This is a genomic window from Pseudomonas sp. P97.38, from assembly GCF_001269745.1.
Classification (GTDB): domain Bacteria; phylum Pseudomonadota; class Gammaproteobacteria; order Pseudomonadales; family Pseudomonadaceae; genus Aquipseudomonas; species Aquipseudomonas chlororaphis_E.
In genome coordinates, this window is record NZ_LHVJ01000008.1 from 56,693 (window position 1) to 107,848 (window position 51,156).

General features: G+C 62.1%; 46 protein-coding genes (1 of these 46 running past the window's edge). 20 read left to right on the top strand and 26 right to left on the bottom strand.

Annotated features, from left to right (window positions below; translation table 11 throughout):
• On the top strand, positions 1-1,454 hold the 3' portion of the coding sequence (locus tag AD664_RS01690; protein ID WP_053143999.1) for a nitrogen regulation protein NR(II). 136 nt of this gene lie to the left of the window's left edge; the window shows 1,454 of its 1,590 coding nt (coding positions 137-1,590); the start codon falls outside the window, past its left edge; the stop codon is at positions 1,452-1,454.
• Entirely contained in the window at positions 1,451-2,797 is a 1,347-nt protein-coding gene (locus tag AD664_RS01695; RefSeq protein WP_053144001.1) for a sigma-54 dependent transcriptional regulator, read from the top strand. Before AD664_RS01690 ends, AD664_RS01695 begins: the two co-directional genes overlap by 4 nt.
• Before the next feature lie 622 nt (positions 2,798-3,419).
• Here the strand turns inward: AD664_RS01695 and thiO are convergent.
• From thiO to AD664_RS01730, 7 genes are read right to left on the bottom strand one after another with little or no spacing between them, the layout of a single operon-like run.
• Positions 3,420-4,520 (bottom strand): glycine oxidase ThiO, encoded by a 1,101-nt coding sequence (gene thiO, locus AD664_RS01700; protein ID WP_053144003.1) that lies wholly within the window; start codon positions 4,518-4,520, stop codon positions 3,420-3,422.
• Positions 4,521-4,577: 57 nt separating this feature from the next.
• The gene (locus AD664_RS01705) at positions 4,578-4,982 is read right to left on the bottom strand and encodes a type IV pilin protein (RefSeq protein WP_053144005.1); all 405 of its coding nucleotides are present in this window, start codon (positions 4,980-4,982) and stop codon (positions 4,578-4,580) included.
• Positions 4,983-4,993: 11 nt separating this feature from the next.
• A complete protein-coding gene (locus tag AD664_RS01710; protein WP_053144008.1) occupies positions 4,994-8,107 on the bottom strand; it encodes a pilus assembly protein in 3,114 nt (1,037 codons plus the stop codon).
• Entirely contained in the window at positions 8,094-8,573 is a 480-nt protein-coding gene (locus AD664_RS01715; protein ID WP_047736284.1) for a PilX N-terminal domain-containing pilus assembly protein, read from the bottom strand. The genes AD664_RS01710 and AD664_RS01715 overlap by 14 nt, the downstream gene beginning before the upstream one ends.
• An 11-nt stretch (positions 8,574-8,584) precedes the next feature.
• Positions 8,585-9,310: a PilW family protein gene (locus AD664_RS01720; protein ID WP_047736285.1), complete on the bottom strand. Its 726-nt coding sequence runs from the start codon at positions 9,308-9,310 to the stop codon at positions 8,585-8,587.
• On the bottom strand, positions 9,307-9,771 hold the full coding sequence (gene pilV / locus AD664_RS01725) for a type IV pilus modification protein PilV (RefSeq protein WP_047736286.1): 465 nt from the start codon (positions 9,769-9,771) through the stop codon (positions 9,307-9,309). Before pilV ends, AD664_RS01720 begins: the two co-directional genes overlap by 4 nt.
• Entirely contained in the window at positions 9,768-10,241 is a 474-nt protein-coding gene (locus AD664_RS01730) for a GspH/FimT family pseudopilin (RefSeq protein WP_047736287.1), read from the bottom strand. Before AD664_RS01730 ends, pilV begins: the two co-directional genes overlap by 4 nt.
• Positions 10,242-10,399: 158 nt before the next feature.
• Here AD664_RS01730 and AD664_RS01735 point away from each other — a divergent pair, with 158 nt between their 5' ends.
• Positions 10,400-10,915, top strand: a complete 516-nt coding sequence (locus AD664_RS01735) for a GspH/FimT family pseudopilin (protein ID WP_053144010.1) — start codon at positions 10,400-10,402, stop codon at positions 10,913-10,915.
• Here the strand turns inward: AD664_RS01735 and ispH are convergent.
• The 6 genes from ispH to murJ form a co-directional block, all read right to left on the bottom strand.
• On the bottom strand, positions 10,892-11,839 hold the full coding sequence (ispH, locus tag AD664_RS01740; RefSeq protein WP_053144012.1) for a 4-hydroxy-3-methylbut-2-enyl diphosphate reductase: 948 nt from the start codon (positions 11,837-11,839) through the stop codon (positions 10,892-10,894). The genes AD664_RS01735 and ispH overlap by 24 nt on opposite strands.
• A gap of 169 nt (positions 11,840-12,008) precedes the next feature.
• Positions 12,009-12,446, bottom strand: coding sequence for an FKBP-type peptidyl-prolyl cis-trans isomerase (fkpB, locus tag AD664_RS01745; protein WP_053144015.1), 438 nt, complete (start codon positions 12,444-12,446; stop codon positions 12,009-12,011).
• Entirely contained in the window at positions 12,439-12,951 is a 513-nt protein-coding gene (gene lspA / locus AD664_RS01750) for a signal peptidase II (RefSeq protein WP_042730788.1), read from the bottom strand. Before lspA ends, fkpB begins: the two co-directional genes overlap by 8 nt.
• Positions 12,944-15,775, bottom strand: coding sequence for an isoleucine--tRNA ligase (gene ileS, locus AD664_RS01755; protein WP_053144017.1), 2,832 nt, complete (start codon positions 15,773-15,775; stop codon positions 12,944-12,946). The genes lspA and ileS overlap by 8 nt, the downstream gene beginning before the upstream one ends.
• A 13-nt stretch (positions 15,776-15,788) precedes the next feature.
• Complete coding sequence (gene ribF / locus AD664_RS01760; RefSeq protein WP_042730790.1) at positions 15,789-16,727, bottom strand: bifunctional riboflavin kinase/FAD synthetase; 939 nt, start codon at positions 16,725-16,727, stop codon at positions 15,789-15,791.
• 129 nt (positions 16,728-16,856) lie between these two features.
• Positions 16,857-18,395 (bottom strand): murein biosynthesis integral membrane protein MurJ, encoded by a 1,539-nt coding sequence (gene murJ / locus AD664_RS01765; RefSeq protein WP_053144019.1) that lies wholly within the window; start codon positions 18,393-18,395, stop codon positions 16,857-16,859.
• Between the two features lie 254 nt (positions 18,396-18,649).
• Between murJ and rpsT the strand changes: the two genes are divergently transcribed.
• Positions 18,650-18,928, top strand: a complete 279-nt coding sequence (gene rpsT, locus AD664_RS01770; RefSeq protein WP_020798646.1) for a 30S ribosomal protein S20 — start codon at positions 18,650-18,652, stop codon at positions 18,926-18,928.
• A 231-nt stretch (positions 18,929-19,159) separates the two neighbouring features.
• Here rpsT and AD664_RS01775 read toward each other — a convergent pair whose 3' ends face one another.
• The 5 genes from AD664_RS01775 to rplU all read right to left on the bottom strand — a co-directional run bounded on the left by AD664_RS01775 (position 19,160) and on the right by rplU (position 23,003).
• Positions 19,160-19,624, bottom strand: coding sequence for a CreA family protein (locus tag AD664_RS01775; protein WP_053144021.1), 465 nt, complete (start codon positions 19,622-19,624; stop codon positions 19,160-19,162).
• A 9-nt stretch (positions 19,625-19,633) separates the two neighbouring features.
• The gene (gene proB, locus AD664_RS01780) at positions 19,634-20,752 is read right to left on the bottom strand and encodes a glutamate 5-kinase (RefSeq protein ID WP_053144047.1); all 1,119 of its coding nucleotides are present in this window, start codon (positions 20,750-20,752) and stop codon (positions 19,634-19,636) included.
• 229 nt (positions 20,753-20,981) lie between these two features.
• The gene (gene cgtA, locus AD664_RS01785; RefSeq protein ID WP_042730793.1) at positions 20,982-22,205 is read right to left on the bottom strand and encodes an Obg family GTPase CgtA; all 1,224 of its coding nucleotides are present in this window, start codon (positions 22,203-22,205) and stop codon (positions 20,982-20,984) included.
• Between the two features lie 190 nt (positions 22,206-22,395).
• Entirely contained in the window at positions 22,396-22,653 is a 258-nt protein-coding gene (gene rpmA, locus AD664_RS01790) for a 50S ribosomal protein L27 (RefSeq protein WP_003205738.1), read from the bottom strand.
• Positions 22,654-22,688: 35 nt separating this feature from the next.
• Complete coding sequence (gene rplU / locus AD664_RS01795) at positions 22,689-23,003, bottom strand: 50S ribosomal protein L21 (protein ID WP_003176051.1); 315 nt, start codon at positions 23,001-23,003, stop codon at positions 22,689-22,691.
• A 239-nt stretch (positions 23,004-23,242) separates the two neighbouring features.
• Here rplU and AD664_RS01800 point away from each other — a divergent pair, with 239 nt between their 5' ends.
• The 3 genes from AD664_RS01800 (at position 23,243) to AD664_RS01810 (ending at position 25,230) form a co-directional block, all read left to right on the top strand.
• Positions 23,243-24,211, top strand: a complete 969-nt coding sequence (locus AD664_RS01800; protein ID WP_053144023.1) for a polyprenyl synthetase family protein — start codon at positions 23,243-23,245, stop codon at positions 24,209-24,211.
• A 215-nt stretch (positions 24,212-24,426) separates the two neighbouring features.
• On the top strand, positions 24,427-24,768 hold the full coding sequence (locus AD664_RS01805; RefSeq protein ID WP_042731941.1) for a zinc ribbon domain-containing protein YjdM: 342 nt from the start codon (positions 24,427-24,429) through the stop codon (positions 24,766-24,768).
• A gap of 204 nt (positions 24,769-24,972) precedes the next feature.
• Positions 24,973-25,230 (top strand): hypothetical protein, encoded by a 258-nt coding sequence (locus tag AD664_RS01810; protein ID WP_053144024.1) that lies wholly within the window; start codon positions 24,973-24,975, stop codon positions 25,228-25,230.
• A 134-nt stretch (positions 25,231-25,364) separates the two neighbouring features.
• On the opposite strand, the gene AD664_RS01815 is transcribed toward AD664_RS01810, so the two are convergent.
• From AD664_RS01815 to AD664_RS01830, 4 genes are all read right to left on the bottom strand, one after another.
• Positions 25,365-25,982, bottom strand: a complete 618-nt coding sequence (locus AD664_RS01815; RefSeq protein ID WP_042731943.1) for an FKBP-type peptidyl-prolyl cis-trans isomerase — start codon at positions 25,980-25,982, stop codon at positions 25,365-25,367.
• Between the two features lie 203 nt (positions 25,983-26,185).
• Positions 26,186-26,674, bottom strand: a complete 489-nt coding sequence (locus AD664_RS01820; protein WP_042731944.1) for a TIGR00645 family protein — start codon at positions 26,672-26,674, stop codon at positions 26,186-26,188.
• A gap of 118 nt (positions 26,675-26,792) precedes the next feature.
• A complete protein-coding gene (locus AD664_RS01825) occupies positions 26,793-27,134 on the bottom strand; it encodes a hypothetical protein (protein ID WP_053144026.1) in 342 nt (113 codons plus the stop codon).
• 313 nt (positions 27,135-27,447) lie between these two features.
• Positions 27,448-29,886, bottom strand: coding sequence for a Lon protease family protein (locus AD664_RS01830; protein WP_042731946.1), 2,439 nt, complete (start codon positions 29,884-29,886; stop codon positions 27,448-27,450).
• A 287-nt stretch (positions 29,887-30,173) separates the two neighbouring features.
• Here AD664_RS01830 and AD664_RS01835 point away from each other — a divergent pair, with 287 nt between their 5' ends.
• From AD664_RS01835 to lanM, 7 genes are all read left to right on the top strand, one after another.
• The gene (locus AD664_RS01835) at positions 30,174-30,662 is read left to right on the top strand and encodes a DUF3015 domain-containing protein (RefSeq protein WP_053144028.1); all 489 of its coding nucleotides are present in this window, start codon (positions 30,174-30,176) and stop codon (positions 30,660-30,662) included.
• 88 nt (positions 30,663-30,750) lie between these two features.
• The gene (locus tag AD664_RS01840; RefSeq protein ID WP_053144030.1) at positions 30,751-32,604 is read left to right on the top strand and encodes a DUF4105 domain-containing protein; all 1,854 of its coding nucleotides are present in this window, start codon (positions 30,751-30,753) and stop codon (positions 32,602-32,604) included.
• A 139-nt stretch (positions 32,605-32,743) separates the two neighbouring features.
• A complete protein-coding gene (locus AD664_RS01845; protein WP_042732730.1) occupies positions 32,744-33,100 on the top strand; it encodes a hypothetical protein in 357 nt (118 codons plus the stop codon).
• Between the two features lie 70 nt (positions 33,101-33,170).
• Positions 33,171-33,662 (top strand): GreA/GreB family elongation factor, encoded by a 492-nt coding sequence (locus AD664_RS01850; RefSeq protein WP_053144032.1) that lies wholly within the window; start codon positions 33,171-33,173, stop codon positions 33,660-33,662.
• 181 nt (positions 33,663-33,843) lie between these two features.
• Entirely contained in the window at positions 33,844-33,987 is a 144-nt protein-coding gene (locus AD664_RS27605; RefSeq protein WP_172679684.1) for a hypothetical protein, read from the top strand.
• A gap of 159 nt (positions 33,988-34,146) precedes the next feature.
• Entirely contained in the window at positions 34,147-34,305 is a 159-nt protein-coding gene (locus tag AD664_RS27610) for a hypothetical protein (RefSeq protein WP_172679685.1), read from the top strand.
• Between the two features lie 198 nt (positions 34,306-34,503).
• The gene (gene lanM / locus AD664_RS01855) at positions 34,504-37,455 is read left to right on the top strand and encodes a type 2 lanthipeptide synthetase LanM (protein ID WP_256206983.1); all 2,952 of its coding nucleotides are present in this window, start codon (positions 34,504-34,506) and stop codon (positions 37,453-37,455) included.
• 69 nt (positions 37,456-37,524) lie between these two features.
• On the opposite strand, the gene ettA is transcribed toward lanM, so the two are convergent.
• The gene (ettA, locus tag AD664_RS01860) at positions 37,525-39,189 is read right to left on the bottom strand and encodes an energy-dependent translational throttle protein EttA (protein ID WP_042730725.1); all 1,665 of its coding nucleotides are present in this window, start codon (positions 39,187-39,189) and stop codon (positions 37,525-37,527) included.
• A 271-nt stretch (positions 39,190-39,460) separates the two neighbouring features.
• Here ettA and AD664_RS01865 point away from each other — a divergent pair, with 271 nt between their 5' ends.
• From AD664_RS01865 to AD664_RS01890, 6 genes are all read left to right on the top strand, one after another.
• Positions 39,461-43,309 (top strand): EAL domain-containing protein, encoded by a 3,849-nt coding sequence (locus AD664_RS01865; protein WP_053144036.1) that lies wholly within the window; start codon positions 39,461-39,463, stop codon positions 43,307-43,309.
• Positions 43,310-43,489: 180 nt separating this feature from the next.
• Positions 43,490-44,743 carry a serine hydroxymethyltransferase gene (gene glyA, locus AD664_RS01870; protein WP_042730727.1) on the top strand — a complete coding sequence of 418 codons (1,254 nt, stop codon included), beginning with the start codon at positions 43,490-43,492 and terminating at the stop codon, positions 44,741-44,743.
• Positions 44,744-44,958: 215 nt separating this feature from the next.
• Complete coding sequence (locus AD664_RS01875) at positions 44,959-45,483, top strand: hypothetical protein (RefSeq protein ID WP_053144038.1); 525 nt, start codon at positions 44,959-44,961, stop codon at positions 45,481-45,483.
• Between the two features lie 345 nt (positions 45,484-45,828).
• The gene (locus AD664_RS01880) at positions 45,829-47,142 is read left to right on the top strand and encodes a C4-dicarboxylate transporter DctA (RefSeq protein ID WP_042730729.1); all 1,314 of its coding nucleotides are present in this window, start codon (positions 45,829-45,831) and stop codon (positions 47,140-47,142) included.
• A 58-nt stretch (positions 47,143-47,200) separates the two neighbouring features.
• A complete protein-coding gene (locus tag AD664_RS01885) occupies positions 47,201-47,905 on the top strand; it encodes a FadR/GntR family transcriptional regulator (protein ID WP_042730730.1) in 705 nt (234 codons plus the stop codon).
• Positions 47,906-47,927: 22 nt separating this feature from the next.
• Entirely contained in the window at positions 47,928-48,641 is a 714-nt protein-coding gene (locus AD664_RS01890) for a GntR family transcriptional regulator (protein WP_053144040.1), read from the top strand.
• On the opposite strand, the gene yjiA is transcribed toward AD664_RS01890, so the two are convergent.
• The 3 genes from yjiA to AD664_RS01905 form a co-directional block, all read right to left on the bottom strand.
• On the bottom strand, positions 48,633-49,601 hold the full coding sequence (yjiA, locus tag AD664_RS01895; RefSeq protein ID WP_053144042.1) for a GTPase: 969 nt from the start codon (positions 49,599-49,601) through the stop codon (positions 48,633-48,635). The two genes, AD664_RS01890 and yjiA, sit on opposite strands and share 9 nt — an antisense overlap.
• A 274-nt stretch (positions 49,602-49,875) precedes the next feature.
• Positions 49,876-50,073 (bottom strand): YbdD/YjiX family protein, encoded by a 198-nt coding sequence (locus AD664_RS01900; RefSeq protein WP_042730733.1) that lies wholly within the window; start codon positions 50,071-50,073, stop codon positions 49,876-49,878.
• 16 nt (positions 50,074-50,089) lie between these two features.
• A partial coding sequence (locus tag AD664_RS01905) for a carbon starvation CstA family protein (RefSeq protein ID WP_305728881.1) occupies positions 50,090-51,156 on the bottom strand: 1,067 nt, incomplete at its 5' end.

Sequence of the window (51,156 nt, forward strand, 5' to 3'; positions counted from 1 at the left end):
CCGCCAACGACGACTTGCTGCGCAGCGGCAGCTGGTTGTACCTGGTCTTGAACATCCTGCTGGTGGTGTTCCTGGAAAACACCCGCCGCCCGGCCCGCCTGTTCGGCCTGGCCCTGGCCGACGTGCTGTTGCTCTCCTGGCTGTTTTTCGTCGCCGGGGGCGCCCCCAGCGCCATCGGTAACCTGCTCATCGTCTCCGTGGCCATCGGCAACACGCTGTTGCGAGGCCGTATCGGCCTGTTGATCGCCGCCGTCGCCACCCTCGGCATCGTCGGCTCGTGCTTCTTCCTCGGGCTGAGCGACGCAAGCCGGCCCAGCAACTATCTGCAGGCCGGCACCCTGGGCGCGCTGTGCTTTGCCGCCGCACTATTGGTCCAAGGCCTGACCCGACGCCTGGAAGCCAGCGAAACCCTGGCCGAGCAACGGGCCAGTGAAGTGGTCGGCCTGGAGGCGCTCAACGCCCTGATCCTGCAACGCATGCGCACCGGCATCCTGGTGCTCGACCGCCAACGCCGGGTGCAACTGGCCAACGAAAGCGCGCTGAACCTGCTGGGCATGCACGACCTGGTCGGCCAGCCGATCGACGACTGCTCCAACGCCCTGGTCGAACGCCTGCAACGCTGGCTGAACAACCCCAGCCTGCGGCCACAGAGCCTGACCGTCCCTGGCACCGGCCTGACGCTGCAGCCGAGCTTCATCGCCCTGGGGCATCATGAACAGCATCAGATCCTGGTGTTTCTCGAAGACCTGGCCCAGGTGTCCCAACAGGCCCAGCAACTCAAACTCGCCTCCCTCGGGCGCCTCACCGCCGGCATCGCCCATGAAATCCGCAACCCCTTGGGCGCGATCAGCCATGCCGCGCAATTGCTGCGCGAGTCCGAGGAACTGAACAGCGCCGATCGGCGTCTGACGCAGATTATTCAAGACCACTCGCAACGAATGAACCGCGTCATCGAAAACGTCCTGCAGCTGTCACGCCGCCAGCAACCCACGCCCCAACGCCTCGACCTGCGGACCTGGCTCCAGCAATTCGTCCAGCAAGCCCACGAAAGCGCGACCGAGCATCAGCATTTGCACCTGAGCATCGATCCAGGCGACTACATTACGCTCATGGACCCCGACCAGTTGACCCAGGTGCTCGACAACCTGCTGCGCAACGCCTGGCGCCACAGCGCGATGATCAACGAGCAGGCCGAAGCCTGGTTGAAGCTGTCCGTCGACCCCCATAGCCAGTTATCCACGCTGGACATCATCGACAACGGGCCCGGCGTGACGCCTGACCAGCAGGCGCATCTGTTCGAACCCTTTTTCACCACCAGCAGCCAGGGCACCGGCCTTGGCCTCTATCTGTCCCGTGAGCTGTGCGAAAGCAACCAGGCCCGCCTAGACTTCAAACCACGCCAAGGCGGCGGTTGCTTTCGCATCACCTTTGCTCACGGACGGAAACAGATTTGAATACACGCTCACGGCAACGAATCCTGATCGTCGACGACGAGCCGGACATCCGCGAACTCCTGGACATCACCCTGGGCCGGATGAAACTCGACACCCGCAGCGCCAAGAACCTTGCCGAGGCCCAAGCCCTGTTGGCGGACGAGGCCTTCGACCTGTGCCTGACCGACATGCGCCTGCCCGATGGCACCGGCCTGGAACTGGTGCAACACATCCAGCAACGCTACATCCAGCTGCCCGTGGCGATGATCACCGCCTACGGCAGCCTGGAAACCGCCATCGACGCTCTCAAGGCCGGGGCCTTCGACTTCCTGACCAAGCCGGTCGACCTGACCCGGCTGCGTGAACTGGTCGCCAGCGCCCTGCGCCTGCCACCGGTTGCCGCCCCCGGCACAACCATCGAGCGCTGCCTGCTGGGCGAATCACCGCCCATGCGCAATGTGCGCAAACAGATCGAAAAACTCGCCCGCAGCCAGGCGCCGGTGTACATCAGCGGCGAGTCGGGCTGTGGCAAGGAGTTGGTGGCCCGGCTGATCCACGAGCAAGGTCCCCGTTCCAATCTCGGTTTTGTGCCGGTCAACTGTGGGGCAATTCCCACGGAGCTGATGGAAAGCGAGTTTTTCGGCCACCGCAAAGGCAGTTTCAGCGGCGCCATCGAAGACAAGCCCGGGCTGTTCCAGGCCGCCCATGGCGGCACGCTGTTCCTCGACGAGGTGGCCGACCTGCCCCTGGCCATGCAAGTCAAACTGCTGCGGGCCATCCAGGAAAAAGCCGTGCGCGCCGTCGGCGGCCAGCAGGAAGAAGTGGTAGACGTACGCATCCTCTGCGCCACCCACAAGGACCTGGACGCCGAAGTCGCCGCCGGGCGCTTTCGCCAGGACCTGTACTACCGGCTGAACGTCATCGAACTGCGCGTCCCGCCCCTGCGCGAACGCCGCGAAGACATCGAGCCGCTGGCCAACCACGTGCTCCAACGCCTGGCGGCCAACACCGTCAGCCCCGCCGTAACACTCCACCCCCAGGCCCTGGAGGCCCTTCGCAACTATCGTTTCCCAGGAAACGTGCGGGAACTGGAGAACATGCTCGAACGGGCCTACACCCTTTGCGAACACCAGCAGATCGAAGCCGACGACCTGCGCCTGGCCGACAGCAATAACGCTACCGACGCCACCAGCGCCGACCTGGTACAGGTCGACAACCTGGAAGACTACCTGGAAGACGTCGAACGCAAACTCATCCTCCAGGCCCTGGAAGAAACCCGCTGGAACCGCACGGCGGCGGCCCAGCGGTTAAAACTGTCGTTTCGTTCGATGCGGTATCGGTTGAAGAAGCTGGGGTTGGATTGAGGGAAGCCGCCTCCAATGGCTGGGCTCTCCCCGCTGGGCTGCGTAGCAGCCCCAAGACAGTCAATACAAATCTACCTGATAAACGCCGCGACGCGATTGGAGGTGGCAGCTGTACGCGGGTTCGCGCACCGAGACCTTGGTACCCGGCATACCCGAAGGTATCCCACGCACAGCCAGCCATGACAGTGAATAAATATTGGATGTGCCGACGCCTTCGCGAGCAAGCCCGCTCCCACAGGGAGACCGAGGCCAGCCGCAAGAACAGGCCGGCTGTAAGGCCGCCTCACTTTTGCTTTTGCTTTTGATCTTCGGGCCCCGTTAACCACGACGGCCGAACGCAGGCATTGCGTAGTGGGCACCCCGGCATGGATGCCGGGGTAGCCGCGCTGGGCCATGGATGGCCCTTCGCGGTGGGCCCACGGAGCAATGCCGGAGTGAGGGTATGCCGAGCCCAAGCGAGGCACCGAGTGGTGGGGCCAAGCCTTTTTTGCTTACTTTTTTTGGCGTCTGAAAAAAAGTAAGCCGCCGTCAGGGCGGAACCCTAAGCCGCCGTTACCGCAGCAACGGATATGTGCTCGACCCAAGACCGCCATCGCGAGCAGTCTCGCTCCCACAATTAACCCTACATCCGCTCCGCCGGCGCGTACGGCGCAGGGTCAATCACCGGCTCGCGCCCTAGCATCACATCCGCAAACAACCGGCACGACGCCGGCGCCAATACCAACCCATTGCGATAATGCCCACAGTTCAACCACAACCCCGCAAACCCAGGCACTTCACCGATATAGGGAATTCCCTCCGGCGACGCCGGTCGCAACCCTGCCCAATGTCCGACCACCTCGGCATCGGCCAGCGCCGGAATCAGCTGCTGCGCCGAAGCCTTCAGGCTCTCCAGCGCCACATCGGTCGGGGTCTTGTCGAAGCCTTCGCGCTCCAGTGTGCTGCCCACCAGGATGTGCCCGTCGCGACGGGGTATCGCGTAACGGCCCTTGGCCAGGACCATGCTCGACAGGAAATCCGCAGCGCACTTGTACAGGATCATCTGGCCCTTGACCGGCTCGACTGGCAACTTCAGCCCCAGCGTGCCGAGCAACTCGCCACTCCAGGCACCCGCGGCCAGCACCACCTGGTCACCATGGATCGGCCCCGCGGAACTGTTCACCCCCACGACACGCTCACCCTCGCGAATGAAGCCGCTGACTTCGCAATGCTCATGCAGCGTGACACCGGGCATCGCCAACAAGGCGGCCTTGAGGGACTTCACCAACCGGGGATTGCGCACGTTGGCGACGTCGGCCATGTAGATCGCCCGGGAAAACCCTGCGCCCAGCACCGGCACCGCATCCCGCACGGCGCCGATATCCACCGCCCGCAATGGGCGCCCTTCCCGCTCGGCCCAGGCCAGCGCTTCGTCCTGGTCATCCAGGTCCAGCCAATACAAGCCGGTGACATGCACTTGCGGATCGACGCCGGTGGAGGCGAACAGACGCTGCCCCAGTTGTGGATAGAAATCCTGCGACCAATGGGCCAGGGCGGTGACCGCCGGGCTATAGCGCCAGGGGTACAACGGCGAAACGATACCGCCACCGGCCCAGGAGGCTTCCTGGCCGACGCCGCCGCGGTCCAGCAGCACCACGCGCAGCCCTTCGCACGCCAGATTGAACGCCGTCAGCAGGCCGATGACGCCCCCGCCGACAATCACCACTTGCTGTTGCATGGTCATGTTCTGATTCGACTCACAAGACAGAGGGCGCAAGACCGCGCCCGAAACAAGGAAAACCTAACGCCCCCAGCAATCCTTGGTGGTCACCCCGCTGGCGGCGTTGAGCATACTCCGTACGCCCGTGTTGTTGAGGGTGAAATCGCCGCACTTGTCCGTCGCCATGGAGGAGCCGCTTTTGCGCACGGCCGTCAGGGTGAAGCTCTGGTCCGCCAGCGTCCGGTTAATGGTATAGAAATCGTTACCATTGCTGAGGCCAGTCGTCGCATCGCTGTAGGAGTTGTTCTTTGAGTAGTAACGCTCGAGGATCTGTGCCTGCTCCGACAACAACCCGGCGATTTCGGTACGCCGCCCCTTCTTCATGTACTCGGTCAGGCTCGGATAGCCGATGGTGACCACGATACCGATGATCGCGATCACGATCATGATTTCGATCAAGGTGAAACCCCGGTTGGAACTGCGCATGCCCTTGCCTCTCACTGTATTTGCCGCCACATGATGCGACGGCTGCCGCCGACGGTCTTTTCCAGCAGGTTGGTGATACCACCGCTGGAGTCATTCACAACCATGTTGGTGGCCCCGCTGGCGCTGACGACGGCGCTCAAGGTCGGGATGCCACCGGTGAAAACGACGCCGGCGGAAATCGTATCGAGGTTGCTGAGGGCGCCGTCATTGTTGGTATCGAGCACCGCATAGTTGAGCATCTTACCGTTGAACGCACTCAACTCGATCAGTTTGCCGGTCCCGAAGCTCGCGCAGGGGTCGGTGGTGTCCACGGCGGCCGTGGTGAAGACCACGCGCCCGAGCACCAGGTTGGCCGAGTTGATCACCCGCTCCCCGGTCAAGACGTTGTTGTACACCAGGGGCAAGTACCAACCCTTTTTCGAGGGGTAGGCCACATCGTTCTGGCTGGTGGTCACGAACTGCCCCGTACTGCCGGAAAACACCCCGGTGATGGCCTGGGCCTGCAGGTTCGAGACGGTGATCTGCCCCCCTCCGCCGACAGCATCCCAGATCGAGTAGAAGCCCTGTAGATCCTTGTTGAGCTTGTCTGCCGTCTCATTGAACTTGCCGGTGCCGAAGAACACCTGGGTCCCGCCTTGGGGGTTGTCCGCCAGCAACGGCTGCACGGTGATGGGCTGGGTAGCGCCCCCCGGTGCGGTGAACAAGGGTTGGCCGGCAAACGCCAGCCCCCAGGCCGTCGGGGAGGTGGCGCTGAGGTCGAACTTCCACATCCGCCCCTTCAGGTCACCACCGTAGGCAGCCTGCACGACGTTCTGGGAGTTGACCCGAAGCTTGACCGACGACAGGCCGTTGTCGGTCTCGCTGCTGTTGATGACGATCTTCCTGATCAGCGAGCCGTCGCGGATATCCACCACATACAGCGCCGCCACGCCGCTGTTGCTGCCATAACCGTTGGAAATGAACGCGGCCCAGCGCCCGTCCGCCAGGCGCGCCACTTCGGGACGGGCATAGGCGTAGCCCAGGTCATTGAAGACGTTGGCCGTGCTGGCCACGGCCGGCGCACTGATTTCCCACAAGGCCCGATACACATTACCCGCCGCCGCGTCGAACAATTGAACCGCATAGAACGTCCTGCCACCCGCCCCGGTACCGCCCAGGGCCACGGTCTTCCAGGCGGTTCCCGACTGCGTATCGAACACGCCAATCTGCCCGTCCACCAGGAAGTCGTGGCTGACACCGTTGATGTAGTTGGGGTCCGCGATGCCTTGCAACGACGGCAGCACGCTCGACGGCATGTACGCATAGCGCCGCGTGCCGTTGGCACTGTTGATGACGCTGAAGAAACCGTCGTTGGCGTTCACCACCAGGCTGCTGCTCATGTTGGTCGCCTTGGTCGCCAGGTAAGTGCTGTAGCTGGTGTCGTTCAGCAGGTCCGCGGCGGTCTGGTCATTGGGCGAGGCCAGCACCAGTGGCGAGTTGATGATGTCCCCCAGCAACACGCTGCGCACCTTGAGCCCGGTCTTGTTGACGCCCTTGCTCCACTCCACCAGGTCATTGCCGGTGATGCCCGTGGGCAGGTTCTGGTTGAGGCTGGTTTGCTGGGCCGGTGAAAAGTTGGCGTAGGAAAGGGTCACGGGCGCATTGGTCGCGGTGTTCCAGGATTGATAGGTCGGGGCCGTGGCACCGGGCACGATGGCGGTGTCGGTGGTCCACTGCACCGCCGCCGAATCGACCGTGCCCGCCGACGTGAAGCCGAATGCGCGGATGGTGCCGCGCCAATCCTTGGGGTCGTAGGTGGTCTGGTAGAAGCTGGAGGTGCTGGACAACGAGGCGCCGTTGGTGGCGCCACCGCCGCCCGAACCGGCCTTGGAGGTAATGTCGCTCAAGGCCGAGGACAGCGCCGAACTCAGGCCATCGCTGTCGGTCGCCTGGTAGTACTTACCGGCGCCATAGCGGGCGGCATCGGACAGCATCGGGTTGGCCGCGGTGAAACCGACCGTGTAGGTGTTGAGGTATTGCCGGGGGAAGTCGGCGGCATTCCAGCTCTTGCCGGTGGCATCGGTGCCGGTGGAGCGCATGTCGATGTCGAAGGCGAATTTGGCAATGTCATCCAGGTACAGGGTGTCGCCTTCGCCATCACCGTTGGGGTTGTCGCCGTCGTTGGTGCTGATCCCGTCCCAGTTCGGCAGCCGGGGACCACCCGTAGCCGTAGCCTGCGGGTCATTGGTGGGGAACGTCCGGTCATAGGTGGGCAAGCCGTCGGTGATCACCACGCCGAAGTTTTTTTGGCACCGATACTGGATCGGGCTGGTGTAGGTGGTCGGCGTGCTGTTGTGGTAAGGCGCCATGCCCCTGAAATAGCGGGTGATCTCGTAGTAGCTCTCGGCCAACGGCGTATTTGCCACCGCGCCCAGGGCGTTGATGGCGCTGGTCAGCGCGGTGTAGTTGGTATTGGCCTGGGCCTGGGTGACACTGCCGCTGACCGGCGATAGGTCGCTGACCGCCCGGGCGATATAGCCGCCGGGACCGGAGTTGGTGCTGTTGGGCGGGTTGAAGGTGGCCAGACCGATGCGCAGGGCGCGGTTGCTGGCCACCAGGTCGGTGGAGACGTTCCGGGCCACGTTGATGCGGTAGTCATTGGGGATGGTGCCGGTGGTGAAATCACGGTTCGAGCCGTTGGCGAGGGTCAGCAGGTAGGACAGGTATTTGGTGGTGTAGCGGGTATCGCCCCCACCCACCGGGTCCGGCAACCGCAGGCAGACCCGGCTGAGGATGTTGCGGTAGAAACCGACCCAGCCGCTCGAGCAACCACCGCGCAACAAGCTCGACAGTAGGACGTTCCCGTCATCGGGGTCCAGTTGCTGGCCGCCGAAGCAACTGCTGCTCGAGTTGCAGTTGTAGATAAGCGGCCGCGAAACCTCCGGATCGAACCCCGATGCCCAGATGATGCTGTTCATGCTCCCCGAATCGTCGATCAGCAACATCACGTTCGGCGTCACCGCCCCCGCACTCAACAGTGGCGAATCCGACGGCGTGAAAGCGTAGGCCGGGGCCGCCAGGTAAAGGCCGAGCAGCGCGCCCCACAAGGCCTGCCGCCAGCCGCGACGCCCCTCAGTATTTCGCATAGATGCTCTCCACCACGCTGCGCTGGTTGTTCCCCACCACCGCCACCGCCGTGATCCGATACAGCGTCGCCGAAGTATTGCTGGGTACGTTGACCGCCGTGAGCGTGGTGCCGATGTTCTGTACGCCATAGAAGCCTGCGCCGGCGGCGACCCAGGTCACCCCCGAGGTGGAATTGCGCCCGGCGGCCGTCACGGTTGCCGACTCGGCCGGTGGCGCACATTGGGTCGCGGTAGTACACACTGCCAGCGAATAAGTGTCGACCTGCACCGCGCTCTCGCCCATCCGCAGCGCCGCCTCGGCGATCTGGAACGACTGGTTGCGCAGCATGACGCTGCTGGTCATTTTTTCCTGGAGCGTGGCGCTCTGCATGGACGACAGCCCGATCAGGGTCAACAGCAGCAGAAACACCAGGCTGACCAGCAAAGCCATGCCACGTTGTCGATGTTTGATTGGAATCGATTTCATGGGCTTGCCCTTTACAACAGCCGGTTGCGCAAGGCGGCAACCACGTTGAAGGTTTGCTCGCGCACCGCGTTTCGCGGATCGAAAAGCGTCAGGCTCAGGCGCACGCTGCGGATCAGTGCCGGGTCGGCCGGGTTGCTGCTGTAGCTGGACGCCGCGATGTCCGAGGCACTGCCGGCCACGCCGAAGGTCACGCTGAACGTGCGCACGTTATCCACCAGCACCGCCATGGGCGGGTTGGCAGGACCGCCGGCTGTCTGGACGCCCATCAGCAGTTGGTTGTTGCTGTAGCTGTAGATCAATCGCCTGATCGGAAACGCGATTTGCCCGGCCGCAGGCGCCCGCACGCCCGTGTAGGCGGTGGCCGAGGTGCGACAGTCGGAAACCACGGTCCAGGTGGGCGCCCCGCCGCCACTGCCCACGTCCGCCGTCACCAGGGTCAACTTCAGGTTGGCGTTGTCCCAGCGGATCGGCGTGATCTGGCTGGCATTGAAATCCCCGGCGGCGGACGCGTCGGTGATGCTCCCCAGGCAACCGAACATCCCCACCATGCGCAGCTCCTGGACCATTTTGCTCAAGGCGAACCGCGCATCCTCCTGCATCACCGCCGCCGCCCCCTGGCTGACGTAGGTGTTCTTAGCGGCGATGAAGATCTGCACGACCCCCAGCACGACGATCAGGCTGAGCACCAGCGCGATCATCAGCTCGATCAGGCCGAAACCCCGGCTGCGCCCGTTCATGGCGCCGGCGTCGCGATCGGGTCGACGGCGACACGGCTGGTCAGCACGAAGCTGCGCCGCGCGTCGGCCGCGTTGGTGGTGTTGGCGGCCCTCGCATCGTCCCAGGAAATGGTGATGGTGTAGACGCGCTGGTTCAGGGCGACGGTGCCGGTGGCCGTGGCGCCGCCAAAGGCGATGATGTTGGTCTTGAAGTCGTAGAGGTCCTGGTCCCGCGCCACATTGAGGTTTGGCGCGCTGGGCGGCGTGACGGTGTAGTCCGCGCCGGAGTTGGCGCGTATGCGGTCCAGCAGGTCATAGGCGATGAAACTGGCCTGGCTGGTCATGCGCGAGCTGTCGGTGTACTTGAGGGCGTTGAGCTGAATCATCGCGGCGCCCAACAAGCCCACGCCGAGAATCAACACCGCCACCAGCACCTCGATCAGGGTCATGCCCTCCTGTGCGCGTCTACTGCAATCCTTCATCCGCAACTTCCACCCAATACGATTCTTCCGTTGAGGCAAACATTCAGCGTCCTGCTCTGTGTTCCCCGCACATAATTGAAACCCACCGGCGTGGCCGGTGCCGATAATCCGCCCAGGTTGTTGAAATCAATCGCGGTCACGTCTGAGGTTAGCGTCAGAGTCGCGCCACCGCCCATCGCTGGAACAACCCGCAATACATTGGCCGGCGTGCCCGTACTGTCATACACCGTCAGTTCGCCGTTCCAGGCGCTGCCCAGCACCGTGGGGCGAATCCTGATGGTGGTGCCCCGGTCGATGGCCTCCATCCGGGCGAAGTTCAACGCCCGACGCAGGTCGCCGATCTCGGTATCGGCCCGGGTGCCCTGCATTGAACTGGTGAAGGCCGGCACCGCCAGGGTGATGAGGATCAGCATGACGCCAAGGGTTACCAGCACCTCGATCAGCGTGAAACCTTTTGTACGAAGATCCATCGATGCCCTCTGCCGCCGTCGGCTATACCTGCTTCTGTAACGCTAGAACAAACAGCCGCAGCATGCGTAACGCTGATCAACTGTGGCGAGGGGATTCATCCCCTCGACACGACTCACCAGCCTCAGAACCGCTTCGCGCACTCCAGGGAGGAGGCAACATGCACCAACAGGGGTTCAGCCTGATCGAGCTGCTCATGGGACTGGCAATTGCCGCGATTGTTCTGCCGTGGGCCAGTTCCAGCTACAAAGCGCTCATCGAATCCATCGAGCGCGAGGACGCCGCCCGGTTACTGGCCAGTGGCTTGCGCACTGCGCGAAGCGAAGCCATCACGCGCAACCGGACGGTGGCGATCAGAGGGATAGACAATGACTGGAGCAAAGGGTGGCAAATCATTCTGGACGGCGATGACCAGGCGCTGCTGACACAGCGCAGCAACGGGGCTCGCATCATGGGTAACTGGGCGATGAAAGGGTCGGTCAGGTTCGCCTTCCATGGCCAGGCGGTATGGCCCAGCGGCGCCTTTCATTCGGGAACGCTATACGTCTGTGGCAAACACGGCTCGATCAGCCACCATCAAGTGGTGCTCGCGCCTTCTGGACGCGTGAGCCTGCGCAGCGAGGTCGCCGAGCAGGCCGTGTGCGAAAAGCGCTTAAAGCAGCGAGCGGACGCGTAGTTCCTTGGGCATGGAGAACGTGATGTTTTCCTCGCGGCCGGCCAGTTCATCGGCACCCGTGGCGCCCCAGGCCTGCAACTGCTGGATCACCCCACGCACCAGCACCTCGGGGGCCGACGCACCGGCGGTGATGCCGATACGCTCGATACCGTCGAACCAGTTGCGCTGCAGGTCCTCGGCACCGTCGATCAGGTAGGCCGGCGTGGACATGCGCTCGGCCAGCTCGCGCAAGCGGTTGGAGTTGGAGCTGTTCGGACTGCCGACGACCAACACCACGTCGCACTCGTTGGCCAATTGCTTGACCGCGTCCTGGCGATTCTGGGTGGCGTAGCAGATGTCATCCTTGCGCGGCCCGCCGATGGCCGGGAAACGCGAGCGCAGGGCGTCGATCACGCGGCTGGTATCGTCCATGGACAGCGTGGTCTGGGTGACGAAGGCCAGGCTCTCGGGGTTGCGGACCTGCAGGGCAGCCACGTCGTCCTCGTCCTCGACCAGGTAGATCGCGCCGCCATTGCTGGCATCGTACTGACCCATGGTGCCTTCGACTTCCGGGTGGCCCTCGTGGCCGATCAGGATGCATTCGCGACCGTCACGGCTGTAGCGCGCCACTTCGATGTGCACCTTGGTCACCAATGGGCACGTCGCGTCGAACACCTTCAGGCCACGGCCAGCGGCTTCGGTGCGTACAGCCTGGGAAACCCCGTGGGCACTGAAGATCACGATGACGTCGTCCGGCACCTGGTCCAATTCCTCGACGAAGATGGCCCCGCGGCTGCGCAGGTCTTCGACGACGAATTTGTTGTGGACCACTTCGTGGCGCACATAGATCGGCGGCCCGAAGACTTCCAGGGCGCGGTTGACGATTTCGATCGCCCGGTCCACACCGGCGCAGAAGCCACGGGGGTTGGCGAGTTTGATTTGCATGCTGTGCCTCGTGTCTGGCCTGTTGATCGAACGAAGGGCTCGAACACAATGGAAATACCTTGTGGGAGCGGGCTTGCTCGCGAATACGGTCTGTCAGCCAACATCAATGTTGGATGTCAGGTCCTCTTCGCGAGCAAGCCCGCTCCCACACTTGACCGCATTCGGCCAGTTACAGAGCCTTGACCTCAAGAATTTCCACTTCGAAATTCAAGGTCTTGCCCGCCAGGGGATGGTTGAAATCCACGGTCACCTGGGCGTCGTCGAAAGCCTTCACCACGCCCGGCAGTTCGGTGTTGGCCGCGTCATTGAAGATCACCAGCAGCCCCTCGGACAGCTCCATGTCCTGGAACTGGGAGCGTGGCATGGTCTGCACGTTCTGTGGGTTGGGCTGACCAAAGGCGTTTTCCGGGGCAACGACCACGGTGCGCTTGTCACCGGCCTTGAAACCGAATATCGCCGCCTCGAAGCCTGGCAACAGGTTGCCATCACCGACTTTGAACACCGCCGGGGCCTTGTCGAAAGTGCTGTCGACGGTGTCGCCGTTTTCCAGGTGCAGGGCAAAGTGCAGCTTCACTTCGGTGTTTTGAGCGATACGCTGCTCAGTCATGGACGGCTTCTCCGGTTTTCTTGCTCTTGAACATGTCCAGGGCGAGCATGATCGCGCCCACGGTGATGGCGCTGTCGGCAAAGTTGAACGCCGGGAAGTACCAGCGGTTCTGCCAATGCACCAGGATGAAATCGATCACGTGGCCCAGGGCGATGCGGTCATAGAGATTGCCCAGGGCGCCGCCGAGAACCAGTGCCAGCGCCACCGCCAGCCAGGTTTCATCGCGGCCCAGGCGCTTGAGCCAGACCACCAGCACCGCGCTGACCACGATGGCAATCAAAGCGAACAGCCAGCGCTGCCAGCCCGAACTGTCGGCCAGGAAGCTGAACGCCGCCCCCGTGTTGTAGGCCAGCGTCCAGCTGAAGTAGTCGGGAATGACCACGATCTGCTGGTACATGGTCAACGAGCTTTCAAAGTAGAACTTGCTGGCCTGGTCGATGACCAGCACCAGCACGCTCAACCAGAGCCAGCCCAGCCGTCCGAAACGGCCCGCTGCGTTAGGCATAGTGGCGAACCTCACCGGTGCCGCTGATGTTGTCGACACAACGACCGCAGATTTCCGGATGCTCCGGGTTCACGCCGACGTCTTCGCGGCAGTGCCAGCAACGGGCGCACTTGACGAAGCTCGACTTGACCACCTTGAGCTTCAGGCCCGCCACTTCGGTGACCACGGCATCGGCCGGGGCCTGCACTAACGGGGCGACACTGGCGGTGGAGGTGATCAGCACGAAGCGCAGTTCGTTGCCCAGCTTGGCCAGGTCAGCCCCCAGGGACTCCTCGGCATAGAGGGTCACTTCGGCTTGCAGGTTGCCACCGACGGCCTTGGCCGCACGCTGGATTTCCATTTCCTTGTTGACCGCCGCCTTGACCGCCATGACGCGATCCCAATAGGCACGGTCCAGCTCGAAGCCTTGCGGCAGTTCGGTCAGGCCTTCGTACCAGGTGTTGAGCATTACCGATTCGTTACGCTCGCCCGGCAGGTATTGCCACAGCTCGTCGGCGGTAAACGCCAGGATCGGCGCGATCCAGCGCACCAGCGCCTCGCTGATGTGGAACAGCGCGGTCTGGCACGAGCGACGCGCCTTGCTGTTGGCGCCGGTGGTGTACTGGCGGTCCTTGATGATGTCGAGGTAGAAACCGCCCAGCTCCTGCACGCAGAAGTTGTGGATCTTCGAGTAGACGTTCCAGAAGCGGTATTCGCCGTAGTGCTCCTGCAATTCGCGTTGCAGCAGCAGGGTACGGTCCACGGCCCAACGGTCCAGGGCCAGCATGTCTTCGGCCGGCAGCAGGTCGGTGGCCGGGTTGAAGCCGGTCAGGTTCGACAGCAGGAAGCGCGCGGTATTACGGATGCGTCGGTAGGCGTCCGCACTGCGCTGCAGGATCTGGTCGGACACCGCCATCTCGCCGGAATAGTCGGTGGAGGCCACCCACAGGCGCATGATGTCGGCGCCCAGGGTGTCGTTGACCTTCTGCGGCGCGATCACGTTGCCCAGGGACTTGGACATCTTGCGGCCGGCTTCGTCGACGGTGAAACCGTGGGTCAGCAACTCGCGATACGGCGCGTGGTTGTCGATGGCGCAACCGGTCAGCAAGGACGAGTGGAACCAGCCGCGATGCTGGTCCGAGCCTTCCAGGTAGAGGTCGGCACGCGGGCCGCTCTCATGGCCCATCGGGTGCGAACCGCGCAGCACGTGCCAGTGGGTGGTGCCGGAGTCGAACCAGACGTCCAGGGTGTCGCTGATCTTGTCGTACAGCGGCGCTTCGTCGCCCAGCAGCTCGGCGGCGTCCATCTTGAACCAGGCTTCGATGCCTTCGACTTCGACGCGCTTGGCCACCTCTTCCATCAGTTCGACGGTGCGCGGGTGCAGCTCACCGCTTTCCTTGTTCAGGAAGAACGGGATCGGCACGCCCCAGTTGCGCTGGCGGGAGATGCACCAGTCCGGACGGTTGGCGATCATTGAGTGCAGGCGCGCCTGGCCCCAGGCCGGGACGAATTTGGTGTCTTCGATGGCCTTGAGCGAGCGCTGGCGCAGGGTATCGCCACTGGCCGGCTGCTTGTCCATGCCGATGAACCACTGCGCGGTGGCGCGGTAGATCAACGGGGTCTTGTGGCGCCAGCAGTGCATGTAGCTGTGCTCGATGACGGTGGTGTGCAGCAATGCACCGACTTCGGTCAGTTTGTCGACGATGGCCGGGTTGGCTTTCCAGATGAACTGGCCGCCAAAGAACGCCAGCGACGGCGCGTACACGCCATTGCTCTGGACCGGATTGAGGATGTCGTCGTTGACCATGCCGTACTTCTTGCAGGTCACGAAGTCGTCCACGCCATAGGCCGGCGCGGAGTGAACCACACCGGTGCCGGCGCCCAGTTCCACGTAGTCGGCCAGGTATACCGGCGACAGGCGATCATAGAACGGGTGACGGAAGTTGATCAGTTCCAGCGCCGAACCCGGGGCGGTGGCCAGCACCGAGCCTTCGAGGCCGTAGCGGCCCAGGCAGGACTCGACCAGTTCCTCGGCCAGCACCAGCAGCTTGTCGCCGACATCCACCAGGGCGTAGTTGAATTCCGGGTGGACGTTCAGCGCCTGGTTGGCTGGGATGGTCCACGGGGTGGTGGTCCAGATCACGATCGCGGCCGGCTTGGCCAACTGGCCCAGGCCGAACGCGGCGGCCAGCTTGTCTTCATCGGCGATCGGGAACGCCACGTCGATGGTCGACGACTTCTTGTTCTCGTACTCGACTTCCGCCTCGGCCAGGGCCGAACCGCAATCGAAGCACCAGTTCACCGGCTTGAGGCCCTTGAACACGAAGCCGCCCTCGACGATTTTCGCCAGGGCACGGATTTCACCGGCTTCGTTCTTGAAGTCCATGGTCTTGTACGGATTGGCGAAGTCGCCCAGCACGCCGAGGCGGATGAATTCGGACTTCTGCCCTTCGATCTGCTCGGTGGCGTAGGCACGGCACAGCTCGCGGGTCTTGTCGGCGCCCAGGTTCTTGCCGTGGGTCACTTCCACCTTGTGTTCGATCGGCAGGCCGTGGCAGTCCCAGCCCGGAACATACGGTGCGTCAAAACCCGACAGGGTCTTGGAGCGCACGATCATGTCCTTGAGAATCTTGTTCAGCGCGTGACCGATATGGATCGTGCCGTTGGCATAGGGAGGGCCGTCGTGCAGGACGAACTTCGGACGATCCTTGCCAATTTCGCGCAACTTTCCGTACAGGCCAATGCTGTCCCAACGCTGCAGAATCTGTGGTTCGCGCTGAGGCAGGCCGGCCTTCATAGGGAAGGCGGTGTCCGGAAGGTTTAGCGTGGCTTTATAGTCGGTCATTTAAGGCTCTTCATTAGCGATTGGCGCTGGTTGCGACAAGGGCACGGGCGGCGGCGATATCTGCATGGATCGCCGTCTTGAGCGCCTCCAGGGAGGCAAAACGCTGCTCTTCACGCAGCTTCTGGTGGAAAACCACCGTCAAACGCCGGTCATACAGATCGCCGGCAAAATCCAGAACATGTACTTCGAGGTGGGCTTTGCCATCCCCCTGGACCGTGGGCCGTACGCCGATATTGGCGACACCGGGCCAGGCCTTGCCGTCAATCTCGACGCTGACCAGGAACACCCCGGTCAGCGGCACGCGACGGCGCTTGAGTTGCACGTTGGCAGTCGGCGTGCCCAATTGGCGCGCCAGTTTCTGCCCGTGCAGGATCCGCCCGGCAATCCGGTACGGACGGCCGAGCAGGCGCTCGGCCAGTTCGAAGTCGGCAGCGGCCAGGGCATTGCGGACCTGGGTGCTGCTCACGCGCAAGCCGTCCAGTTCGACGGTCTGCGCAGCTTCGACGGTAAAACCATGGACGCTGCCGGACTGTTGCAGGTATTCGAAATCCCCGGAACGGTCGCAGCCGAAGCGGAAATCATCACCCACTTCCAGGTGTTTCACGTCGAGACCGTCCACCAGGATGGTCTCGACGAACTCGGCGGCACTGAGCTTGCTCAGGCGCTGGTTGAAGGCCAGGCACAAGACCCGGTCGACGCCTTCGCTGGCGAGCAGTTGCAACTTGTCCCGCAGCCGGGCTAGACGGGCCGGCGCGGTGTCCGGGGCAAAAAACTCCCGCGGCTGCGGCTCGAAGATGACCACGCAACTGGGCACGCCCAATTCCAGCGCACGCTCACGCAGCCGCGCCAGGATAGCCTGGTGGCCACGGTGGACACCGTCAAAGTTGCCAATAGTGGCGACACAGCCCCGATGCTGGGGGCGCAGGTTGTGGAGGCCTCGAACCAGCTGCATAACGCGCTTCTTGCTCATAAAGTGGCCGATTATAACCACACCCGGCGGCCGACGACAGGCAACACCGTAACCCAAAGTGCTCGAACCGACAAAACCACTGCCCGGTCCGGGTTGATCGAGGCCCCGCCCTCAGCCCAAGGCCTTGCGATTGAAGTCCCGCAGACGGAATCCCATCAGCAGCAACATGCCGAAATACGCCACCACGCCCGCGACAACCAGCACGCCCAGGCGCAGGAAACGTTCGAGCATCTGCCCTTCGCTCCAGGCCGGCATGAAGTGCAGCGCCCCCAACAAGACCGCCGACATCACCGCCACGGCGACCAGCAACTTGAGGCCAAACCGGCCCCAGCCCGGCTGCGGCTGATACATCTTCTGCTTGCGCAGTTGATAAAACAGCAGCCCGGCATTGAGGCAGGCACCGGCACTGATCGCCAGGGCCAGCCCGGCGTGGGCCAGTGGGCCGATGAGCAGGAGGTTGAACAACTGCGTCATCACCAGGGTGAACACGGCGATCTTTACCGGCGTGCGAATGTTCTGCTGGGCATAGAACCCCGGCGCCAGCACCTTGATCACGATGATCCCGAGCAGGCCCACCGAATAGGCGATCAGCGCCCGCTGGGTCATGACGGCGTCGAAGGCATTGAACTGGCCGTACTGGAACAACGAAACCGTCAGCGGCTCGGCGAGGATACCCAGCGCCAGGGCACAAGGCAGCACCAGCACGAAGCACAGCCGCAGGCCCCAATCGAGGATGCGCGAATACTCCTGGCGGTCCTGGTTGGCATAGGTCTTGGCCAGGGTCGGCAGCAGGATGGTGCCCAGGGCCACGCCCAACACACCGGACGGCAGCTCCATCAGACGGTCGGCGTAGTACATCCACGACACGGAACCGGCTACCAGGAACGAGGCGAAAATCGTGTTGATGATCAGGGAAATCTGACTCACCGACACGCCGAGGATTGCCGGCAGCATCTGTTTCATAACCCGCCACACGCCGCTGTCACGCAGGTTCAGCCGGGGCAGCACCAACATGCCGATCTTTTTCAGGTGAGGCAGTTGGTACAGCAACTGCGCCAGGCCGCCCACCAGCACCGCCCAACCGAGGGCCATCACCGGCGGATCGAAGTACGGCGTCAAAAACAGCGCGAACACGATCATGCTGACGTTGAGCAAGGTCGGCACGAAGGCCGGGACGGAAAAACGGTTCCAGGTATTGAGGATCGCGCCGGCCAGGGACGACAGGGAAATCAGCAATATATAAGGAAAGGTCACCCGCAACAGGTCGGAGGTGAGCTGGAATTTTTCCGGGGTGTCGGTAAACCCCGGCGCCGTGGCCCAGATGACCCAGGGGGCGGCGAGCATGCCGGCGGCGGTGACCAGCGCCAGCACCAAGGTCAGCAGGCCAGTGACGTAGGCAATGAATGTGCGGGTCGCTTCGTCGCCTTTCTGACTCTTGTATTCCGCCAGGATCGGCACGAAGGCCTGGGAGAACGCGCCCTCGGCGAAGATCCGCCGCAGCAGGTTGGGCAGCTTGAAGGCGATGAAAAAGGCGTCGGTGGCCATTCCGGCCCCGAAAATGCGCGCGATCAGCGTATCGCGAACAAACCCCAGGACACGGGAAAGCATCGTGATAGAGCTGACGGCAGCCAACGATTTGAGCAGATTCATGAAAAGAGTTTTTGCCTGTCGATAAACAGCAGGCGAACAACGCGCCCACTTGTGCGATACTCCGCGCCGCTAAACAGCACAGCGCCAAAGCCCGCGAGTTTACAGGTCGCACGCCGGAAAGAAATCACCCGGTGCGTAGCACCTGCCATTCAGCGGAACGTGTCACCCGCCCTTGACAAGACCTCAACTCATCGGCATGATTCGCGGCCTATTTTGTTTGCTATTTCCTAAAAAGTCTTTCGAGGAGCTCGACGGTGGCCAACTCACCTTCCGCCAAAAAACGTGCAAAACAGGCTGAGAAGCGTCGCAGCCACAACGCCAGCCTGCGTTCCATGGTCCGTACCTACATCAAGAATGTAGTCAAGGCCATCGACGCAAAAGACGCTGAAAAAGCTCAAGCTGCTTACGTTCTGGCTGTGCCAGTTATCGACCGCATGGCCGATAAAGGCATCATCCACAAGAACAAGGCTGCTCGCCATAAGAGCCGCCTGAATGGCCACGTAAAGGCCCTGAACGTTGCCGCTGCTGCCTAAGCGACGCGCTCATTAAAAAACCGACCTCAGGGTCGGTTTTTTATTGCCTGTGATCTACCCCCTCCTACAAGGCAATACCGCTCACCTAAGGACGTCCGTCCCGTGGCGAGGAAGCTTGGCTCCCGCTGGAGCGCGCAGCGGTCCCAAGCTTTTTGGGGCCGCTATGCAGCCCAGCGGGAGCAAGCTCCCTCGCCACGACAAGCGATAAACCCAGGGGGAGCCATTTGTCGATTATTGCGCGCGAGCCCACGGCAGGATCGGGATCGCCGTCACCGCATTCTGCGGGCTGCCCTCGATCACGCGATCGCTGTAGACCAGATACACCAGCGTGTTGCGCTTCTTGTCGAGGAAACGCACCACCTGCATGGTCTTGAACACCAACGAAGTACGCTCCCTGAACACCTCATCGCCATCCTTGAGCTCGCCCTTGAAGCTGATCGGCCCCACCTGGCGACAAGCAATGGAAGCCTCTGCACGGTCTTCGGCCAGGCCCAGACCACCTTTCACGCCGCCGGTCTTGGCCCGCGACAGGTAGCAGGTCACGCCTTCGACCTTGGGATCGTCGAACGCCTCGACCACGATCCGGTCGTTCGGCCCGACAAACTTGAACACGGTGGACACCTGGCCGATCTCCTCGGCCGAAGCCAACAGCGGCACCGCCAGCAGCAAGCCGATCAATCCTTTTGCCAAACCCATGATTTTTCCTTAGACGAGGATCAGGTTGTCACGGTGAACCAGCTCAGGCTCCGCCATGTACCCCAACAGACCAACGATTGCATCGGACGACTGGCCGATGATTTTCTGTGCTTCCAGCGCACTGTAGTTGGCCAGGCCACGGGCGATCTCGCGACCGTCCGGCGCCACGCACACGACCATTTCGCCACGCCGGAAACTGCCTTGGACCAGCTTCACACCCACTGGCAGCAAGCTTTTGTTGCCCTGGGACAGCGCCGCGACGGCGCCCGCGTCCAGCACCAGGGTGCCACGGGTCTGCAGGTGCCCGGCCAGCCACTGCTTGCGCGCCGCCAGCATGCCGCGCTCAGGGGAAAGCAAGGTGCCGATACGCTCGCCGGCTTTCAGGCGATCCAGCACCCGCTCCAGCCGCCCACCAACGATGATGGTATGAGCCCCCGAACGCGCCGCCAGCCGCGCGGCACGCAGCTTGGTCTGCATGCCACCACGCCCCAGCGCGCCCCCCGCACCACCCGCCACCGCATCCAGCGCCGGATCATCGGCCCGGGCCTCGTAGATCAGCTTGGCATCGGGATTGTTGCGCGGGTCGGCATCGAACATGCCGTCACGGTCGGTGAGGATCACCAGCAGGTCCGCCTCCACCAGGTTCGCCACCAGCGCGGCCAAGGTGTCGTTGTCGCCGAAACGGATCTCGTCGGTGACCACTGTGTCGTTCTCGTTGATCACCGGGATGACCTTCAACTCCACCAGCGCGCGCAAGGTGCTGCGGGCATTGAGGTAGCGCTTGCGGTCCGACAGGTCGTCATGGGTCAGCAGGATCTGCGCCGTGTGGCGACCGTGCTCGGCAAAGCTCGACTCCCAAGCCTGCACCAGGCCCATCTGGCCGATGGCGGCAGCGGCTTGCAATTCGTGCATCGCACTGGGTCGCGACGTCCAGCCCAAACGGCTCATGCCGGCCGCCACGGCACCGGAAGAAACCAACACCAGTTCGACGCCAGCCTCATGCAGGGCCACCATCTGCTCGACCCACACCGCCATGGCCTGGCGATCCAGCCCCTTGCCATCCGCCGTCAGCAGTGCGCTGCCGATCTTCACGACCCAGCGCTGCGCACCCGTCACCTTGCTCCGCATCATCTTCAACCTTTGCCAGCGGACGGCGCGACCCAGCGCCGCCCATGGGATTATTCGTATTTGCGTTTTACAGATACCAAAACGCCGCTCGAATGAGCGGCGCCTAGGAAACCGGCTTGCCGGCGATGATAACACCGCACTGAAACACTTGAACCTGCGGGAGCGAGCAAGTTCGCCCCCACAGGACTCCTGCAGGCCCTGGTTTCAGTTGAGTGATATCAGCACAAGATCAGTCGCGAACGTAGATGATTTCCGGACCGTCTTCGTCATCCACATCTTCCTCATCCCAATCGTCGTCACCGATGTCATGGACCGACTTGACACCACTGCGACGCAGGGCACGCTGGTCATCCAGGGCCTGCAACTGGGCACGAGCTTCGTCTTCGATACGCTGGTCGAGCTCGGCCAGCTCTTCCTTATAGGCTGGGTCGTTGGCCAGGCGATCGGCGCGATCTTCCAGGTAACGCATGATGTCGTGGCACAGGCGCTCGGTGCCTTCTTTGGCAATGGCCGAGATCACGTAGACCGGACCTTCCCACTCCAGGCGCTCGACGATTTCCTTGACCCGCTCTTCATGCTCTTCTTCGAGGATCTGGTCGCACTTGTTCAGCACCAGCCAACGATCACGCTCAGCCAGGGCCGGGCTGAACTTGGTCAGCTCGCTGACAATGACTTCGGCCGCATCGGCGGCACTGGTTTCATCCAGCGGCGCCATGTCCACGAGGTGCAGCAGCAGACGGGTACGAGACAAGTGCTTAAGGAAGCGAATGCCCAGGCCAGCGCCATCGGAAGCCCCTTCGATCAGGCCCGGAATGTCCGCGACCACGAAGCTTTTCCAGCGATCGACACTGACCACGCCCAGGTTCGGCACCAGGGTGGTGAACGGGTAGTCGGCGACTTTCGGCTTGGCTGCCGACACGGAGCGAATGAAGGTACTTTTGCCAGCGTTCGGCAGGCCCAGCAGACCCACATCGGCCAACACCTTCATTTCCAGCTTCAAGTCACGCTGCTCGCCCGGCTTGCCTGGCGTGGTCTGACGCGGCGCACGGTTGGTACTGGATTTGAAACGCGTGTTCCCCAGGCCGTGCCAGCCACCATGAGCCACCAGCAGTCGCTGGCCCGGCTTGGTCAGGTCGCCGATCACTTCCTGGGTCGCGGAGTCGATCACCGTGGTGCCGACCGGCACGCGCAGGATCAGGTCCTCGCCCTTTTTGCCGGTGCAGTCGGTGCTGCCGCCGTTGGAGCCACGCTCGGCATCGAAGTGCCGGGTGTAGCGGTAGTCCACCAGGGTGTTGAGGTTTTCGTCGGCGAGCATGAAGATCGAGCCGCCGTCGCCGCCGTCACCACCGTTCGGGCCGCCGTTTTCAATGAATTTTTCCCGACGGAAACTCATGCAGCCATTGCCGCCGTCGCCGGCCTTTACTCGAATCGATACTTCATCAACAAACTTCATGACACACGCCTCTCGCCATACGGACGAGCCGAAAAAAACAAGACATAAGACTCTTGCAAAAATGCACGCTGCGACCCGATCAAGCGCCCGATTGCGGCGCCGCCAGCCCACACAAACAGCTTTGCAAGAGACTCACCCCACAAACGAAAAAGCCCCGTCGCAAGACAGGGCTTCTCCAGCGGTCTCGCAATTAAGCTGCGATAACGCTTACGTAACGACGACCGAAGGCGCCTTTTACTTCAAACTTGATCACGCCTTCGACTTTAGCGAAGAGGGTGTGATCTTTACCCATGCCCACGCCGTAGCCAGCGTGGAATTGGGTGCCGCGCTGACGCACGATGATGTTGCCTGCTTTGATAGCCTGGCCGCCATACATCTTCACGCCAAGGCGTTTGGCTTCTGAGTCGCGACCGTTACGGGTACTACCACCAGCTTTTTTGTGTGCCATGAGTTCAATTCTCCTAGTGAGGAATTAGGCTGAAATTAAGCCTGAATACCGGTGATTTTGATCTCGGTGTACCACTGGCGGTGGCCCATACGCTTCATGTGGTGCTTACGACGACGGAACTTGATGATGCGGACTTTATCGTGACGACCTTGGGAGATCACTTCAGCCACAACGGTGGCGCCAGCAACAACTGGAGCACCGATATTCACGTCATCGCCATTGGCGACCAACAGAACGCGATCAAAAGTCACGGATTCGCCGGTGGCGATTTCCAGTTTTTCGATCTTCAGGTATTCACCTGGGGCGACCTTGTATTGCTTGCCACCAGTAACGATTACTGCATACGACATGGTATTTCTCCGATAATCCTGCTCACCCAGCGCTTTATAAGAAGAGGTATTGGCTGGCATGGCTGCATGGGCTGGAAGGCCCCGATGCAATTGCGTAAGGCAGGTGCTGCCCAGGAAGTTCAGGGTGCGCGATTGTACGCAAGCTGTTCGAGGCTTGCAAGTAGCCGTCCATCGCGCCTTGACACCCGCGGATGTGGGTCCTAGCATGCCGCGCAACCCTTCTGGAGCACCTGTCGCTGATGCAACCCCAAGCTTTCTACCGCGCGGTGGCGGACGATTTTAGCGCCGTCGACGGCATCATCAAGAAGCAGCTGACTTCCCGAGTGCCTCTGGTATCGAAAATCGGCGATTACATCACTTCAGCCGGTGGCAAGCGCCTGCGTCCTTTATTGGTGCTTTTGTGTGGCAAGGCCCTGGGCCGCGAAGGCGACGATATGCGCCTGCTGGCCGCCACCATCGAATTCCTGCACACCGCCACGCTGCTGCATGACGACGTGGTCGACATGTCCGGCATGCGCCGCGGCCGCTCGACAGCCAACGCCATGTGGGGCAACGCCCCCAGTGTGCTGGTAGGCGACTTCCTGTACTCGCGCTCGTTCGAAATGATGGTCGAACTGGGTTCGATGCCGGTGATGAAGATCCTGTCCCAGGCCACGCGCATCATCGCCGAAGGCGAAGTGCTGCAACTGTCCAAGGTACGCGACGCCAGTACCACGGAAGAAACCTACATGGAGGTCATCCGCGGCAAGACCGCGATGCTCTTCGAGGCCTCGACCCACAGTGCTGCCGCCCTGGCGGGTGCCAGTGCCGAACAGAGCGAAGCGCTGCGTACCTTTGGCGACCACCTGGGCGTGGCTTTCCAGTTGGTGGACGACCTGCTGGACTACAAGGGCGACGCCGAAACCCTGGGCAAGAACGTCGGTGACGATCTCGCCGAGGGCAAGCCGACCCTGCCACTGATCTACACCATGCGCGAAGGCACGCCCGAACAGGCGGCGCTGGTGCGCCAGGCGATCCAGAAAGGCGGAATCGAAGACCTGGAAAGCATTCGCGCCGCAGTCGAAGCCTCCGGCTCGCTGGACTACACCGCGAAACTGGCCCGTGACTACGTCGCCCGCGCGATCAAGTGCCTCGACGCCCTGCCCCCCAGCGAATACCGCGATGCGCTGGTAGAACTGAGCGAATTTGCGGTGGCGCGTACTCACTGATCACATAGATCGCAATGAGTTTTTGTGGCGAGGGAGCTTGCTCCCGCTCGGTCGGTCCGACGCCTCGGGCGCAGCGACCGCAAGCGCCATATGGGGCTGCTCCGCAGCCCAGCGGGAGCAAGCTCCCTCGCCACAAAAAACCTCACATCGCCCTTCCAGCCGCAAAACCCTATACAATGTGCGCCCTTTTGTTCTCCTGATACCAAGGAACCCTAGTGAGCACGTTGCCTCCCTGCCCGAAATGCAATTCCGAATACACCTACGAAGACGGCACCCAACTGGTCTGCCCGGAGTGTGCCCACGAATGGTCCGCCAGCGGCGAGGTCGAGACGGCCTCCGACACCACGGTGAAAAAGGATTCGGTCGGCAATGTCCTGCAGGACGGCGACACCATCACCGTGATCAAGGACCTCAAGGTCAAGGGCACCTCGCTGGTGGTCAAGGTCGGCACCAAGGTCAAGAACATCCGCCTGTGTGAAGGCGACCATGACATCGACTGCAAGATCGACGGCATCGGCCCAATGAAACTCAAATCCGAGTTCGTCAGAAAAGTCTGAACCTGCTGTACGCCATCCCGCGCCCGCCGTGGGATGGTGCCCCCACCTCCCCGATCCCACCCCGCCTTTGCACGTACCAGCCCATTGCCAGCTGTCCGCAGCGACGGCCGGACGTCGTCAGAAAACGAATCGGAACACCAATAGAGACTTGCTATTTAGCGAATAAGAATTATTCTCATCGAACCCATCAAGGAGATGAGAACCATGACTTATTTGATCGACGCCTGGCTGGATCGCCCACACCCCTACCTCAGGATCCTGCATCGGGAAACCGGAGAAGTCTGCGCAGTGCTTGAGGAAGAAGCCTTGAGCGAGCTGCAGGACCAGGGGGACCTGGACCTCAACAGCCTCAATTCCAGCGAGCCGCTGGTGCTCAAGGAGCTGGTACGCAACCTGTTTCTGTTCTGCTACGCCAGGGCATTGCGCCCCGCTGGCGAATTCAATGGCAGGTTTCACGGGTGAAGCACCTGACCCTGTGGGAGCGAGCTTGCTCGCGATAGCGGCATGTCAGTAACGAAAATGTCGACTGACTGTCCGCTTTCGCGAGCAAGCTCGCTCCCACAGTTTTTTGTCCGGCTGTAAAACCGGGCAGGGTCTTACAGGACGTCCAGCAACTCGACGTCGAACACCAGTACGCTGTGCGGCGGGATGCTGCCAACGCCTTGAGCGCCGTAAGCCAGTTCGCTCGGCACGTACAGGCGCCATTTGCTGCCGGCGTTCATCAGTTGCAACGCTTCGGTCCAGCCTGGGATCACGCCGCCGACCGGGAATTCGGCAGGCTGGCCACGATCGTAGGAGCTGTCGAACACGGTGCCGTCGATCAGGGTGCCGTGGTAGTGGGTACGCACCTGGTCCTCACGGGTCGGCTTGGCGCCTTCGCCCTGGGTCAGCACTTCGAATTGCAGGCCCGAGGCCAGGGTGGTGATGCCTTCGCGCTTGGCGTTTTCGGCCAGGAATGCACGCCCTTCGCCCGCCGCGGCTTCAGCCTTGGCAGCCGCTTCGGCTTGCATGATTTCGCGGATGACCTTGAAGCTGGCGGACATCTCTTCCTGGCCCACACGGCTTGGCTTGCCGGCGAAGGCGTCGGTCAGGCCGGCCAGGATCGCGTCCAGGCTGACGCCCGGTGGTGGGTTGTCGCGCAGTTGGTCGCCCAACTGACGGCCAATGCCGTAGCTGACGCGGGTTTCGTCGGTGGACAGGTTAACTTCGGACATGGTGCTGCTCCGCTGTGCGGACGGCCCGGGAATGGCCATGGATGACACGGCGCTTCCCGGAGCGCCCGGAACCAAAAGGGCGAGCAGACTAGCACAGATGCCGGGGCGGATGACCAACACCCGCGCCAAAGCACGCCGCCAGAAACGACAACGCCCACCGGTTTCTCAACTGGTGGGCGTTGCGCCAGCACGCGGGACGCGCCTCAGTGCTTGGTCAGTTTATCCAGGTAACCCATGGCAAACGCCGAGACCACGAAGGTCATGTGGATGATCACGTACCACATCAGATGTTCGGGATCGACGTTCTTGGCGTCCATGAAGATGCGCAGCAGGTGGATGGAGGAAATCGCCACGATCGAGGCGGCCACTTTCATCTTCAGCGAGGAAGAGTCCATGGTGCCGAGCCAGTTGAGCTTTTCCTTGTCGGAGTCGATGTCCAGTTGCGAGACGAAGTTCTCATAGCCGGAAATCATCACCATCACCAGCAGCCCGCCCACCAGCGCCATGTCGATCAGCGACAGCAACACCAGGATCAGGTCGGACTCGGCCATGGAAAACACGTTGGGGATAACGTGGAAGACTTCCTGGAAGAATTTCAGTGCCAGAGCCAGCAAGCCCAGGGACAGCCCGAAGTAGATCGGCGCCAGCAACCAACGGGAGGCGTACATTGCATTTTCGATAAAGCGTTCCATTGAGTCTCACACCAGGGCTGAAAAATCGCGGCGAGTATATCAGCCACGAGCGGCCCTACAAACGCCAGGCCCATCCCTGGACCCGGCGCAACGGCCAAGAGCTGCGTGGTGGAAACGCTCAATGCAGCGGGCGATACTCGAAGCCGCCCACGTTGCGGCACCGCCCGCCATTGATCTCCCGCAGTTGGGCCTGCATATGCAGGCACCAGATCTGTGGGTCGTTGGCCAGTTCATAGCCGTGCAACGTCAGGCTCTGGACGATGGTATCGAGGATGGTTTCGGCGGCGTTCGAGCCGGCAAACGGGCCCTGGGCCTTGATGGCGGAAGGTTGTTCACCGGCCATTCCGGCGGCAAAGAGCAAGGTCCACATACCGGTATCTCCCGCCAGCGGTCGGATGGCGCATTCGATACGGGTCACAAGGCCCAGGCATTGACGAGTGAGACAAAGGTTGCGCGACATGGCGGCGCCCCTCGGTAGATCCGGTATTCAGTCCCAGGAGGGGGCTGTTTCGATCCAATGATGGCTCTCGTTATCCTTGAGCTGAGGATAGAGGAAAAGTTCCGGGCACAACGGGTTTCGAGACCAGAATACGCCGAGCGGTCACAGTGTGAATATTGACGCCAAAGCGGTGGCATTTCTAACAGCAAATCACTGCAAAACCTATTGTGGGAGCGGGCTTGCTCGCGAAAGCAATGTGTCAGCTGACGACTATGCCAGCTGGTAAACCGCTTTCGCGAGCAAGCCCGCTCCCACAGGGCAATTGCCGCTCAGATCAAACCGGCTTGGCCTCCGCCAGGGCCTGCTGGGCCAACTCCTTTTCCGCCTCCTTGATGTCGTCTTCGCTGATCATTTCGGCAATGACCCGCAGGCGCTCCACCACCCGAGCGTTGACGCTGCCCTCCGGAAACTCGCCGTTCTCATCGGGCTCACCGGCCGGCTCACCCACCAGCAGGCTCAACGCCTCGTCGGCCTGGCGGACCGCATAGACGTGGAATTGCCCGGCGCGCACGGCGGCCAGCACCCGCTCATCGAGCATCAGCGTCGCGACGTTGGCCTGGGGAATGATCGCCCCCTGCTCGCCCGTCAGCCCACGGGCTTCGCAGAGGCGGAAGAAGCCTTCGATCTTCTCGTTGACCCCGCCCACCGCTTGCACTTCGCCAAACTGGTTGATCGAACCGGTGATGGCGAAGCATTGCTTCAACGGCGTCTTCGACAGGGCCGAAATCAGCGTGCACGCCTCACCCAGCGAGGCGCTGTCGCCGTCCACGTAACCGTAGGACTGCTCCAGGGCGATACTGGCCGAGATCGCCAGCGGGAATTCCTGGGCATAACGGCTGCCCAGGTAACCGGTGAGGATCATCACGCCCTTGGAGTGGATCGGTTGGCCGAGGTTGACCTCGCGCTCGATGTCAACGATGCCACTGCCACCCGGGTACACCGTGGCGGAGATTCGTGCCGGCACGCCAAACGCCGAATCACCGACCTCCAACACCGTCAGCCCGTTGCACTTGCCCACGGCGGCGCCGTCGGTGTCGATCAGGATGATCCCCGCCAGCATGTCGTCGAGGATCCGCGCCGAGACGCGCCCGGTGCGGGTGGCCTTGGCTTTCAGTGCGCGTTCGATATGGCCGGCATCGGTCATTTCGTCACCGGCCAGCTGGCGAATGAAATCCGCTTCGCTGACCAGTTGGAACAGGTCGCCGATACGCGCCGACAGACGCCCCTGGTGCTCGGCCAGGCGAGCGCTGTAGGTCGCCAGGCGAGCCACCGCATCGGCGGTCAACGGCGCCATGCCCTCCTCCGAGGTGCGGGTCTTGAGCAACTGGGCGAACTGCTCCAGGCTCTCGTCGCCCATCGGGATGTCTTCGTCGAAGTCCACCAGCACGCGAAACATTTCCTGGAAGTCCGAATCCAGATCCTGCAAGGCGTAGTAGAGCTGGCGGGCGCCAATGATCACGACCTTGACCTGCAACGGGATGTGCTGCGGCGTCAGGGTCACCGTGGCCAGTCGGCCCAGCTCACCCAACGGCGATTCCATTTTCAGCTTGCGCGACTGCAGGGCACGCTTGAGCGCATCCCACACGAACGGTTCGCCGAGCATTTTTTCCGCTTCGAGGATCAGGAAACCACCGTTGGCCCGGTGCAGGGCCCCCGGACGCAGCTGCCGGTACGTGGTGTAGAGCGCGCCTTGGTCGGTGCTGTATTCAATACGGCCGAAGAGGTTGTCGTAGGTCGGGTGCGGCTCGAACACCACCGGCGCACCGCCGCTGGACGGATGCCCCACCACCAAGCTCGGGGCGTATTGTTCCTCCAGCAGCTTGCGGGCAACGGCGTCGGTCTTGCTGTCATCCACCAGTTGCTCGACCACTGTGCGCAGCAGGTTGACCTGCATGGCTTGCAGATAACCGCAGACGGCGGCGTTCTCGGCGTACTTTTCCGACAACGGCGCCAACAGCGGTTGCAGGGCCAGGGTGATGGTTTCCTCGTTGAGTTGGCGCAACTGGTTGTTGGACTCGCGCTTCCACTGCGGCAGGCTGGCGAGCTCTTCGTTCAGGCGCTCTTCCAGGCTGGAGATATCCTCGTGGAAACGCTCGCGCTCGGCTTCCGGCAACTGGGCGAATTCCGCCTCGTCCAGGGCCTTGCCCTCGCTCATCGGCGTGAAGGCAATGTTGCTGCTGTCGCGGTACAGCGCGACGTCCTTTTCCAGCGCCAGGCGCTCGATCACATCGAGGGCGCGGTCGTAGCGCTGGTTGAAGGCGCGATCGATGGCGCTCTTCTTCTGTTGGTAGGACGGGTGCTCGAACACCGCGGGAAAGGTCGCCAGCAGGTTGTCGATCAGGCCGTTGATGTCGGCGATGAAGGCGCCGGCGGTGCCCGACGGCAGCTCCAGTGCACGGGGTTCGCGAGGCTCATCGAAATTGTTGACGTAGACCCAGTCCGCCGGGGTCTGCATGCGCTTGCCCTCGGCCTTGAGGTAGCGCTTGACGAACGAGAACCGACCGGTGCCGGGCTCGCCCATGACGAATACGTTGTAACCGGGGCGCGGCATGGCCACGCCGAACTGCAAGGCTTCGACCGCACGTTCCTGGCCGAGCACACCGCGGAAGGGCTCCAGATCATTGGTGGTAGAGAAGCTGAACTGTTCAGCGGAAAACGGACGGGTCAGCGCTTCAGGCGCTAGACGCAAGCTGGCAGCAACAGGATCAGGCATCGGGCTTCCTTACATCAGGCGGGGCAGATAGCGGCATTCTGGCGCTGCCCGTGCCTGACTGGCAAGGAGCGCCTCAGGCCAAAGCATAGTCGAGCGAGCGTCCCGGCCCGGGCTCGGTCCATTCACGACCCCACGGATTGTTTTTGCAAAATGTCACGGAACCCCAGGATCGTGCCTAAACTCCAAATTGCGCGGCTGGAACAATAACCGGCCCACTGGCACGCGTGGTTGAAGCCACAAAGGCGCCAGACCCTGTCCATTGGTATGCACATAAAGAGAACATAGCTATGAAACGGATTCTTCTCGGTACTCTCTTCACCGCTGTATCCATCAACGCCATGGCTCAGGCGCCAGGCGGCCCGGATTGCGGTTGGGGCAACATGCTGTTCGAAGGTCAGCGTGGCACTCCGGCCCACTTCCTGGCATCCACCACCAACGGCACCTCCGGTAACGCCACCTTCGGCATGACCTCCGGCACCAACGGTTGCTCGACCAACGCGGCACTGACCTATGGTGGCAAGTCCTGGCTGGCCATGAATGGCATGATGAACGAGCTGTCCGAAGACATGGCCAAGGGTCAGGGCGAAGCGCTGACCACCTACGCCGTGGTGCTGGGCGTGGCGCCGGAAGATCGCGCACACTTCTCAGCCGTCACCCACGAGCACTTCCAGCAAATCTTCAGCAAGGCTGACGTGACTGCCGAAGACGTGCATACCAATACCCTGGCCATCCTGAAGAACGATCCACGCCTGGCCAAATACGCCACTCAAGCTTAAGCTCGACACCACTCGCTCCTCTCGGGGAGCGGGTTTTCTTTCTGGGGCCCCTTGCGCTCTTTTTTTTCGACTTTCCAAGAAGCCGACTATGCTCAAACGCCTTGCCTGGCTGGCGCTCTGTGTGTGCGCCCCGCTGTCCGCAGCGCCTCATGTCGACCCTCAACGTTTGCAGCAACTGGCCAATGACCGCTTCTGGATTTCCCTGGGCCACTACGAGACCGCCAAGCTCGGTGGCTGGCGCAGCTACATCAGCGACAAGAAATTCTTCCTTGCGCCCGATGGCAATCAACACCCCGACCGTGAACTGACCGCCACGCTGCAAGCCTTGTATGACCCGGCCAGTGCCGGCCAGCAGCACGCCCAATGCGTGTACCCGGCGCGCACGCGCTGGCTCAAGGCGCAGCTCAAGCTGACGGACCTGCCCGCCGTCGACTGCAGCGAATTCAACCAATGGTTCAAGGACGTCTCGCCCCACAGCGCGGTGATGATTTTCCCGGCGGCGTACCTCAACAGCCCGTCCTCGATGTTCGGCCATACCCTGCTGCGCATCGACCAGGCCGACGTGCAAAGCGACAAGACCGCCCTGCTCAGCTATGCGATCAATTTCGGCGCCTACATCGAAGGCTCGGACAACAGCATCCTTTACGCCTGGAAGGGCTTGATGGGGGGCTATCCCGGCCTGTTCGCCCTGGTGCCTTACCAGGAAAAACTTTCCGAGTACCGAAGCCTGGAGAACCGCGACCTGTGGGAGTATCGCCTCAACCTGAGCCAGGTCGAAACCGAGCGCATGGTCGAACACGTCTGGGAACTCAAGCAGAACCAGTTCGACTACTTTTTCTTCGACGAAAACTGCTCCTATCGCCTGCTTGAACTGTTGCAGGTGGCGCGCCCCAGCCTGCGCCTGACCGAACAGTTCCCGCTGACCGCCATCCCCACCGACACCGTCAAGGCGGTGAAGGAAGCCGGCCTGGTGGAAAGCATCCAGTACCGACCGTCCCGGGAGCGGGAACTGCTCAGCCGTGCCGAGCCGCTCAGCGATGACGAACAACAATGGGTGCTGAAGGTCAGCGCCGACCAGCAACAACTGCAAGCCGACGCCTTCAAGGCGCTGCCACGGGACCGCCAGGCGCTGATCGTCGATGCGGCCTACCGCCTGGAGCGCTACCGCGCCAACGGTCAGGAGCGCGACCCACAGCGCTCCCAGCGCAGCTTCGAATTGTTGCGGGCGATCAACCAGAACCCGGCGCCGGAACTCGACATCCCGCAGCCGGGCCTGCCCGAGGACGGCCATGAATCCCGCACATGGCAGGCCGGCCTCGGCACCCGGGGCGACCGGGCGTTCGGCGAGTATGGCTTGCGCATGGCCTATCACGACCTCAACGACAACGCCGAGAGCTTCCCGCTGGGGGCCCAGATTGAAATCCTGCAACTCAAACTGCGCCAGTACGAAGGTAATGACTGGCAGGTGCAACAACTCGACCTGGCGACGATTCGCTCGCTGACGCCGCGCAATGAGTTGTTGCAGCCATGGTCCTGGCAGGTTACCGGCGGCCTGGAGCGAGTGCCGGGCAAGCACGACGATGAAACCCTGGTCAGCCACGTCAACGGCGGCGCGGGCGGGACCTGGGCATTGGGCGAAGATGTGCTGGGGTTCGCCCTGGGCACGGTGCGGGTCGAGCACAACAACGACTTCGCCGAGTTCATCGCCCCGGCCGGCGGCTTCAACAGCGGCGTGCTGTGGAAAAACCCGCTGGGCAACCTGAGCCTGGAAGCCAAGGGCGACTACTTCGTCAACGGCGAAGTGCGCCGCAGCCTGAGCGTGAACCAGCAATGGGAATTGTCCCGCAACCTCGGCCTGCGCCTGAGTGCCCAACGTGAATTCAGCCACCTCGCCTCGCCGGAGAACGAAGTGCTGCTCGAGGTGAAGTGGTACCACTACTGACGCCAACGGCCATCCATCGAGCCCCCCCCGCCAGGGGGTTCGTCACCTGTCCAACGGATTGCTCACAACGCTTTCACATCGGCCTGACGAATCCGCTTCTAGACTTCATGTACAGGTGAATCCGGCAGGAAGGCAGAAAATGAGGCGGGCGGTGGTGGTATTGGCGGTGCTGATGTTGCTTGGCGGTTGCGAGACCACTCACGAGGACCTCATTGCCCGAGGTTTCCCACCGGCCTTCGCCGACGGCTACGACGACGGTTGCAGCAGCGGCCGGCAAGCCGCCGGCGTGATTACCGGTCAGTTCCGCAAAGATGTGCCGCGCTATCTGAAGGATCCCCGCTACGCCGAAGGCTGGAGCGACGGGTTCCGGCAGTGCCAGGCCATGCGCGAAAGCGAAGAGCGCGATGCCTATCGCGAACGCCACTGGGACGAGCGAGAACGCGCCTGGCAACAGGAAAAGGATCGGGACGCCGGCCGGGCTTATCGCTCGCAGTGAGTCGCGCTCAGACATTCGTCGAAACCAAAAGCCTGCGACCATGGCCCAAACTCCAACAGAGGAGAACACCATGAGTCGCGCTTTCGTCAACGAAGACAACGCCGCCGCCCAGGCCGACCAGCCAGTCGAACGCCAGGTCAGCGCACAACCGAACTATGTCACGCCCAGCGGGCTCGCCGAGTTGCAGGCGCGGGTCGCACAGTTGCAGGCGTTGCACAGCCAGCAGACAGCCCGCGGCGATCTGTCCGACAAGCAGCGGATCGCGGACATCGAGCGTGACCTGCGCTATTTCAACCTGCGCCTGCAAAGCGCCCAGGTGGTGGCGCCGACGTCATCGGATCAGGTCCGGATCGGACACTGGGTGACCTTCGCCGACGAACTGGACCAGCAGCAAAGGGTGCAACTGGTGGGCGAGGACCAGGCCGACGCGGCCAGCGGCCTGATCAACTGGGGATCACCACTGGGCCGGGCGTTGCTGGGAGCGAAGTTGGGGGATGAGGTGGTCTGGCAACGCCCGATGGGCGATCTTTGCATTGAAGTGATTGCAATCGAACTGCCCTGAAGCGGCGCGCGACGGCATCTTGCTATTGGGCTAACTCACAACTAACAACCATTCGCTTAGTTGCCTGTAGCGATAGCTAACTGCAACATGAGGTTATAACCGCAAGTTTGCGCTTATCGAAGTCCATGCTACTGTTTTTCCCGCGCCGAAACCGGCGCGAACAAAAACAAGGAGATGCATGATGAGCGAACACATTTTGACAGTGTCCGGTGACTTCGACGGCGACTTCAATGCCTACCAACAGGTAAACCACCTCGGCATCGAATCGGTGGCGCGGACCATTGTCGAGTGTGGCACTGTGCATTGCACCGCCATCTTGTGCTGAATCCTGTTCTTTGAAGTCAACCGCACCGCGGGCACTTCGACACTCCCTAACCCTACCCCTTAATAAGTTCATGACATCCCACCGTTCGGATGCGCTGTCTGGCACCCGATCGACCGTGGGTCACTGTATTGAATTGATCAACCTGATGAGGAACACATCATGAGCGAACAGATCCTGAACATGTCCGGCGATTTCTACCTCGAGTTCGACGCCTATCAAGCGCCGGCCAGCAACATCGCCGCAATCCTGGCGACGACGATGGAATGCAACACGTTCGGCACCTGCACCAACCTCGAATGCTCGACACTCGGGTGCTGATCCACTCGACTGACCATCGCAACAGGCAACACCGATAAACATGGAGCAGGCACCGCCTGCTCCATCCATGCCAGGAGCCCAGGCATGCTTGTTAACGCTTTGAAGTGGGATCAGCGAGGACAGTACACAGGCGCTTCCACACTCGACATCGCCCTGTTCGAAAACAACCTGACTCGCCTGCACGCCGATGACCAGGCTTTGCTGGATCACTTTGGTCTGGGCCGGGAACAACTGCTGAAACACGTCAGCGCCCCCAACCACCAACACCGCCTGCCCCCCAGCAGCGAATCATGCCTGCAAAGTTTGGAACAGAAGCTGGCCCACCTCGACAGCCTTCCTGTCAAAACAAATACAACTAAAAAAGGCAACTTTCAGGGCTTCGGCCAACGATTTTTTCTTTATTTCATCGACACGTTCAAGGCCGACAAGCGTTACTCTCAAGTTTCACCGCACATTAACGAGCCGGCCTTGCTCGCAAGCCTCGAACAGTATGTTCTGGCCCGGGTGAGTCGCACTTCAGAACAAAGTCTTGTGCATTATTTGAATACGCGAATTGCGCAAGGTGAAAACATTGACCTGGGCACCTTCAATGAACAACTGCGCACGTCGCCACTGCGGTCACTCTTCGAGTGCTACCCGGTGCTGGCAACGCTGCTGTTCGATCAATTGGAAGACACCCTCAACTATCTTTATGCGGTCATTCTCCATTTCGCAGCCGACCTCGCATTATTGGAGGCCGCGTTTTCAATCGCGGCTCGGCAAATCAGCGCGATTGAACTGGGCCTCGGTGACCCTCACGGTCGCGGCGAAACAGTCTGTCTGGTCACCGTTGGCAGCGTTTCACTGATCTACAAACCTCGGGCAAGCCGGGAAGCGCTTTTCTACAACCGCTTGCTTGAACACCTGCAGGAGTGGACCGGCGCGGACTGCTTTTCTGTGCGCGGACCAAGGATTCTCAGCCGCCCGCGGCACAGCTGGATAGAAAAAATCGACAACCTGCCCTGCGAACAGGCAGCGGATGTCGAGTTGTTCTACAAGAGAATGGGCGCCCAGATCGCTGTCATTCATGCCTTGAACGGCATCGACTTTCATTACGAGAACATCATTGCCTGCGGCAGCAGCCCGGTCATGATCGACCTCGAATGCCTGTTCACGGCGTCCACCAGCGACTTGCTGACGGAGTTGCCCGCGGGCTGCGCACTGTCCAGCAGTTTCAAGGTGATCCAGCAATCCATCTGTTCCAGCGGCTTCGTGCCCTTTTCGCAAAAGTCCAATAACGACCAGAGCGGGCTGACCCGCCAGGCCCTGTTCATTTCCACCCGTCGCGCCCTGGTTTCCGAGGGTGGGTTCTACCACCTGCGCAAAATCGAATTCGAACATCAGTTGGCGCAGAAGCACCTGCCCCTGCTGCGAGGCGAGCGCATAGGGCCGCAAGCCTATAAGACCGCGCTGTTCAAAGGCTTCGAATACGCTTATGGCGCACTGATGGTTCATCGGCACGCGATCATGGAGATGCTCGAACAATCCGCCGGCGAACTGACCACCCGGGTATTGCTCAAAAATTCGCAGCGCTACGCCGACTTTATCGGGCTGATCCGCCACCCACGCTTCATGCAGAACATGCTCGACCGAGAACTGCTGCTTGCAACCCTGTGGAAAGATCTAAAAGAACCCTATCGGGAAAAAGGCATTGCCCGCTATGAAATAGCCGACCTGCAAAGGTCCAGCATTCCGTGTTTCACCATGGCGCTGAACGCCCACTGTTTTACGAGCGCACAAGGTGAAACCGTCGAGATGGCAACCCTGGAGCCTCCATTAAAAAGTTGCCTGCAAAAAATCAGTCACCTGTCCCGTGAGGACTGGGCCCTGCAACGCACACTCCTGGACATCTGCCTGTTCCCAGAGCCACCCTCACCGGAAACGCGAACACCCATACTCCCTGGAAAAGAACCGCCAGCAGAGCGACTCGACGCGGTCCTGGCCATCAGCGCCCGCCTCGATGAACTTGCCGTGAGGGGCACGGCAACCGACGTCCGCTGGCTGTCTTTCCATACTCATCCCGCGAGCCTGCGCAAATACCCGTCGCCGATGGACCACGGGTTGTACTCGGGTATCGCCGGGATCGGCCTGTTTTACCTGGCCGCGTTCAAAGTCGGTGGCCAGTCGCACTGGCTGTCGCGCATGGATCGGATCCTGGACACCCTGGACCAGCACTTCGGCTTTTTCCGAACCGACCTGACTGTCAGCGCTTATCACGGTCTGGGGGCCTACCTTTACTTGCTCATCAATCGCCGCCGGATCACCGCGGATGCCCGCCATGATGAAAAGATTGCCGGCTTGCTTACCCAACTGATCGAAATCCCCCCTGAGCACTACGATTTCGACTTCCTGGCAGGCTGTTGTGGCGCGGTGACGCTCCTGGCCAATCTCCATGAGTCGTCGGCACAGAACGAGGTACTGCCGGCCCTCCAGCGGATGGTCGACTACCTACGGGAGCAGGTCCTGATCGAAGAGGGTCGGCTTCTACGGCGCGATGATCGCTCCGTCATCCTGACGGGCTTGTCCCACGGTCTCTCGGGCGTCATCCATGCCCTGTGCAAGGCCTATGACGTGACCGGGGATGCGACGCTGGTGCCTTTGGCCATCCAGGTGCTCGAAGGTGAGAACCGCTTGAGCCGGGACGGTTTCTGGCTGGACCTGAGGAACCTCGGACCAGTGGACCATACGTCCAAGTGGTGCCATGGCGACGGCGGTGTGCTCATTGCCAGGCGACAGCTGCTGCAATCGATGGGGGATGTGCTGGACGCGGCGACCCGACAGACCGTGCTCGACGACATACAGCGATGCGAGCGCAATCTCTGGGAGCACGGGCTGGGTGAGGGTTACAACCTGTGTCACGGCGATTTCGGCAATCTGTTGTGCCTGCATGACCTGTATCGGCATTCAGGCAACGCCGATGGCATGAACAGGGTCAGGACAGCCCTAGACGAGGCCGCCCGGCAATTTTTTGCAGGACCTTGGCTGGACAACGACAGGGTGCCCGACGTCAGCCTGCTGACGGGCATCACCGGTGTGGGCTATGCCTTGCTGTACGAGATGGACCCGACGATTCCCAACATTCTCACGCTCGATTTTGCGCCACAGGCCTAGCGCCTGAACCCGTGGCGAGGGAGCACGCTCCCTCGCCACGGGTTCAGCGACCTTGCGGTCGCACGCCCCTCAAGCCAGCTTCTTGTGCCGTACACGGTGCGGCTGGGCAGCGGCCTCGCCGAGGCGTTTCTTGCGATCGGCTTCGTACTCGGTGTAGTTGCCTTCGAAGAACACTGCCTGGGAGTCGTCTTCGTACGCCAGGATGTGAGTTGCCACGCGGTCAAGGAACCACCGATCGTGGGAGATCACAATGGCGGCGCCCGGGAAGTCCAGCAGGGCTTCTTCCAGGGAACGCAAGGTTTCGACGTCGAGGTCGTTGGACGGTTCGTCGAGCAGCAGGACGTTGCCACCCTCCTTCAGCGTCAGCGCCAGGTGCAAGCGGCCGCGCTCACCGCCGGACAGGTCCTTGACGAACTTCTGCTGGTCGCCGCCCTTGAAGTTGAAACGCCCCACGTAGGTGCGCGACGGGATTTCGTAGTTGCCGATGCGGATCTGGTCGGAGCCGTCGGAAATCTGCTGGAACACGGTCTTGCTGCCGTCCAGGTCTTCGCGGCTCTGGTCGACGCAGGCCAGTTGCACGGTTTCGCCGATCTCGATGCTGCCCGAGTCCGGTGTTTCCTTGCCCATCAGCATGCGGAACAGCGTGGATTTACCCGCGCCGTTACCACCGATGACACCGACGATAGCGCCCTTGGGCATGGAGAACGACAGATTGTCGATCAGCACACGGTCGCCATAGCCTTTGGTGACGTTCTTGAACTCGATGACCTTGTCGCCCAGGCGTGGACCGGCCGGGATGTAGATCTCGTTGGTTTCGCTGCGCTTCTGGAATTCCTGCGACTGCATTTCCTCGAAGCGTTGCAGGCGAGCCTTGGATTTGGACTGGCGGGCCTTGGCGCCTTTGCGCACCCACTCCAGTTCTTCCTTCATGGCCTTTTCATGGGCCGACTGCTGCTTGGATTCCTGGGCAAGACGCTCGGACTTGGCTTCCAGCCAGCCCGAATAGTTGCCTTCGTACGGGATGCCGGCGCCACGGTCGAGTTCCAGGATCCAGCCGGCGACGTTGTCGAGGAAGTAACGGTCGTGCGTGATCGCTACCACGGTGCCCGGGAAATCGTGCAGGAAGTGTTCGAGCCAGGCGACGGAATCGGCGTCCAGGTGGTTGGTCGGTTCGTCGAGCAGCAGCATGTCCGGGGCGGACAGCAGCAGTCGGCACAGGGCCACGCGGCGTTTTTCACCACCAGACAGGTGCTCGACCTTCGCGTCCCAGGCCGGCAGGCGCAGCGCATCGGCGGCCACTTCCAGCTGACGCTCCAGGTTATGGCCGTCGCTGGCTTGCAGGATGGCTTCGAGCTTGGCCTGTTCGGCGGCCAGCTTGTCAAAATCGGCATCGGGATCGGCGTAGGCGGCATAGACCTCGTCCAGGCGTGCCTGGGCGTCCTTGATCACGCTGACCGCTTCCTCGACCACTTCGCGAACGGTCTTGGTCGGATCGAGCTGCGGTTCCTGCGGCAGGTAGCCGATGTTCAGGTCCGGCATCGGACGGGCTTCGCCGTCGAACTCATTATCGACACCGGCCATGATTTTCAGCAGCGTGGATTTGCCCGAGCCGTTGAGGCCCAGCACACCGATCTTGGCGCCGGGGAAGAACGACAGCGAAATGTTTTTCAGGATTTCCCGCTTCGGCGGAACAACTTTGCTCAGCCGATGCATGGTGAAGACGTATTGAGCCATGGTGAACCTAGCGTCAGTGACAGGTGAAAAGAACGAGCCAGGCCATGCACGGCGCCGGCGCTTGAAGGGGATCAAGGCCAGGGGGCCGATAGCGCCTGGGAATGTGGAGCTGGAACGCTCTTGTTTGACCGGCAAAGCTACCTCAACCGTCGGTCAAGGTCCAGCCGCCAGGGACTGGCACTTTGCCACAAGGCAAGGCATGCTAGCCGCCCTTCGGGCGTCCGGCTTATAGTGCACGTCGCGCCAGTCCAGCAAACCGCAGGATTACAGCTTGTCCAAAGTCACGCCGCCCTCGTCCCCACGCGCGCCCGCTACGGTGCCCGGCTCGCCCCTGCGCGGGACATTGAAGGGCGCGCTGGCCACACTGGTGCTGCTGTTGCTCGGCCTGCTCTTCTGGCAGTTGCTCGACCAACTGCGTGAAACCCAGCAGCAACAGCGCCAGTACACCATCGACTACACCGCCGACCTGGCCTCGCAAATCAGCCTGAACATGGCGCTGAACGCGCAAATCGCCCTCAACCTGCTACCGATCGTCGAACAACCGCAAACGGCCGACGAACAGCAGGCGCTGTTGCGCAAGCTGCAGCAATCGTTGCCCGAACTGCGCAGCCTGGCGTTGCTGAGCCCTTCGGGCAAGGTCCTCAGCGACAGCGACGCCGCCAGCGAAGACGCCGACTATCTGGCCGACCTGGTGCGACGCAGCCGGGCCCAGGCCCACTATTTCAGCAACTCCACGGACGGCTCCGTGGTGCACCTGCTGTTGCACCAGGCCAGCGGCAGCACCCGTGGCTACTGGGCCTTGCGCCTGACCCCGAACTTCTTCGCCACGCTGACCAAGCAGGCCGATGTGGGCCTGCGCCCGTTGTGGCTGGTGGAAAACCGTCTCGACCAGCAGATCATCAGCCGCGACGAGGGCCTGCCTTCGGAAAGCGCCGCCCGGCTCTCCCCGGACGACCTGGAAAACACCGTGCTGACCGTGCCGCTAAGCAGCAGCGATTGGCAGTTGCGTGGGTTGTTCGACCGGCGCCAGGTGATCGAGCAACTGTTACCGGCCTTCATCGGCAAGTGCCTGCTGGGCCTGGCGATCTCGCTGCTGCCGGTGATCGCGCTGTTGAACATGCGCCGACGCCAACGGCAACTGCATGAAGGCCGCCGGCGTTACCAGGATATTTTCGAAGGCACCGGCGTGGCCCTGTGCGTGCTCGATTTGTCGGGGCTCAAGGCCTTCTTCCAGAAGGTCGGCCTGCACACCGGCGATCAATTGCGCACCTGGCTGGAAACACCCCATCAGCGCGAGCAACTGCAACGGGAAGTGCTGGTGACCGAGGTCAACCAGATGGCGTTGAAGCTGCTTAACGTCGACTCGTGCGAACAGGCCTGGCAACTGCTGGTGGGCAACGGCCCGCAAGACCACAACCCCGTCGGCTCGAAACTGCTCCAGGCCCTGCTCGACCAGCACAAGCAACTGGAGCTGGAAATCCGCCTGCAAGACGCCCATGGCCGCGACCAGCACCTGTGGCTGGTACTGCGCCTGCCGGAAAAACAGGACGACTACAACGCCGTCATCCTGAGCATCAGCGATATCACCAGCCGCAAGCTGGTGGAACTCTCGCTGCTCGAACGCGAAGGCTTCTGGTCCGACGTGGTGCGCACCGTGCCGGATCACCTCTACGTGCAGGACGTCATCAGCCAGCGGATGATCTTCAGCAACCATCACCTCGGCCAGACCCTGGGCTACGACCGCACCGAACTGCACCAGATGGGCGAGTACTTCTGGGAAATCCTGCTGCACAGCGAAGATGCCGACCATTACCACGGTCTGCGCCAGGAACAGCGTCGGGGCGGGTACACGCAACTGCTGCAATGCCAGCTGCGTTTTCGTCACCGCAACGGCAAGTGGCGGCGCTTCGATATCCGCGAACAGGCCCTGGCCCGGGATCGGCATGACCAGGTGACGCGGATCATCGGCGTGGCCAAGGACATCACCGAACAGATCGAAGCCAGCGAATCGCTGCGCGACAGCGAACAACGCTACCGGATGCTCGCCGAAAGCATCAGCGACGTGATCTTCTCCACCGACAGCAAGCTTTCGCTCAACTATGTCAGCCCGTCGGTTCAGGCGGTGCTGGGCTACAACGTCGACTGGATTTTCCAGAACGGCTGGCAGTCGACCATCGCCAACCCGCAGCAACTGACCGGCATCTACAGCCTGATGGAGCGGGTCAGCAAGGCCCTCGACAAGCCCGAGCAACTGGCCGAGCTGCGCAACCAGATGCAGACCCAGCTGTTCCTGTTCGACTGCCTGCGGGCCGATGGGCGCAAGATCCCCATCGAGTTGCGGCTGGTGCTGGTGTGGGACGATCACGGCGCGTTCGAAGGCGTACTGGGGGTCGGCCGCGACATCAGCCAGCAGCGCCGTGCCGAAAAAGACCTGCGCATGGCCGCCACGGTATTCGAGCATTCGACCTCGGCCATCCTGATCACCGACCCGGCGGGCTACATCGTCCAGGCCAACGAAGCGTTCAGCCGCGTCAGTGGCTACGCGGTGTCGCAGGTGCTGGACCAGTTGCCCAACATGCTGACCGTGGACGAACAGCAGGAAGCGCACCTGCGCTATGTGCTCAAGCAGCTGCAACAGCACAGCACCTGGGAAGGCGAAGTGTGGCTCAAGCGGCGCAATGGCGAGCACTACCCGGCCTGGGTCGGCATCACCGCGGTGCTGGATGACGAAGGCGACCTGGCCAGCTACGTGTGCTTCTTCAGCGACATCAGCGAACGCAAGGCCAGCGAACAGCGCATCCATCGCCTGGCCTACTACGACGCCCTGACCCACCTGCCCAACCGCACGTTGTTCCAGGACCGCCTGCACACCGCGCTGCAAGCGGCCGAGCGGCAGAAGAGCTGGGTCGTGCTGATGTTCCTCGACCTCGACCGTTTCAAGCCGATCAACGACTCCCTGGGCCATGCCGCCGGCGACCGGATGCTCAAGGAAATGGCCACGCGGCTGCTCGGCTGCGTCGCCGACGACGACACCGTGGCACGCATGGGCGGCGACGAGTTCACCCTGCTGCTGCAACCGCGCGCCAGTCGCGAGATGGCGCTGAACCGGGCCATTACCGTGGCCGAACAGATCCTCGCCAGCCTGGTCCGGCCCTTCGTGCTCGAAGGCCGGGAGTTCTTCGTCACCGCCAGTATCGGTATTGCCCTGAGCCCCCAGGACGGCAACGAACTGAGCCAGTTGATGAAAAACGCCGACACGGCCATGTACCACGCCAAGGAACGCGGCAAGAACAACTTCCAGTTCTACCAGGCCGACATGAACGCCAGCGCCCTGGAACGCCTGGAGCTGGAAAGCGACCTGCGCCATGCCCTGGAGCAGAACGAGTTCGTGCTGTATTACCAGCCGCAGTTCAGCGGCGACGGCAAGCGCCTGACCGGCGCCGAGGCCCTGCTGCGCTGGCGCCATCCACGCCGTGGGCTGGTGCCGCCAGGGGATTTCATCCCGGTCCTGGAAGAACTCGGGCTGGTGGTGGACGTGGGCGACTGGGTCATCGCCGAGGCCTGTCGGCAGCTCAGGACCTGGCACCAGGCCAAGGTCCGGGTGCCGAAGGTCTCGGTCAATATCTCGGCCCGGCAATTCTCCGATGGCCAACTGGGGACGCGCATCGCCAACATCCTGCGCAGCACCGGCCTGCCGCCGGCGTGCCTGGAGCTGGAGTTGACCGAGAGCATCCTGATGCGCGAAGTCAGCGAAGCGATGCAGATCCTGGCCGGGCTGAAGAACCTCGGCCTGAGTATCGCCGTGGATGACTTCGGCACGGGCTACTCGTCGCTCAACTACCTCAAGCAGTTCCCCATTGACGTGCTGAAGATCGACCGCACCTTCGTCGATGGCCTGCCCTCCGGCGAGCAGGACGCGCAGATCGCCCGTGCGATCATCGCCATGGCCCACAGCCTCAACCTCGCGGTGATCGCCGAGGGGGTCGAGACCCACGAACAACTGGACTTCCTGCGCGAACACGGCTGCGACGAAGTCCAGGGCTACCTGTTCGGCCGCCCGATGCCGGCCAATCGCTTCGAAGCGCAGTTCAGCAATGATGCGCTGTTCATGCTCGATTAAAGCAGCGGCAAGCTCCAAGCTTGAAGCGGCAAGCTGGAGCACAGCCAGCCCGCATTTAGCTTGCAGCTTGTCGCTTGCATCTTGTCGCTTGCATCTTGAAGCTGAATTCCTTTCATACCCCTTCCAAAACCGGTTGGGTTAGAATGCCCCCCTTTTCTGCCCCGATCCTTGAGGACCGCCATGTTCAGCCGTGATTTGACTATTGCCAAGTACGACGCCGATCTCTTTGCCGCCATGGAGCAAGAAGCCCAGCGCCAGGAAGAGCACATTGAGCTGATCGCTTCGGAAAACTACACCAGCCCCGCGGTGATGGAAGCTCAAGGCTCGGTACTGACCAACAAGTACGCCGAAGGCTACCCAGGCAAGCGTTACTACGGTGGCTGCGAGTACGTCGACGTGGTCGAGCAACTGGCCATCGACCGCGCCAAGCAACTGTTCGGCGCCGACTACGCCAACGTCCAGCCGCACGCCGGCTCCCAGGCCAACGCCGCCGTGTACCTGGCGCTGCTGTCGGCCGGTGACACCATCCTGGGCATGAGCCTGGCCCACGGCGGCCACCTGACCCACGGCGCCAGCGTGTCGTCCTCCGGCAAGCTGTACAACGCCATCCAGTACGGCATCGACGGCAACGGCCTGATCGACTACGACGAAGTCGAACGCCTGGCACTCGAGCACAAGCCGAAAATGATCGTGGCCGGTTTCTCCGCCTACTCGCAAGTGCTCGACTTCCCACGTTTCCGCGAAATCGCCGACAAGGTCGGTGCCTACCTGTTCGTCGACATGGCTCACGTCGCCGGCCTGGTTGCCGCCGGTGTGTACCCGAACCCGGTGCCGTTCGCCGACGTCGTGACCACCACCACCCACAAGACCCTGCGCGGTCCACGTGGCGGCCTGATCCTGGCGCGCGCCAACGCCGACATCGAGAAGAAGCTCAACTCCGCCGTGTTCCCAGGCGCCCAGGGCGGCCCGTTGGAGCACGTGATCGCGGCCAAGGCGATCTGCTTCAAGGAAGCGCTGCAACCTGAGTTCAAGGCCTACCAGCAACAAGTGGTGAAGAACGCCCAGGCCATGGCCAACGTATTCATCGAGCGCGGCTTTGACGTCGTGTCCGGCGGCACCCAGAACCACCTGTTCCTGCTGTCGCTGATCAAGCAGGACATCTCCGGCAAAGACGCCGACGCAGCGCTGGGCAAGGCGTTCATCACTGTGAACAAGAACTCGGTGCCAAACGACCCACGCTCCCCGTTCGTCACTTCCGGCCTGCGCTTCGGCACGCCAGCCGTGACCACCCGTGGCTTCAAGGAAGCCGAGTGCAAGGAACTGGCCGGCTGGATCTGCGACATCCTGGCGGACCTGAACAACGAAGCGGTGATCGACGCCGTGCGTGAAAAGGTCAAGGCCATCTGCAAGAAGCTGCCGGTGTACGGCGCTTGATGCGGCACTAGGCTGTCATTGAAAAAGCCCGCCTCGAAATAGGCGGGCTTTTTTATTGGCTGCTCTTCCCTATAAAGCCAGTAATAACTTCAACAGCCCTTTATACACCTCACGCCTTGAAACATAGCCTCCCACACAACTTTCCAAGAACCTCCTAACATCGAATCTCATTATTCACGGCCACGCAGGCCATCAATAAAGGATGCGATCTCTACATGGACAGTAAACGCTCTTTTTCCGCAATACTTCGCTCGCCGGACATGCATATCCACTTGCTTGAAACGCTGCACGGAAAACCGGCCATGGCGACCATTACTTCATTCAGCGGTGGATTTTTCAGCGGCAAACCGCAAACCGTCGATCATTCACACCTGCTAGGCATGCACGCCAAAGCCAGCAGCGGCCACGTCGCGCCGCTGCTGCTGCATTTTCGCCACAGCGCCGATGGCTACACCCTGTGGATAAAAACGCCCGGAGACCATCACGACAAGTTCATCGGCAAAAGTTGGTTCGACGCCCTTGGCGTAAAAGACTCGGGCCAAGCAAGTACCTTTAGACTTGTCAATCCGAAGAATCGCGTCATCACCTTGGACGATATAACGGCCCAACACTCACCCCTCTCGCTCATGACGAAGCACAACAAATATGTGGGCGGATTAAGAATGCACGGTTCGCCTTATCTTTATCTGGCAGAAACCGATGTGCGCTCGAAGCTGACGTTCATACTCAGCCTGACTTGAATAGACAGTGAAGGCGCAAGCCTGCTCGCGATAAGGGCCCGTTCAATCGGCCTTGATTGACCTGCTCCTTTCGCAAGCCGGCTCGCTCCCACACGTTTCTGGTTTTGCCCCAGGCCTGGGCCGCCGGTCATTTTTTCATGGGAGGGAAAAGGCTCAAGCACGAGGGTTTCCTTGCAACTGGTAAGACCGGTAAAGCCAAAACCTAAAAAATCGCCTTGCGGCCTTGACAAAACCGCGCCTAGACTGCGCCTGCACTGGACAAACCGGTAAGACCACAATAATGAAGTCCTGACGCCAACGGCCCAAAGCCCAGCGGACACGGACACCGAACCAGGAATCCCTCCCATGCTCAAATGGTGCTCGCGGTCGATCTTCCTTCAAGTTGTCCTCGGACTGGTGCTTGGCATCGTCTGCGGGCTTACCCTTCCCGAATACTCTGCACAGCTCAAGCCCCTCGGTGACGGGTTTATCAAGCTGATCAAGATGCTCATCGGCCTGATCGTGTTCTGCGTGGTGGTCAGCGGCATCTCCGGTGCCGGCGACCTCAAGAAGGTCGGGCGCATCGGCCTCAAGTCGGTCATCTATTTCGAAGTCCTCACCACCATCGCCCTGGTGATCGGGCTGGTGTTCGCCTTCACCACCGGCATCGGCAGCGGTGCCAATATCCACCTGGAGCAGCTCTCCAGCGCAGACATGGGTGACATCGCCCAGCGCGGCCAGCACATGGTCACCACCACCCAATTTCTGATGAACCTGATCCCGACGTCGGTGATCGGCGCCTTCGCGGAAAACAACATCCTGCAAGTGCTGCTGTTCGCGGTGCTGTTCGGCAGTGCGTTGAACCTGGTGGGGGACGCCGCCTCGGGTATTTCGCGCCTGATCAACGAACTCAGCCACGTGATTTTTCGCATCATGGGCATGATCGTGCGCCTGGCGCCGATCGGTGTCTTTGGCGCCATCGCCTTCACCACTAGCAAATACGGCCTGGATTCGCTGCAGCACCTGGGCAGTCTCGTCGGGCTGTTCTACCTGACCTGCATCGCCTTCGTCGCGGTCATCCTCGGGCTGGTGATGCGCGCGTCGGGGCTGCCCATGCTGCCGTTCCTCAAATACCTGCGTGAAGAACTGCTGATCGTGCTTGGCACCGCTTCGTCCGACGCCGTGCTGCCGCAAATCATGCGCAAGCTCGAACACCTCGGCATCGGCAGCTCGACCGTGGGTCTGGTCATCCCAACCGGCTACTCGTTCAACCTGGACGGCTTTTCGATCTACCTGACCCTGGCCATCGTCTTCATCGCCAATGCGACCGGCACGCCGCTGGCCATGAGTGACCTGCTGACCATCCTGCTGGTGTCGTTGATCACCTCCAAGGGCGCCCACGGAATTCCAGGTTCGGCGCTGGTGATACTGGCGGCCACGTTGACGGCGATCCCGGCCATCCCGGTGGTTGGCCTGGTCCTGGTGCTGGCGGTGGACTGGTTCATGGGCATCGGGCGCGCCCTGACCAACCTGATCGGCAACTGCGTGGCCACCGTGGCCATCGCCCGCTGGGAAAAAGACATCGACGTACCGCGGGCCCGCAAGGTGTTGTCCGGCCAGCAAGGCTATACCTTCCAGGCCCGAAAACCGGTGGGCAGTGCTCATCACCAGCAATTCTGAAAGACTGCGGCGCCGGCCCGCGAACCGGCACCGCCTGATGATTTCCAAGGAGCCCCATGTGATCAGTTCATCAACCGTCGTCAACTCGGTCGTGGAGAAACTCCGCGCCGCCCTCGCCCGAGGCCAATGGCGCTCCGGCGACATGCTCCCGGGCCAGCGCGAACTGGCCGAGCAACTGGGCATCAGCCGGCCCAGCCTGCGCGAAGCGGTGATCGTGCTGGAAACCCTGGGCCTGGTTCGCTCGATGCCCGGCAAGGGCGTCGTGGTGCTGGAGGCCAATTTCAGCGATGCCGGCGGTGACAGCAGCGCCATGGCCGGCGCCAGTCTCGAAGACCTGCTGCAACTGCGCTACACCCTTGAACCCTTCATCGTTGGCCTGGTGGCCCAGTCCATCAGCAGCAAGGAAGTCGGCCAGTTGCGCCTGACCCTGATGGACATGCGCGAAGCCCTGGAAGCCAATGACAGCGACGCCTGCGCCAACGCCTACATCGCCTTCCACGAGGAACTGTTCGCCCTGACCTCCAACCCGATTTTCCAGAACGTGGTGCAGCAGACCAGCAACGCCCTCAAGCAGAGCGCCGATGTGTTGCGCAACTCGCCCGAACACCTGGCCGAGCGCCTGGAAGAGAACGAAGCGGTGGTGCGCGCCATTCGCGCCAAGAACAGTGCCCAGGCCAGCGCCGAGATGCGGCGGCACATCCTGCGGGAAGGCCAACGCATGGGCATCGAACTGAATATCCCGGACGACAACCTCGGCACTTGAGCCACGGCCTGCGGAGATCGCCATGAACAACCTCGCTTCCCATCAGCACCAGCGCAGCGTACTTGCCTCCCTGCCCTTGCCCGGCCGGGTCGGCAAGCCGTCGGTGGACGATATCTACCCGCGGATCTTCGACGCCATTCTCGACCAGCGCATTGCCCCGGCCAGCCGTTTCACCGAGGAAAGCCTGGGGGATGTGTTCGGCGTCAGCCGCAGCATCATTCGTCGCGTCCTGGCGCGCCTGTCCCATCAGCAGGTGGTGATCCTGCGCCCCAACCACCGGCCCCAGGTCGCGGCACCGGACCTCGAGCAGACCCGGCAAATCCTTCATGCCCGCCGCCTGGCCGAACACACCCTGGTGCGCCTGGCCTGCAAGGCGCCACACCCCAGGGACCTGCAAGGTCTGCGCGAGCTGGTGGAGCGCGAACGCCAGTGCCTGGACCGTGGCGAACGCGGCCCGGCGATACGCCTGTCCGGCGAGTTTCACCTGCAACTGGCGGCCATGGCTGGCAACGCACCCTTGGCGCAGTTCCTCGGCAGCCTGGTGCCATTGACCTCGCTGGCCCTGGCCCGGCATGAGGTCAAGTCACGCCGGCACTGCGCTTGGCAAGAACACCTGGCCATCGTGGACGCCGTGGAAAACGGCGACGTCGATGAAGCCATGCGGCTGATGGACGAGCACCTGGACCATCTCGAACAGAAGTTGCTGATGGCCGCCGGCGCCGGATCGTCAACTTAACGCGGCATCGAAGCCTGCGCGGATCTTCTCTTCGGGCAGCTCATCGGCGATGAACACGATCACGCTCTCGCGAGGCTCGTCGGGGCCCCATTCGGTGTCCCAGTCGAAACCGTAGAGCTTGAGCACGCCCTGGAACACCAGCCGACGAGGTTCACCGGCGATGTTCAGCACGCCCTTGTAGCGCAGCAGTTGCTTGCCGTGCTCCTCCAGCAACTGGTTCATGAACGCGCTGAGCTTGTCGATATCCAGCGGCTTGTCGGTACGCAGCACGAGGCTGCTGATGCGATCGCCCGGGGGCGCCTTGCCGACCGGGCGCAGGCTGAACCCGGCGCCCAGGTCCGCATTGAGGTTGAAGCCGCGGATGTCGAGCAGCTCGGCCAGGTCGATCTTGCCGTGCTCCACCACCCGGATGGGCGCTCGCCGATTGATCCGCGTCAGACGCTCGCCGAGGGCTTCGACCTGGGCTGCGTCCACCAGGTCGGTCTTGCTCAGGAGCAAGCGATCGGCGAACCCGACCTGGGCCTGGGCGATGGCCTGGGTCAGGTGCACGTCGGCGTGGGCGGCGTCTACCAGGGTCAGGATGCCGTCGAGGATGTAGCGTTCGCGCAGGTCCTCGTCGATGAAAAACGCCTGGGCCACTGGCGCCGGATCGGCCAGGCCGGTGCACTCGATCACCAGCCGATCGAACGCGATCGCGCCGCTGTCCAGCCGTTCGAGCAGCAGGTACAGGGCCTTGGTCAGGTCGGTGTGAATGGTGCAGCACACACAGCCGTTGGCCAGGGTCATGACCTGCACCGGCTCGTCGCCCAGCAGTTGGGTGTCGATGCCGGCATCGCTGAATTCGTTCTCGATCACGGCAATTTTCAGACCGTGCTCGGCCTTGAGCAGATGACGCAGCAGCGTGGTCTTGCCAGCGCCAAGGAAGCCACTGAGGATGGTGACCGGGATGGGAGAGGACAAACAGAATCTCCTTGATGCGGATTTTTGTGGGAGCGAGCCTGCCGACGACAGCAGAGGGTCAGTCACTGTCGATGTCGGCTGATAGTACGCCATCGCGGGCAAGCCCGCTCCCACACAGGGATCTATGGCGAACCCACCTCTTGAGCCCACCCAAAAACACTGTGGGAGCGGGCTTGCCCGCGAAAGCGGTGGGTCAGTCAACCTCTTCATCGAGTGACCCACTGCATTCGCGAGCAAGCCCGCTCCCACAGAGGGATACCTCAGGGCTGCCGGGTCAGCAGCACTTGGGCCCGGCCTTGCCGCCGTAACGGGCTTCCTGGCGTTCGCGGAAGAACGTCTCGTAGTCCATCAGCGGCTTGTCCGGGTGCTGGGTCTGCATGTGCTCGACGTAGTTGTCGTAGTCGGGCATGCCGACCATCAGGCGGGCAGCCTGACCGAGGTATTTACCCAGGCGACTCAAGTCATTGAACATCGTTGCAATCCTCGTTTCAGGCGTCCGGCAGCGCTTGGAAAGGCGCTTCCTTGTCCGTGCGTTCCTTCGTGCCCCAGGCGGCGATGCCGACCTTGAGCGCGTAGAACAGGATGCTGAAGACCACGAACAGGAACAGTGCCGTCAACGTCGCGTTGGTGTAGGCGTTGAACACCACGTGCTGCATCTGCTCGATGCTCTTGGCCGGGGCCAGGACTTGCCCGGCGGCCAGCGCCTCGTTGTATTTGCGCGCCAGGGCCAGGAAGCCGATCGCCGGGTTGGCGTCGAACAGCTTGATCAGGCCCGCGGTGGTGGTGCAGATCAGCAGCCAGGTCGCCGGCAGCAGCGTGACCCAGACGTAGCGCTGGCGCTTCATCTTGATCAGCACCACGGTGGCGAGCATCAGCGCGATACCGGCCAGCATCTGGTTGGAGATGCCGAACAGCGGCCACAAGGTGTTGATGCCGCCCAGCGGATCGATCACGCCCTGGTACAGCAGGTAACCCCACAGCGCCACGCAACCGGCGGTGGCGATCAGGTTGGCGGTCCAGGATTCGGTGCGCTTGAGGGCCGGCACGAACGAGCCCAGCAGGTCCTGCAGCATGAAGCGCCCGGCACGGGTGCCGGCGTCCACCGCGGTGAGGATGAACAGCGCTTCGAACAGGATCGCGAAGTGGTACCAGAACGCCATGGTGTTCTCGCCCGGCAGCACCGAGTGCAGGATCTGCGCGATGCCCACCGCCAGGGTCGGCGCGCCGCCGGCACGGGCCAGGATGGTGGTCTCGCCGATGTCCTTGGCCACGGCCTGCAGGGCGTCCGGCGTGATGGCAAAGCCCCAGCTGCTGACGGTCTGCGCCACGGCCACCACGTCGCCGCCGACGATGGCCGCCGGGCTGTTCATGGCGAAGTACACGCCTGGTTCGATCACCGACGCGGCGACCATCGCCATGATCGCCACGAAGGACTCCATGAGCATGCCGCCGTAGCCGATGTAGCGGGCGTTGGTTTCGTTATCCAGCAGCTTGGGCGTGGTGCCCGAGGAAATCAGCGCGTGGAAACCCGAGACCGCGCCACAGGCGATGGTGA

Coding starts and splice junctions, on each gene's coding strand:
- AD664_RS01800 (WP_053144023.1), top strand. CDS start 23,243: ATGCAACCCCAAGCTTTCTACCGCGCGGTGGCGGACGATTTTAGCGCC.
- AD664_RS01880 (WP_042730729.1), top strand. CDS start 45,829: ATGCTCAAATGGTGCTCGCGGTCGATCTTCCTTCAAGTTGTCCTCGGA.
- AD664_RS01775 (WP_053144021.1), bottom strand. CDS start 19,624: ATGGGTTTGGCAAAAGGATTGATCGGCTTGCTGCTGGCGGTGCCGCTG.
- AD664_RS01900 (WP_042730733.1), bottom strand. CDS start 50,073: ATGTTCAATGACTTGAGTCGCCTGGGTAAATACCTCGGTCAGGCTGCC.
- AD664_RS01825 (WP_053144026.1), bottom strand. CDS start 27,134: ATGTCGCGCAACCTTTGTCTCACTCGTCAATGCCTGGGCCTTGTGACC.
- AD664_RS01705 (WP_053144005.1), bottom strand. CDS start 4,982: ATGCGCAGTTCCAACCGGGGTTTCACCTTGATCGAAATCATGATCGTG.
- AD664_RS01835 (WP_053144028.1), top strand. CDS start 30,174: ATGAAACGGATTCTTCTCGGTACTCTCTTCACCGCTGTATCCATCAAC.
- AD664_RS27605 (WP_172679684.1), top strand. CDS start 33,844: ATGAGCGAACACATTTTGACAGTGTCCGGTGACTTCGACGGCGACTTC.
- cgtA (WP_042730793.1), bottom strand. CDS start 22,205: ATGAAGTTTGTTGATGAAGTATCGATTCGAGTAAAGGCCGGCGACGGC.
- AD664_RS01810 (WP_053144024.1), top strand. CDS start 24,973: ATGACTTATTTGATCGACGCCTGGCTGGATCGCCCACACCCCTACCTC.
- rpmA (WP_003205738.1), bottom strand. CDS start 22,653: ATGGCACACAAAAAAGCTGGTGGTAGTACCCGTAACGGTCGCGACTCA.
- pilV (WP_047736286.1), bottom strand. CDS start 9,771: ATGAAGGATTGCAGTAGACGCGCACAGGAGGGCATGACCCTGATCGAG.
- AD664_RS01720 (WP_047736285.1), bottom strand. CDS start 9,310: ATGAACGGGCGCAGCCGGGGTTTCGGCCTGATCGAGCTGATGATCGCG.
- ileS (WP_053144017.1), bottom strand. CDS start 15,775: ATGACCGACTATAAAGCCACGCTAAACCTTCCGGACACCGCCTTCCCT.
- AD664_RS01730 (WP_047736287.1), bottom strand. CDS start 10,241: ATGGATCTTCGTACAAAAGGTTTCACGCTGATCGAGGTGCTGGTAACC.
- ettA (WP_042730725.1), bottom strand. CDS start 39,189: ATGGCTCAATACGTCTTCACCATGCATCGGCTGAGCAAAGTTGTTCCG.
- glyA (WP_042730727.1), top strand. CDS start 43,490: ATGTTCAGCCGTGATTTGACTATTGCCAAGTACGACGCCGATCTCTTT.
- rplU (WP_003176051.1), bottom strand. CDS start 23,003: ATGTCGTATGCAGTAATCGTTACTGGTGGCAAGCAATACAAGGTCGCC.
- AD664_RS01845 (WP_042732730.1), top strand. CDS start 32,744: ATGAGGCGGGCGGTGGTGGTATTGGCGGTGCTGATGTTGCTTGGCGGT.
- AD664_RS01820 (WP_042731944.1), bottom strand. CDS start 26,674: ATGGAACGCTTTATCGAAAATGCAATGTACGCCTCCCGTTGGTTGCTG.
- ribF (WP_042730790.1), bottom strand. CDS start 16,727: ATGCAGCTGGTTCGAGGCCTCCACAACCTGCGCCCCCAGCATCGGGGC.
- AD664_RS01710 (WP_053144008.1), bottom strand. CDS start 8,107: ATGCGAAATACTGAGGGGCGTCGCGGCTGGCGGCAGGCCTTGTGGGGC.
- AD664_RS01840 (WP_053144030.1), top strand. CDS start 30,751: ATGCTCAAACGCCTTGCCTGGCTGGCGCTCTGTGTGTGCGCCCCGCTG.
- AD664_RS01815 (WP_042731943.1), bottom strand. CDS start 25,982: ATGTCCGAAGTTAACCTGTCCACCGACGAAACCCGCGTCAGCTACGGC.
- lspA (WP_042730788.1), bottom strand. CDS start 12,951: ATGCCTAACGCAGCGGGCCGTTTCGGACGGCTGGGCTGGCTCTGGTTG.
- AD664_RS01875 (WP_053144038.1), top strand. CDS start 44,959: ATGGACAGTAAACGCTCTTTTTCCGCAATACTTCGCTCGCCGGACATG.
- proB (WP_053144047.1), bottom strand. CDS start 20,752: ATGCGGAGCAAGGTGACGGGTGCGCAGCGCTGGGTCGTGAAGATCGGC.
- murJ (WP_053144019.1), bottom strand. CDS start 18,395: ATGAATCTGCTCAAATCGTTGGCTGCCGTCAGCTCTATCACGATGCTT.
- AD664_RS01830 (WP_042731946.1), bottom strand. CDS start 29,886: ATGCCTGATCCTGTTGCTGCCAGCTTGCGTCTAGCGCCTGAAGCGCTG.
- AD664_RS01735 (WP_053144010.1), top strand. CDS start 10,400: ATGCACCAACAGGGGTTCAGCCTGATCGAGCTGCTCATGGGACTGGCA.
- ispH (WP_053144012.1), bottom strand. CDS start 11,839: ATGCAAATCAAACTCGCCAACCCCCGTGGCTTCTGCGCCGGTGTGGAC.
- AD664_RS01850 (WP_053144032.1), top strand. CDS start 33,171: ATGAGTCGCGCTTTCGTCAACGAAGACAACGCCGCCGCCCAGGCCGAC.
- fkpB (WP_053144015.1), bottom strand. CDS start 12,446: ATGACTGAGCAGCGTATCGCTCAAAACACCGAAGTGAAGCTGCACTTT.
- AD664_RS01715 (WP_047736284.1), bottom strand. CDS start 8,573: ATGAAATCGATTCCAATCAAACATCGACAACGTGGCATGGCTTTGCTG.
- thiO (WP_053144003.1), bottom strand. CDS start 4,520: ATGACCATGCAACAGCAAGTGGTGATTGTCGGCGGGGGCGTCATCGGC.
- AD664_RS27610 (WP_172679685.1), top strand. CDS start 34,147: ATGAGCGAACAGATCCTGAACATGTCCGGCGATTTCTACCTCGAGTTC.
- AD664_RS01890 (WP_053144040.1), top strand. CDS start 47,928: ATGAACAACCTCGCTTCCCATCAGCACCAGCGCAGCGTACTTGCCTCC.